Annotated in this window: 54 protein-coding genes, 2 tRNA genes and 3 rRNA genes (2 of these 59 only partly in view); 31 read left to right on the top strand and 28 right to left on the bottom strand. The window is 34.9% G+C overall.

Going from position 1 to position 57671, the window contains the following annotated elements; all coding sequences use genetic code 11:
- The 5 genes from yidC to LPC23_RS09910 all read left to right on the top strand — a co-directional run.
- Positions 1–1011 carry the 3' portion of a membrane protein insertase YidC gene (gene yidC / locus LPC23_RS09930; protein ID WP_229329961.1) on the top strand. It extends 894 nt beyond the left edge of the window, so the window shows 1011 of its 1905 coding nt (coding positions 895–1905); its start codon lies off the left edge, out of view; its stop codon occupies positions 1009–1011.
- A gap of 68 nt (positions 1012–1079) precedes the next feature.
- Positions 1080–1796 carry a toxin-antitoxin system YwqK family antitoxin gene (locus LPC23_RS09925; protein ID WP_229329959.1) on the top strand — a complete coding sequence of 239 codons (717 nt, stop codon included), beginning with the start codon at positions 1080–1082 and terminating at the stop codon, positions 1794–1796.
- A gap of 54 nt (positions 1797–1850) precedes the next feature.
- Positions 1851–3041, top strand: coding sequence for a tRNA 2-thiouridine(34) synthase MnmA (gene mnmA / locus LPC23_RS09920; protein ID WP_229329957.1), 1191 nt, complete (start codon positions 1851–1853; stop codon positions 3039–3041).
- 15 nt (positions 3042–3056) lie between these two features.
- A complete protein-coding gene (locus LPC23_RS09915; RefSeq protein ID WP_229329956.1) occupies positions 3057–4007 on the top strand; it encodes an NAD(P)H-dependent flavin oxidoreductase in 951 nt (316 codons plus the stop codon).
- Complete coding sequence (locus LPC23_RS09910; RefSeq protein WP_338032142.1) at positions 4007–4423, top strand: hypothetical protein; 417 nt, start codon at positions 4007–4009, stop codon at positions 4421–4423. Before LPC23_RS09915 ends, LPC23_RS09910 begins: the two co-directional genes overlap by 1 nt.
- On the opposite strand, the gene LPC23_RS09905 is transcribed toward LPC23_RS09910, so the two are convergent.
- The gene (locus LPC23_RS09905) at positions 4424–4864 is read right to left on the bottom strand and encodes a DUF4268 domain-containing protein (RefSeq protein WP_229325127.1); all 441 of its coding nucleotides are present in this window, start codon (positions 4862–4864) and stop codon (positions 4424–4426) included.
- 90 nt (positions 4865–4954) lie between these two features.
- Between LPC23_RS09905 and LPC23_RS09900 the strand changes: the two genes are divergently transcribed.
- Together LPC23_RS09900 and LPC23_RS09895 are read left to right on the top strand one after the other, a co-directional pair.
- Complete coding sequence (locus tag LPC23_RS09900; RefSeq protein WP_229329954.1) at positions 4955–5599, top strand: NUDIX hydrolase; 645 nt, start codon at positions 4955–4957, stop codon at positions 5597–5599.
- Positions 5600–5676: 77 nt separating this feature from the next.
- Positions 5677–6486, top strand: coding sequence for a lysophospholipid acyltransferase family protein (locus LPC23_RS09895; protein WP_229329952.1), 810 nt, complete (start codon positions 5677–5679; stop codon positions 6484–6486).
- Positions 6487–6513: 27 nt separating this feature from the next.
- Here LPC23_RS09895 and LPC23_RS09890 read toward each other — a convergent pair whose 3' ends face one another.
- From LPC23_RS09890 to LPC23_RS09880, 3 genes are all read right to left on the bottom strand, one after another.
- Entirely contained in the window at positions 6514–7128 is a 615-nt protein-coding gene (locus LPC23_RS09890) for a hypothetical protein (RefSeq protein WP_229329950.1), read from the bottom strand.
- A 5-nt stretch (positions 7129–7133) separates the two neighbouring features.
- Positions 7134–7628, bottom strand: coding sequence for an RNA polymerase sigma factor (locus LPC23_RS09885; protein ID WP_229325120.1), 495 nt, complete (start codon positions 7626–7628; stop codon positions 7134–7136).
- A 120-nt stretch (positions 7629–7748) separates the two neighbouring features.
- Positions 7749–8810 (bottom strand): DUF3810 domain-containing protein, encoded by a 1062-nt coding sequence (locus LPC23_RS09880; RefSeq protein ID WP_229325118.1) that lies wholly within the window; start codon positions 8808–8810, stop codon positions 7749–7751.
- Between the two features lie 101 nt (positions 8811–8911).
- On the opposite strand from LPC23_RS09880, the gene LPC23_RS09875 reads away from it, so the two are divergent.
- Positions 8912–10375 carry an aminoacyl-histidine dipeptidase gene (locus tag LPC23_RS09875; protein ID WP_229329948.1) on the top strand — a complete coding sequence of 488 codons (1464 nt, stop codon included), beginning with the start codon at positions 8912–8914 and terminating at the stop codon, positions 10373–10375.
- A gap of 252 nt (positions 10376–10627) precedes the next feature.
- Here LPC23_RS09875 and LPC23_RS09870 read toward each other — a convergent pair whose 3' ends face one another.
- From LPC23_RS09870 to LPC23_RS09860, 3 genes are all read right to left on the bottom strand, one after another.
- Positions 10628–11395, bottom strand: a complete 768-nt coding sequence (locus tag LPC23_RS09870) for a carboxypeptidase-like regulatory domain-containing protein (RefSeq protein WP_229325114.1) — start codon at positions 11393–11395, stop codon at positions 10628–10630.
- Positions 11396–11481: 86 nt separating this feature from the next.
- Entirely contained in the window at positions 11482–13377 is a 1896-nt protein-coding gene (locus tag LPC23_RS09865) for a DEAD/DEAH box helicase (protein ID WP_229329946.1), read from the bottom strand.
- Between the two features lie 199 nt (positions 13378–13576).
- Positions 13577–14146, bottom strand: a complete 570-nt coding sequence (locus LPC23_RS09860; protein ID WP_229329944.1) for a non-canonical purine NTP diphosphatase — start codon at positions 14144–14146, stop codon at positions 13577–13579.
- Between the two features lie 154 nt (positions 14147–14300).
- Here LPC23_RS09860 and LPC23_RS09855 point away from each other — a divergent pair, with 154 nt between their 5' ends.
- The 3 genes from LPC23_RS09855 to capB all read left to right on the top strand — a co-directional run bounded on the left by LPC23_RS09855 (position 14301) and on the right by capB (position 19090).
- Positions 14301–16100 (top strand): DUF1800 domain-containing protein, encoded by a 1800-nt coding sequence (locus tag LPC23_RS09855; RefSeq protein WP_229329942.1) that lies wholly within the window; start codon positions 14301–14303, stop codon positions 16098–16100.
- Between the two features lie 6 nt (positions 16101–16106).
- Complete coding sequence (locus LPC23_RS09850) at positions 16107–17711, top strand: DUF1501 domain-containing protein (RefSeq protein ID WP_229329940.1); 1605 nt, start codon at positions 16107–16109, stop codon at positions 17709–17711.
- Positions 17712–17827: 116 nt separating this feature from the next.
- Positions 17828–19090, top strand: a complete 1263-nt coding sequence (gene capB / locus LPC23_RS09845; protein ID WP_229329938.1) for a cysteate-C-fatty acyltransferase — start codon at positions 17828–17830, stop codon at positions 19088–19090.
- A gap of 62 nt (positions 19091–19152) precedes the next feature.
- Here the strand turns inward: capB and LPC23_RS09840 are convergent, their stop codons facing one another.
- The gene (locus LPC23_RS09840) at positions 19153–20271 is read right to left on the bottom strand and encodes a GTP cyclohydrolase (RefSeq protein WP_229329936.1); all 1119 of its coding nucleotides are present in this window, start codon (positions 20269–20271) and stop codon (positions 19153–19155) included.
- 10 nt (positions 20272–20281) lie between these two features.
- The gene (locus LPC23_RS09835; protein ID WP_229329934.1) at positions 20282–21235 is read right to left on the bottom strand and encodes a transporter; all 954 of its coding nucleotides are present in this window, start codon (positions 21233–21235) and stop codon (positions 20282–20284) included.
- A gap of 135 nt (positions 21236–21370) precedes the next feature.
- Here LPC23_RS09835 and LPC23_RS09830 point away from each other — a divergent pair, with 135 nt between their 5' ends.
- The 7 genes from LPC23_RS09830 to LPC23_RS09800 all read left to right on the top strand — a co-directional run bounded on the left by LPC23_RS09830 (position 21371) and on the right by LPC23_RS09800 (position 27958).
- Positions 21371–21652, top strand: a complete 282-nt coding sequence (locus LPC23_RS09830) for a DUF4834 family protein (RefSeq protein ID WP_229329932.1) — start codon at positions 21371–21373, stop codon at positions 21650–21652.
- A 46-nt stretch (positions 21653–21698) separates the two neighbouring features.
- Positions 21699–24113 carry a YfhO family protein gene (locus LPC23_RS09825; RefSeq protein WP_420842313.1) on the top strand — a complete coding sequence of 805 codons (2415 nt, stop codon included), beginning with the start codon at positions 21699–21701 and terminating at the stop codon, positions 24111–24113.
- Between the two features lie 39 nt (positions 24114–24152).
- On the top strand, positions 24153–24311 hold the full coding sequence (locus tag LPC23_RS09820) for a hypothetical protein (protein ID WP_229329928.1): 159 nt from the start codon (positions 24153–24155) through the stop codon (positions 24309–24311).
- Positions 24312–24314: 3 nt separating this feature from the next.
- Positions 24315–24779 carry a hypothetical protein gene (locus tag LPC23_RS09815; RefSeq protein ID WP_229329926.1) on the top strand — a complete coding sequence of 155 codons (465 nt, stop codon included), beginning with the start codon at positions 24315–24317 and terminating at the stop codon, positions 24777–24779.
- A gap of 4 nt (positions 24780–24783) precedes the next feature.
- Entirely contained in the window at positions 24784–26079 is a 1296-nt protein-coding gene (locus LPC23_RS09810) for a glycosyltransferase family 4 protein (protein ID WP_229329923.1), read from the top strand.
- Positions 26080–26094: 15 nt separating this feature from the next.
- A complete protein-coding gene (locus LPC23_RS09805) occupies positions 26095–27558 on the top strand; it encodes a lipopolysaccharide biosynthesis protein (protein ID WP_229329921.1) in 1464 nt (487 codons plus the stop codon).
- Positions 27559–27664: 106 nt separating this feature from the next.
- Positions 27665–27958 carry a hypothetical protein gene (locus LPC23_RS09800; protein WP_229325090.1) on the top strand — a complete coding sequence of 98 codons (294 nt, stop codon included), beginning with the start codon at positions 27665–27667 and terminating at the stop codon, positions 27956–27958.
- Positions 27959–27967: 9 nt separating this feature from the next.
- Here the strand turns inward: LPC23_RS09800 and uvrA are convergent, their stop codons facing one another.
- Positions 27968–30751: an excinuclease ABC subunit UvrA gene (uvrA, locus tag LPC23_RS09795; protein ID WP_229329919.1), complete on the bottom strand. Its 2784-nt coding sequence runs from the start codon at positions 30749–30751 to the stop codon at positions 27968–27970.
- 279 nt (positions 30752–31030) lie between these two features.
- On the opposite strand from uvrA, the gene LPC23_RS09790 reads away from it, so the two are divergent.
- Together LPC23_RS09790 and LPC23_RS09785 are read left to right on the top strand one after the other, a co-directional pair.
- Positions 31031–31615: a sigma-70 family RNA polymerase sigma factor gene (locus LPC23_RS09790; RefSeq protein ID WP_229329917.1), complete on the top strand. Its 585-nt coding sequence runs from the start codon at positions 31031–31033 to the stop codon at positions 31613–31615.
- Between the two features lie 50 nt (positions 31616–31665).
- Positions 31666–31809 carry a hypothetical protein gene (locus LPC23_RS09785; RefSeq protein ID WP_229325085.1) on the top strand — a complete coding sequence of 48 codons (144 nt, stop codon included), beginning with the start codon at positions 31666–31668 and terminating at the stop codon, positions 31807–31809.
- Positions 31810–31848: 39 nt separating this feature from the next.
- On the opposite strand, the gene LPC23_RS09780 is transcribed toward LPC23_RS09785, so the two are convergent.
- Positions 31849–32490, bottom strand: coding sequence for an endonuclease III domain-containing protein (locus LPC23_RS09780; protein ID WP_229329915.1), 642 nt, complete (start codon positions 32488–32490; stop codon positions 31849–31851).
- Between the two features lie 58 nt (positions 32491–32548).
- Between LPC23_RS09780 and bcp the strand changes: the two genes are divergently transcribed.
- A complete protein-coding gene (gene bcp / locus LPC23_RS09775; RefSeq protein WP_229329913.1) occupies positions 32549–33001 on the top strand; it encodes a thioredoxin-dependent thiol peroxidase in 453 nt (150 codons plus the stop codon).
- Positions 33002–33047: 46 nt separating this feature from the next.
- Here bcp and LPC23_RS09770 read toward each other — a convergent pair whose 3' ends face one another.
- The 9 genes from LPC23_RS09770 to LPC23_RS09730 form a co-directional block, all read right to left on the bottom strand.
- Positions 33048–33836 (bottom strand): PhzF family phenazine biosynthesis protein, encoded by a 789-nt coding sequence (locus tag LPC23_RS09770; RefSeq protein WP_229329911.1) that lies wholly within the window; start codon positions 33834–33836, stop codon positions 33048–33050.
- A gap of 80 nt (positions 33837–33916) precedes the next feature.
- Positions 33917–34870, bottom strand: a complete 954-nt coding sequence (locus LPC23_RS09765) for a transketolase family protein (protein ID WP_229329909.1) — start codon at positions 34868–34870, stop codon at positions 33917–33919.
- Positions 34871–34884: 14 nt separating this feature from the next.
- Positions 34885–35733, bottom strand: coding sequence for a transketolase (locus tag LPC23_RS09760; RefSeq protein WP_229329907.1), 849 nt, complete (start codon positions 35731–35733; stop codon positions 34885–34887).
- Between the two features lie 188 nt (positions 35734–35921).
- Positions 35922–36236: a rhodanese-like domain-containing protein gene (locus tag LPC23_RS09755; protein ID WP_229329905.1), complete on the bottom strand. Its 315-nt coding sequence runs from the start codon at positions 36234–36236 to the stop codon at positions 35922–35924.
- A 5-nt stretch (positions 36237–36241) separates the two neighbouring features.
- On the bottom strand, positions 36242–36520 hold the full coding sequence (locus LPC23_RS09750; protein ID WP_229329903.1) for a rhodanese-like domain-containing protein: 279 nt from the start codon (positions 36518–36520) through the stop codon (positions 36242–36244).
- A 156-nt stretch (positions 36521–36676) separates the two neighbouring features.
- On the bottom strand, positions 36677–37375 hold the full coding sequence (locus tag LPC23_RS09745; protein ID WP_229329901.1) for an SGNH/GDSL hydrolase family protein: 699 nt from the start codon (positions 37373–37375) through the stop codon (positions 36677–36679).
- A gap of 13 nt (positions 37376–37388) precedes the next feature.
- Positions 37389–38276, bottom strand: a complete 888-nt coding sequence (cysM, locus tag LPC23_RS09740; protein WP_229329899.1) for a cysteine synthase CysM — start codon at positions 38274–38276, stop codon at positions 37389–37391.
- 1 nt (position 38277) lies between these two features.
- Entirely contained in the window at positions 38278–39033 is a 756-nt protein-coding gene (gene epsC / locus LPC23_RS09735; protein ID WP_420842312.1) for a serine O-acetyltransferase EpsC, read from the bottom strand.
- Between the two features lie 198 nt (positions 39034–39231).
- Positions 39232–39513, bottom strand: a complete 282-nt coding sequence (locus tag LPC23_RS09730) for a DUF2752 domain-containing protein (RefSeq protein ID WP_229329895.1) — start codon at positions 39511–39513, stop codon at positions 39232–39234.
- Positions 39514–39613: 100 nt separating this feature from the next.
- Between LPC23_RS09730 and LPC23_RS09725 the strand changes: the two genes are divergently transcribed.
- Entirely contained in the window at positions 39614–39802 is a 189-nt protein-coding gene (locus LPC23_RS09725) for a hypothetical protein (protein WP_229329893.1), read from the top strand.
- Complete coding sequence (locus LPC23_RS09720) at positions 39792–40346, top strand: Smr/MutS family protein (protein WP_229329890.1); 555 nt, start codon at positions 39792–39794, stop codon at positions 40344–40346. The genes LPC23_RS09725 and LPC23_RS09720 overlap by 11 nt, the downstream gene beginning before the upstream one ends.
- A gap of 98 nt (positions 40347–40444) precedes the next feature.
- Here the strand turns inward: LPC23_RS09720 and LPC23_RS09715 are convergent, their stop codons facing one another.
- Complete coding sequence (locus LPC23_RS09715) at positions 40445–41407, bottom strand: hypothetical protein (protein WP_229329888.1); 963 nt, start codon at positions 41405–41407, stop codon at positions 40445–40447.
- Positions 41408–41499: 92 nt separating this feature from the next.
- Here LPC23_RS09715 and LPC23_RS09710 point away from each other — a divergent pair, with 92 nt between their 5' ends.
- From LPC23_RS09710 to rrf, 6 genes are all read left to right on the top strand, one after another.
- Entirely contained in the window at positions 41500–42624 is a 1125-nt protein-coding gene (locus LPC23_RS09710) for a cysteine desulfurase family protein (RefSeq protein ID WP_229329886.1), read from the top strand.
- Positions 42625–43577: 953 nt separating this feature from the next.
- Positions 43578–45093 (top strand): 16S ribosomal RNA (locus LPC23_RS09705).
- Positions 45094–45222: 129 nt separating this feature from the next.
- Positions 45223–45296: transfer RNA gene (locus tag LPC23_RS09700), tRNA-Ile, on the top strand.
- 103 nt (positions 45297–45399) lie between these two features.
- Positions 45400–45473 (top strand) — tRNA-Ala (locus tag LPC23_RS09695).
- Positions 45474–45660: 187 nt separating this feature from the next.
- Positions 45661–48541 (top strand): 23S ribosomal RNA (locus tag LPC23_RS09690).
- Between the two features lie 174 nt (positions 48542–48715).
- Positions 48716–48825: ribosomal RNA gene (gene rrf, locus LPC23_RS09685) — 5S ribosomal RNA — on the top strand.
- The 16S, 23S and 5S rRNA genes sit together here with 2 tRNA genes alongside, the layout of an rRNA operon.
- Positions 48826–49544: 719 nt before the next feature.
- On the opposite strand, the gene LPC23_RS09680 is transcribed toward rrf, so the two are convergent.
- The gene (locus LPC23_RS09680; RefSeq protein ID WP_229329884.1) at positions 49545–49835 is read right to left on the bottom strand and encodes a hypothetical protein; all 291 of its coding nucleotides are present in this window, start codon (positions 49833–49835) and stop codon (positions 49545–49547) included.
- Between the two features lie 255 nt (positions 49836–50090).
- Here LPC23_RS09680 and LPC23_RS09675 point away from each other — a divergent pair, with 255 nt between their 5' ends.
- Positions 50091–51704 carry an amidase gene (locus LPC23_RS09675; RefSeq protein WP_229329882.1) on the top strand — a complete coding sequence of 538 codons (1614 nt, stop codon included), beginning with the start codon at positions 50091–50093 and terminating at the stop codon, positions 51702–51704.
- A 7-nt stretch (positions 51705–51711) separates the two neighbouring features.
- Positions 51712–51972: a hypothetical protein gene (locus LPC23_RS09670; protein WP_229329880.1), complete on the top strand. Its 261-nt coding sequence runs from the start codon at positions 51712–51714 to the stop codon at positions 51970–51972.
- 5 nt (positions 51973–51977) lie between these two features.
- Here the strand turns inward: LPC23_RS09670 and LPC23_RS09665 are convergent, their stop codons facing one another.
- The 6 genes from LPC23_RS09665 to LPC23_RS09640 all read right to left on the bottom strand — a co-directional run.
- On the bottom strand, positions 51978–52181 hold the full coding sequence (locus tag LPC23_RS09665; protein ID WP_229329878.1) for a hypothetical protein: 204 nt from the start codon (positions 52179–52181) through the stop codon (positions 51978–51980).
- Positions 52178–52945: a DpnI domain-containing protein gene (locus LPC23_RS09660; protein ID WP_229329876.1), complete on the bottom strand. Its 768-nt coding sequence runs from the start codon at positions 52943–52945 to the stop codon at positions 52178–52180. The genes LPC23_RS09665 and LPC23_RS09660 overlap by 4 nt, the downstream gene beginning before the upstream one ends.
- A complete protein-coding gene (locus LPC23_RS09655) occupies positions 52942–53112 on the bottom strand; it encodes a hypothetical protein (RefSeq protein ID WP_229329874.1) in 171 nt (56 codons plus the stop codon). Before LPC23_RS09655 ends, LPC23_RS09660 begins: the two co-directional genes overlap by 4 nt.
- Before the next feature lie 518 nt (positions 53113–53630).
- On the bottom strand, positions 53631–56975 hold the full coding sequence (secA, locus tag LPC23_RS09650) for a preprotein translocase subunit SecA (RefSeq protein ID WP_229329872.1): 3345 nt from the start codon (positions 56973–56975) through the stop codon (positions 53631–53633).
- 87 nt (positions 56976–57062) lie between these two features.
- Positions 57063–57284, bottom strand: a complete 222-nt coding sequence (locus LPC23_RS09645; RefSeq protein WP_007138072.1) for a DUF2795 domain-containing protein — start codon at positions 57282–57284, stop codon at positions 57063–57065.
- Between the two features lie 148 nt (positions 57285–57432).
- Positions 57433–57671 carry the 3' end of a cob(I)yrinic acid a,c-diamide adenosyltransferase gene (locus LPC23_RS09640; protein ID WP_229325038.1) on the bottom strand. Its footprint extends 331 nt past the window's final position, so 239 of the gene's 570 nt are visible here — the last part of the coding sequence; the start codon falls outside the window, past its right edge; the stop codon is at positions 57433–57435.

Genomic DNA, 57671 nt, shown 5'->3' with positions numbered 1-57671 from the left:
AATGACTTAGTGAAAGACGAAGCTATCGATACAGTATTTACCAAACAATTCACAGCAGAAATCCCTTTGGCTTTTTCAAATGGAGAAATAGACTATAAGATGAATTGGTATTTAGGACCAACAGATTATCAAATTTTAAATGATTATGATAAGAATTTAGAAAAAATTATTTCTCTTGGTTGGGGAATTATAGGTTGGATTAACAGTTTTATCTTTATCCCATTATTTGCTTTCCTAGGTTCTTACATTTCGTATGGTATTGCGATTATTCTCTTTACCATATTAATTAAATTAGCGATGTCGCCAATTACGTTTAAATCGTTTTTGTCTCAAGCTAAGATGAAGGTATTGCGTCCTGAAATTACTGAGTTGGGTGAGAAATTCAAAAAAGATCCAATGAAGAAACAACAAGAAACAATGAAGTTGTACAACAAAGCGGGTGTAAATCCAATGGCGGGTTGTATTCCAGCTTTGATTCAGTTACCGTTTATGTATGCCTCATTTCAGTTCTTCCCATCAGCTTTTGAATTAAGACAAAAAAGTTTCCTTTGGGCAGATGATTTGTCTTCTTTTGATGAGGTTGTGAAATTACCGTTCCATATCCCGTTGTATGGAGATCATATTAGTTTGTTCCCGGTTTTAGCCGCAATTGCGATTTTCTTTTATATGAAAATGACTACTGGAGATCAACAGATGGCAGCTCCACCGCAAGAGGGAATGCCAGATATGGCGCAAATAATGAAAATTATGATTTATGTGTCGCCATTAATGATGTTATTTTTCTTCAATAGTTATGGAGCAGGTTTGAGTTTGTATAACTTTATTTCGAATTTGATTACTATTGGAATAATGATTGTCATAAAGAAGTACTTTATAGATAGTGATAAAATTCACGCTCAAATTCAAGAGAATAAATTGAAGGAACCAAAGAAACCTAGTAAGTTTCAACAAAAATTACAAGAAGCTATGCAACAAGCCGAAGCGCAGAAAGCACAGCGAAACAAAAAATAAAATAAAAAAAATCTCGATATAATTCGAGATTTTTTTTGCGATACGAATTGTTTAAAACGATAGTAAGTATGAAAAACAGGTTTAAAAAATCTATTCAATGGGTTTTGTTTTTGATGAGTTTTGGATGTATTCAAGCTCAAGAAGTCTTTAATAAAGTTGATGCTAAAGGATTAAAACAGGGAATTTGGAAAGGGGTTTATGAAGAGTCAAAAAGACCACGATACCAAGGAACTTTTGAAAACGGTAAAGAAGTGGGTCTATTCCAATTTTTTGACGACACCCAAAAAGGAACTGTTATTGCAACACGTGAATTTAATCCAAAAGATAATTCAGCGTACACTATTTTTTATGACCAAAATAAAAATAAGGTAAGTGAAGGTAAAGTAGTGAATAAACTTTTTGAAGGGGAATGGATTTACTATCACTACGCATCAACTGCTGTAATGACAAAAGAGAATTATAAAAACGGTAAGTTAGAAGGAGTGCGAACCGTTTATTTTCCTAACGGGAAAATGGCAGAACAAATTAATTATGTCAACAATTTGAAGCAAGGCGCCTATAAAAAGTTTACTGAAAGCGGAATTGTTCTTGAAGAATCATCCTTTTCTAAAAATGAATATGATGGATTAGCTATTTTTAGAGATGTCAATGGAGTAATTATTTCCAAAGGTACGTTTTCAAAAGGAGTAAAAGTTGGAATTTGGGAAGTACTGGAAGATGGTAAATTAGTAAAGAAAAAGAGTACTGATTTATCTCCAAAAACCAAAAGTACGTTACCTAAATAATCTTAATCTAAGTAAATAGTTGTAATTTTACTTTTTTAATAATTTAATATAATCGTGAAGAAACGAGTAGTTGTTGGACTTTCAGGGGGTGTTGATTCAAGTGTAGCTGCGTATTTATTACAGCAACAAGGCTATGAAGTCATAGGTCTGTTTATGAAAAACTGGCACGACGATTCAGTTACCATTTCTAATGATTGCCCTTGGTTAGAAGATAGCAACGATGCTTTATTAGTAGCTGAAAAATTAGGAATTCCTTTCCAAACGGTAGATTTAAGCGAACAATACAAAGAAAAAATCGTGGACTATATGTTCAACGAATACGAAAAAGGACGAACTCCAAATCCCGATGTATTGTGCAATCGCGAAATCAAGTTTGATGTTTTTATGAAAATTGCCTTAAGTCTTGATGCGGATTATGTAGCAACGGGACATTATTGTCAAAAAGGCGAAATTGAAGTGGATGGAAAAACAATATTTCAACTAAAAGCTGGGGCGGACAATAATAAAGATCAATCCTATTTTTTATGTCAATTATCACAAGAGCAATTGGCAAAAGCCTTATTTCCAATAGGGAATTTAACCAAGCCAGAAGTGCGTGAAATTGCCGCACAAATGGATTTAATCACTGCCGAGAAGAAAGATTCGCAAGGGTTGTGTTTTATTGGTAAAGTACGTTTACCTGAATTTTTACAACAAAAATTACAGCCTAAAGAAGGTGTAATTATACAGATTGATAAAAATCATCCAGTCTATAATTCTACTCAACCTGAAGGACTTTCATTAGAAGAGCTTTTGGCTTTTGAATCCAATAAAATTCAATATTCTCCAGATATGGGAAAAATTGTTGGGAAACATCAAGGCGCTCATTATTTTACTACAGGTCAACGCAAAGGACTAAATGTTGGTGGAACAACAGATCCATTATTCATTATCGCAACTGATGTTATAACAAATACAATTTATACTGGATTAACTAGTCATCATCCTGGATTGTTTAAAAAAGCGTTGTTTATTGCTAATTCAGAATTGCATTGGGTTCGTACCGATTTGGCTTTAGCCAAGGGTGAGTCGATGGAAGTTATGGCACGTATTCGCTACCGACAACCTTTACAAAAAGCAACTTTATACCAATTTGAAACCGGAATGTATGTAGCCTTTGAAGAACCACAATCAGCAATAACAGAAGGTCAATTTGTAGCCTGGCATTTAGGTGATGAGTTGGTGGGTTCAGGAGTAATTTCATAATTTAGTAGTAACAATATGAATAGTATCACCTCACTTTTTAATATCAAATATCCAATTATTCAAGGAGGAATGATTTGGAATAGTGGCTATAAATTAGCTTCTGCAGTCAGTAATGCTGGTGGTTTAGGTTTGATTGGTGCTGGATCTATGTATCCAGAAGTTTTGAGAGAACACATTCGAAAATGTCAAAAAGCGACTTCCAAACCTTTTGGAGTGAACGTGCCAATGTTGTACCCAAATGTGGAAGAAATCCTAAAAATAATTGTTGAAGAAGGAGTAAAGATTGTTTTTACTTCAGCAGGAAATCCAAAAACTTGGACTCCGTATTTGAAAGAAAATGGACTGACAGTTGTACATGTTGTTAGCAGTTCCGTTTTTGCCTTAAAGGCGCAAGAAGCTGGCGTTGACGCTATAGTAGCTGAAGGCTTTGAAGCTGGAGGTCATAATGGGCGAGAAGAAACTACTACGCTCACATTAATTCCAATGGTTAAGGAAAAAATTAAAATTCCGTTAATTGCAGCAGGAGGAATTGCTACAGGAAGAGGAATGTTAGCCGCAATGGTTTTAGGTGCTGACGGGGTTCAAATGGGAAGCCGTTTTGCTGCTTCTGTTGAATCTTCAGCGCATACTGATTTTAAAGAATCTATTGTCAGTTCAAAAGAAGGTGATACCCAATTAACATTAAAAGAATTGGCTCCAGTTCGTTTGATTAAAAATAAATTTTACCACGACGTTCAAGACTTATATGCAAAAGGAGCTACTCAAGAAGATTTAATTCAATTATTAGGTCGCGCAAGAGCAAAAAGAGGTATGTTTGAAGGAGATTTAGAGGAAGGAGAATTGGAAATTGGTCAAATTGCAGGTTTAATTCATGAAATTTTACCTGTAAGTCAAATTTTTAACAACCTACTTTCAGAATTTAATTTGGCACAAAAAGAGAGTGCTCAATTGCTTTTCAATTCTTAATGATGATTCAAAAACTGCTTTTCATAGGGTTGCTTTTTTTTTGTTTTGGTTCCCAAGAAGCCAATGCTCAGTCGTACAATTTTAATACGTCTGGATTTAGTGTATTGGAAAAAAGTGCAAATGGGAAGTGGGGTAAATGGTCTGATTTAGAATTGGCTAATATTCGAGTTACATTGGATACCAATAAAAACCGAATAGTAATTTATTCTCAAGTAATCCAATTGTTTCAAATTTTAGACTACCAACCTTCTAGCGAAAGCAAAACCGATATTGTGTATACTTTTAGTTGCGTTGATAATGATGGAGTTGATTGTACTTTATCAATTATTACTCGAAAAAATCAGGACAATAGAAAGCAATTGTATATTAATTATGGCGACCAAATAATAGTATACAATATCTTTAACGCGGATTAATTAGTCCAAATCAATATCTTTAATGAACTCATCGTATTCAGCATAAAATAATTCTAATGCCGCCATTTTATCATTGAAAAAATCAAAAATGATATCCCAATAATTACGATTACTAACACTTACATCCGTTTTTTCAATCCAAATTCGGCTAATGGTTTTGCCGTTTTCTAAAAAGAAATTTTTTTCGAAAACCAAGTCCTTTACAAATTCTTCTTCTAAAATAGTTCTAAGAGCTTCTAATTTCTCAAAATAGGCAATTCTTTTTTGGTCGTTTCGCGATTCGATATCAATAAGTACTTGCGCCTTTTTATTATCGACAAAAAATTTAAAGGAAAAATCTTTTATTTTGGTATCGTATAACAGCCATTTTCGAGGGTATTTTTCTGCGAAAGCAATCCAAAATTCACGCTTCAATCGTTGTGCTTCTTCCTTACTATACATTATTTCCTTTTTTTAATCGATAGTTTGCGCAATTGTAATTTCTAAACTACATTTAGCAATGCTTTGTTTGTGCAAAAATAGACTTTGAATATGAATTTCCAAGATTTTTTACAATTTGTTCCTCAATTCATTTCTGCTGAATTACCGGCAATAGATGCGCATGTAAAAATGGCTCCTTTGGAACGAATTATGTCAAAACCCAATTATAAAGATTCTTTACCAAGAACCGCTGCAGTTTTAATGTTGTGTTATCCCAAACAAGAAGAAACACATATTGTTTTAATTGTTCGAAATGAGTATGAAGGAGTGCATTCAGCTCAAATTGCATTTCCAGGAGGAAAGTTTGAAGAAGATGATACAGACTTTTCGAATACAGCTTTACGAGAAACTTTTGAAGAGGTAGGGGTACACCCTGATCAATTGGAAATTATTAAGTCATTCACAGAAGTATATATTCCGCCAAGTAATTTTGTAGTTCATCCTTTTTTCGGACTCTGTCGAGATGAAATTCGTTTTATTCCAGATCCCTCAGAGGTCGCTCAAATAATTGAACTTCCAATTTCTACTTTATTAAATGATTCCATAGTTGTAGAAACTGAGATACCCACTTCAGAATCAACTTCGATAGTATTGCCTGCTTTTAAAATTGAAAATCACATTGTATGGGGAGCTACTGCTATGATGTTGAGCGAGTTAAAAGAGGTGTTGAAAGTAACTTTAGAAGCTAAGTTGTAGCCACTTCTTGTTTCAGATTTCATCAAAAATATTTTTTGTAAGTTTGCCACCTCAATAAATTTAAACACACTAAAAGTATGGGATTGTTAAAGAGAAATCCTTTTGGCCATATCCTATTTATCAAAAAATGGCTCATCCGAATTTTAGGATGTTTGACGCATAGACGATATAGAGGATTTAATGAATTGCAGATAGAAGGTTCTGAAATAATCAAGAATTTACCAGAATCTAATGTTTTATTTATTTCGAATCATCAAACCTATTTTGCAGATGTTGTAGCTATGTTTCATGTTTTCAATGCTAGTTTGAGCGGACGAACAGATTCCATTAAAAATGTGGGTTATTTGTGGCAGCCTAAGATGAATGTGTATTATGTTGCTGCCAAGGAAACCATGCGCGCTGGATTATTACCTAGAATATTAGCTTATGTTGGAGCTATTTCAGTTGAACGAACTTGGCGAGCTAAAGGAGTGGATGTTACAGAAAAAAGAGATGTCAATCCTAATGATACTGAGAATATTAAATTAGCTCTAGCAGATGGCTGGGTTATCACCTTTCCCCAAGGAACAACAAAATCGTTTAAACCAGTTAGAAAAGGAACGGCTCATATAATAAAAGATCATAGACCTATTGTAGTTCCAATTGTGATTGATGGATTTAGACGTTCTTTTGATAAAAAAGGACTTCGAATGAAAAAGAAAGGAATTTTGCAATCATTTATCATCAAAGAGCCTTTAGAAATAGATTATGAAAATGATAGTATAGAAGATATTGTTGAAAAAGTAGAGTATGCAATTGAACAACATCCCTCTTTTTTAAAGGTAATTCCTGCTGAAGAATTGGATGAACAAGAAAAATTAAATGCTTTGCGAAAATGGGATTTATAAAAAAAAAGAGGCTTTAGCCTCTTTTTTTTATTCTATTTTTTTGAGTTCTTCGTAGTTGGTTTTTAATTTACCTAAGAAATTCCCATACAGTAGTTTATAGAATCCCCAAATCAACAACATTATAAACAGCATAGCTAATATAAATGGGATTATCATTCCAATTCCATTGTCAGGAATACTACCTGGTTTTCCGGATTCTTTCCAACTATCATTCCACCCATCGATAAAAGCAAATGCACCGATATATCCAGTTATTAATATATTCCAATATATATAATAGTTCACTATTTTCCGTGTGGTTAAAATGTGTTGAATTAAAAGCGTTGCATTATTTAATATGGAGATGGTTTTGTAGTTTTTAAAAAATAAAATTATGAAACCTAAAATGACAAAATAGTTCAGGTTTTCTAATAGGCTTAGATAAGGATGTAATTCATCGTATTTAGAATAGTAGGGATCTTGTGGAAGTAACAATCCTATCCCATTCAAAATGACAAATTCTAATATGCTTACAATCAAAATCCACTTCACTATAGAAGATGATTTTTTATGAATCATAGCATAAATGTCTTTTTCGCTCAGTTGTTCAAAAGAACCCTCATTCTTTTGCCAATCTTTTTTAAGTAAATCCAGCTCTTTCATATTCATTAAGGATTTAATAGTTTTTTTAATTTTCCTTTTATTCGGTTCATTTTTACTCTTGCATTCACTTCAGTAATTCCTAGTGTTTCGGCAATTTCTGTGTAATCTTTGTCTTCCAAATACATGAAAATGAGGGCCTTTTCTATGTCATTTAGCTGATAGACAGCTTTGTATAATAATTTGAGTTGTTCTTCTTCTTCGTAATTGTAACTAACCTCAGGGATAAAGTGGGAGTTCCCTTCATAGCCTACAGTATTTATAGATCGCTTCGTCTTTCGGTACAATGTAATGGCAGTATTCAAAGCAACACGATACGCCCAAGTAGAGAATTTACTATCACCTCTAAACTTAGGATAAGCTTTCCAAAGCTGAATCGTAATTTCTTGGAACAAATCTTTATGCGCATCCTCATCCTCAGTATACAATCGACAAATTTTGTGGATTATATTCTGATTCTCTTGAAGTTGTTTGACAAAAGAGTGCTCTAATTCCGATTTCATATTGGGTTAGTAGTAGGTTGTGTTGTTTTGTTACATATTTTTTGCAGCTATGGCACTATGCCGCAATTGATTTTTGATATTGAATTTGCATTTCTGCTAATTTGTGAAATTAGTGTTTATCTAAAGAGGCTTGTTTTTGTAATAATTGACCATTAAGTTGACAAATTTACTATAACCTTCCATACCGTCTTTTTGTTGATTCCATTTTAAGAAAGTATCATAAAATAAATGGAATCCTGTTTCGATAGGAGTTTCATAGGCTTTCCAAAAGTCATCACTCTCTTCATAATTTTTCAAAATTCCTGGGTGAACGGTTTGCAATAATTGTTTGTAAACAGTTTTATTTCGCATTTGCCAATTCGCTAGACAATACCGCAAAGCAAAGCTGTAACCGGAGTATTTAAAATACAAATCCTTGTTTTTTACCGAAGCCATAAAACCAATGAAATTGCATTCACTTTCGCTAGCATATCCCATTTGGTGTGCCATTTCGTGACAACTTGTAGTAGGCGAGTGGTACATCGGTAGTAAGTAGTTCACTTGGGCTTCATTGGTAAACGGATTCAAATAGCCGCCAAAACCCATATAAGTAAGTGGTAAACTAAAGAGTGATTGTTTCCCACTTAATACAGAATACTGAAAAAAAGAATATTGAGTAGCTACATTTTTATATCCTTCTGTATTCATTTGAAACACTTTTTCTTGTGAATAGGGAAATGCGATTTTTGTGTTTTTGTTTTGTGTTAACTGAAACTGAACCGCATTCGTTTTAGCAATTAATTTTTTGGTAAAAACCAATAAATCAGCATCAGTATAGTCCCGTTCAATTTTCATTTTCTCAAAAAGAGGTTGGCGGTAATAATTAAAACCCCACAGCAAATGAAATGCAAAATAAATCAAGGAAAAACAACTTACTATTTTTAGTATATTATTTTTCCAATCGGTCTTCCAAGACTTTCGATTGGTCCAAACCCATTGTATTCCGAATACTATCAATAGAAAATAGAGAACGTCTCCAACTGAAAACGGAATATTTCCGAAGAGGATTCGCAATGATTTGGATATGAAAGGATAACAACCGTTACTATAAAACCGTTCCACTTCATCTGGAAAATATCCTAGAAATGGAATCAGTATGATTTGTATCAAAAGTAAAAATGGAAGTAGTTTTTGGCGTTTCACAAAATGTATTTTTGAGATGTAAATATAATCACAATATCAATTCATAACGATATTAAACTTTGTAACTTTGATCCTTTGATATTTAAAATAGAATACATTATATGAGCCAAGAAATACGCAATTTAGAACCTAAAGTACTTTGGAATCAGTTTGCCAATTTGAATGCCGTACCTCGACCTTCTAAGAAAGAAGAACGAGTTATTGCCTTTATGAAAGATTTTGGAAACCAATTGGGACTAGAAACTTTTGAAGACGAGATTCGCAATGTAATAATACGAAAGCCAGCAACACCTGGAATGGAAAACAGAAAACCAGTTGTGCTACAGGGGCATTTGGATATGGTACACCAAAAAAATGCAGATACGGTCTTTGATTTTGATACTCAAGGAATCGATATGTATGTAGATGGAGATTGGGTTCGTGCTCGTGGGACTACTTTAGGTGCAGATAATGGACTAGGAGTTGCTGCTATTATGGCAATTTTAGAAAGTAAAGACATACCACATCCAGCTATTGAAGCTTTATTTACTATCGACGAAGAAACTGGAATGACGGGCGCTTTGAACTTAAAAGGTGGAATTTTACAAGGACAAATCCTTTTAAATTTAGATACCGAAGAAGACGATGAAATTGATATTGGATGTGCGGGTGGAATTGATGTGACTGCGACTGCTGAATATGATGAAGAAGCAACTCCAGAAGGTTCTGTTGGATACACCATTACTGTTAAAGGCTTGAACGGAGGTCATTCAGGAATGGATATTCATAAAGGATTGGGGAATGCTAATAAAATTATGAATCGCTTGTTATTTGACGGCTTTGATAATTTCGGATTACAAATTGCTTCCATTCAAGGAGGAAGTTTACGCAATGCTATTCCGCGCGAGAGTGTGGCAAAAGTTATTATTGCTGAAGTATACGATGAAGCGTTTGTGTTTGATATGCAACAAATCGTAAACGAAATCAAATCGGAATTGAAAAGTACGGAGCCAAATTTAGAGATTGTTTTCGAAAAAATGGAAACAGTTCCAGTCAAAGTGATGCCATCTATAGCTCAGTTTTATTTTGTTCGTGCTATGTATACCGCTCTTAATGGTGTATACCGCATGAGTGCTGATTTTGATGGGTTAGTTGAAACTTCAAATAATATTGCAAAAGTTGTATTGGGTAACGGACAACTGTCAGTACAATGTTTAACACGTTCCTCAGTAGAATCGGCTAAAATGGATTTGGCAAATGGGTTGCGTTCAGCTTTCGAATTAATGGGTTGCGAAGTGGAATTTTCAGGTTCGTATCCAGGTTGGACTCCAAACGCTAAATCAGAAATTTTAGATGTTCTGACCTCTATTTATGAAAAACAGAATAATGAAAAAGCAAAAGTAGTGGCTTGTCACGCCGGTTTAGAGTGTGGAATTTTAGGCGCTAACTACCCTGAAATGGACATGATTTCTTTTGGACCTACGATTCACGGTGCACATTCGCCAGATGAAAGAGCTAGTGTTTCTTCGTCTCAAAAATTTTGGAAATTTTTAGTGGAGATATTAGCTTCTATCCCTTTGAAATAGTAATTTATTATTTTTAATAAAAAAGCCTCATCTGTTTTATAGATGAGGCTTTTTGTTATTACTTAGTCTCTTTTAGGATTGTTTTTCTTTTCTCTTTTTTCCTCTTTTTTTTCTTTAGCTGTTTTTAGAGGTTCTTTTTTTGCTGTTTTTTTAGCATCTTGACTTTTTGCCATTTTCGATTCTATTTTATTTAAATATTATTATTTACTAAATATACGATATCTAAACTATGTGAGATGTAAAAAGCAGTAATTATTTCTTTTTCAAAACTTTATACTCCTCATAACAACCACTTATAGCATCCAAAATTTGTAAGTCGTTAGCTGATTGAATAAATGATTCGGAATAGTTGCAACGTTTCAATATTTCGCTAATTTCTTTGGTGTCTATTCCCAATAGCGCAGTAACGGTCTCTCTGTCGTATTTGGATTCTAAGAGTTTTCGAACAGTATCATCTTTCTTCATTTCTTTCAGTTTTTTGAGCTCTTTAGGCTTTTTACCGAAGAAATTATACAACATATCCGCGGGATTAAAAATAGATCCCATTACGCGTCCAAAAGCGTTAGGAGAGTATTCACCCGCTTCATAGCCTTGGGTTAAACCAGAAATACTGTAACGGAAGTTTTCTTTGGTTGGAATCAATTTAGAATCTACTTCTAAATAACCAGTTAAGTTGAACGGTCTTATGATAACCTCTTCTAAAGCAATTGCTTTTTCAGTTAACTGAATTCGGGTACTCTTGTTCTTGATCCAGTCATTTGTAACTCTAACTCGAAGGGGTTGGAATCCCAAAATGGTAAAATGTAAAGTATCATTTACATGAACATTTATTTCAAAACGACCATTTCCATCTGTAGTTGTCCCCCTAACTTTATTAAGGTTAATAATATTAACATTAGATAGTGGCTGGTTTGTATTGTCATTTACAACAATTCCTGATACTTTTTCGGAAATTTCTACTTCTTGAGCAACTAGATTTGTTGTAAGTAGTATAAAAAAGAAAACTACAAAATATTTCATAAACTGGTTTAAGACTTTAAAAGTAATAAATCAGTCGGGAATATTTTGTAGTTTTTCTATAATTATAAGAAAATTAACAAAAGATGTTAGTCTCTTCTTGGCCTTCTTGGTCTTGGTGAGTCGCCAAAGCTTTCAGAACGTCTTGGCGCTCTTTCAGAAACTCCACCTTCTCTTCCTTCACCTCTTCTTGGAGTAAATCCACTTCTTTCACTTCTGAAACCACCTTCTCTAGGAGCTGAATTTCTGTCGCTTCTAAATCCGCCTTCACGTCTTGGTGCAAAGCTTCCTTCTCTTCTTGGAGCTGAACTTCTTCCGCCAAAACCACCACCAGAACTTCTACCATTATGATCACGTCTTCCGCCACCATCATTTTTAGAAATTTCTACGTTGATTCGCCTTCCGTTTAAGTCGTATCCATTAAGTACTTCCATAACTTTATCTGTATGTTCAGCATCAGTGTTAAAGAAAGAGAAACCTTCTTTTACATCTACTTTAAATACATCGTCACGTCCTAATTCTAAAGTTTCTTTCAAGAAGTCTTTCAATTGCATCCAATCGAAATCGTCTCTTGAACCAATGTTTACAAAATAACGAGTTGCTCCGCCATTGTTGTTTTCTCTTGGCGCTCCGTCTCTTTCTCTTCGGTCTGAACCTGAAGATTGAGAAGAAAGGTCTCTGTTTTTCTTGTAATAGTTGATGAAACGGTTGAATTCAACCGATACCATTTTCTTGATTAATTCTTCTTTAGATAATCCTTCTAATACTTCGTTGATAGCTGGAAGGTAGTTGTCAATTTCGTGATCTACTTCAGTATCTTTGATTTTATTGGCTAAGTGTAGCAATTGGATTTCGCAGATTTCAATTCCAGAAGGAATTGTTTTTTCTTGAAATTTTTGTTGGATAATTCTTTCGATTGAAGAAATCTTACGAATTTCGCTTTTAGTTACAATAACGATAGAAGTCCCTAATTTACCTGCACGTCCAGTACGACCTGAACGGTGATTGTAGGTTTCGATTTCGTCAGGTAATTGATAGTTGACTACGTGAGTAATATTATCAACGTCAATTCCACGAGCAGCAACATCAGTAGCCACTAACATTTGAATTTGACGACCTCTAAATGATTTCATTACACCATCACGTTGCGCTTGAGATAAATCTCCGTGCAAAGCAGCAGCGCTGTATCCATCTTCGATTAATTTTTCGGCAACAGCTTGAGTATCACGTTTTGTTCTACAAAAAACTACCGAAAAGATATCAGGATTAGCATCAGCTAAACGTTTCAATGCTTCGTAACGATCACGTGCATTCACTAAGTAATACTCGTGAGAAACTGTAGCTGAACCTGAGTTTTTTGAACCTACGGTTACTTCAGCTGGGTTTGACATGAATTTTTTAGCTATACGCGCTACTTCAGCAGGCATTGTTGCAGAGAATAACCATGTGTTTTTCTCGTCTGGAGTATCGGATAAAATCGATACGATGTCTTCATAAAAGCCCATGTTCAACATCTCATCTGCTTCGTCAAGAATACAGAAATTGATGTTTTTAATGTTGACAAGACCTCTGTTGATCATGTCTTGCATTCTACCTGGAGTAGCCACAATAATTTGTGCTCCACGTTTAATTTCTCGGGCTTGTTCTGTAATGCTTGCACCACCATAAACTGCCACTGTATGTAAACCTTTTACGTATTTTGAGTATTGTTTAATCTCGTTGGTGATTTGTAAGCATAGCTCACGCGTTGGTGATAAAATTAACGCTTGTGTACTTCTGTCTTCAGCATCAATTTTTTGAATAAGTGGAAAACCAAAAGCTGCTGTTTTCCCTGTTCCTGTTTGTGCTAAAGCTACTAAGTCTGTGTTTTGTTCCAATAGTACTGGAATCGCTTTTTCTTGCACTTCTGATGGATTCTCAAATCCTAGATCTTTGATCGCAAGCAGTAGCGACTCATTCAGACCTAATTGTTCAAATTTGTTCATATATTATTTTAAATTAGCTCCGCTCTGTTCGGCTAAAAGAGCCTTCGAGTGGGCTGCAAAGGTAGGTTTAAAAAACGATATAAACTAATTTGTTATTTTATGATTATCAATAAGTTAAATGTTTTTGATTTTGATTTTTTACTCGTAAAGTTGTAGGAAGTGATTTGTTCAAGAATAAAATGAATAAAAACCGCTCGATTTATTTCAGAAAATCGATTAATTTTTTTACTGCAATTCCTCGGTGGCTGATTCTTGCCTTTTCTTCTAGGCTTAACTCAGCAAAGGTTTTTTGATAGCCATCAGCTACAAAAATGGGATCGTATCCAAATCCGTTATTTCCGATACGTTCTTCAATAATTTGACCATTTATAATACCCGTAAATAAATGCTGCTCTCCTTTGAGATTCAAGCAAATTACGGTTTTGAAATTGGCTTTTTTATTTTTGACGTCCTTTAAATTAGCTAATAGTTTGTCAATATTGTTCTCGTCGTTTTTAGGTTCGCCTGCATATCGTGCTGAAAAAACGCCAGGCTCGCCATTCAAAGCTGCTACTTCAAGACCCGAATCATCTGCAAAGCAATCGTAACCGTATTTTTGAGTGACATAATTGGCTTTTAAAATCGCATTTCCTTCGATCGTGTCTGCTGTTTCAGGAATATCTTCGGTACAGCCAATGTCTTCCAAGCTTAAAATCTGAATGGAGTCTGGAAGTAATAATTGGATTTCTTTAATTTTGTTTTTATTGTTGGAAGCGAAAACGAGTTGCATAAGGCATTAATTTGGACAAAGATAGTACTATTTGTCTTTATTTTAGAACAAACAGTTGGTCTTATTAGATGTAAATTAAATAATTGTAAATATTTCATTTTCAATCTTTCACGTGTAAATAAAATGTGTATTTTTATTTTTTAATTTATTTAAAATGACTGGCAAACTATCTAGAAGACAATTGTTTAAAATAATAGCTCTGAGAAACACAAATAGTGAGGATACTTTATTGGCAAAATACAGAAGAAAAGTATACAACGGAAGACGATATGTTGATGCTAACGCCACGGCGACTGATTTAAATAGAAAAGTAGCAATCTCTTCAGGAATTGAAACATACAAAGGTGTTTGGACAGACAAAGAGGTTATTCATTTGTTAAAGCGAACACTTTTTGGTTTTAAAGTTGGAGACATAAATTCATTTGTTTTAAATGGATTAGATAAGACAGTGGATCAACTTTTGAATTACATTGATAAAGCACCTTCTCCACCAATCAATAACTATCAAAATACCTATAAAGACGAAGGTGGAGTAACTTACGGTGCAGACTGGACTACCAATGCTTTTAGTAATAATTCTATCGGAAATACTACCAATTTTTACAGAGAGATGAGTTTGGCTAATTGGAGTACTGGTATGGCATTAAATCAAGAAAACAATATTAGAGAAAAAATGTTGTGGTTTTGGTATCATTTAATTCCTATTGATTTTGAAACTGTAAAAGCTTCTGCAGGTTCTAATTCGTCAAGAATTTGTTATGATTATCTTAAGTTTATGAGATCTAATGCTTTGGGAAATTTTAAGTTAATTATTAGAAACATAGCCACTCAACCTGCTATGATGTATTACCTAAATAATCAGGTAAATACAAAAAATGCTCCAGATGAAAATTTTGCTAGAGAGATTATGGAATTATTTACTCTTGGTAAAGGTTCGGCAAACACTTTTTCTGAGTCTGACGTAGTTCAAGCTGCAAAAGTTTTGACTGGATGGAGAGTTCAAAATTTAAATCAATTCCCAACTACAACAACATTTGTTAGTTCGCTACATGATACTTCTAATAAAGTATTCTCCTCTTTTTTTAATAATACAGCTATAAATTCTAATGGACAAGCTGAGTTGGATGCTTTTATTAGTATGTTGTTCAGCAAAGAGCAAGAGGTCTCTGAATATATTTGCAGAAGACTCTACAGGTACTTTGTTTATTATGACATAGATGCATCTATTGAATTAAATGTTATTAAGCCACTTGCTAAAATTTTTGTAGCTTCAAATTGGGAGATAAAACCTGTTTTATGGACTTTATTTAGAAGCCAACATTTTTTTGACACTGCAAATCGAGGAGTGTATATTAAGTCGCCCTTTGATCTTGTTCTTGGTAGTTTGAGGACTTTTAATATTGGCTATAATGTGCCCGATCCATCTAATTTTGATGCTCAATACTCCTTATGGAGGTATTTTAACACATCAATTATGAAACCTATGGAACAATCAATGGGTGAAATCCCAAATGTTTCTGGTTGGAATGCCTTTTATCAAGCCCCTTCATATCATGAATATTGGATCAATTCTAATACTGTTCAAAAAAGATATTCCTTTTTAAATATAATTTTTAACGGAATTTCACCGACATATAATGGTTTAAAGGTTAAAATTGAAGTAGATGTAATTGCTTGGGTATCACAATTTCCCAAAAACATAATTGAAAATCCTAATTTGCTTGTCAATAATTGTATTACTATTTTATTACCATTAGATCTAAGTAAATCTGTTAAAGATAGTTTAAAAGTTCAAAATTTATTGTCTAATCAAATCAATGATTCCTATTGGACAGTTGCGTGGTTAAATTACGTTAACTCTCCTACCAACGTAACTTATGCATCTGTGGTGAAGACTAGATTGAAAGGATTATTAATGTCAATAACCCAATTAGCTGAATATCAACTAATGTAAATTAAGATGAAAAGAAGAAGTTTTATAAAAAAAACCACATTTACATCAATCCCCTTATTATTGCATGGAATTCCTGTAGTTGCATCATCTGATTTGTTGAGTCAACCATTAGAAAAAATGGCTTTGTCTGCCATACAGTGCGATAGAATATTAGTAATTATTCAGCAAAATGGAGGAAATGATGGTTTAAATACAATTATTCCAATAGACAAGTGGGCTAATTTATTTAATGCTAGATCTAATATATTAATGGATCAGAAACAGGTACTCCCTTTGTCAGGAAATCAATCGACGGGTATACATCCAGCTATGGTTGATATGAAAAACTTATATGACAATGGAAAAATGATGATTGTACAAGGAGTATCATATCCTAATCCCAATTATAGTCATTTTAAAGCTACCGATATTTGGTTTACTGGATCTGGAAGTAAAGATGAGTTAGATACAGGATGGTTAGGAAGGGCTTTGGATAGTATGTATCCTAATTTTCCAAATGGTTACCCAACACCAGATATGCCAGATCCATTAGCGATTCAAATTGGTTCAACTTTACCGTTTTCATTACAAGGTCCCCATATTAATATGGGATACAGTGCGCCAGATCCTAATTCATTATTGAATGTGATAGGTGGAGTGTCAGATGTAGCTCCCGATTCAGATTATGGTAATGAACTCACTTTTTTAAGACTAATGAAAGACCAAAGCAATGATTATATTAAAGTAATTCAAAAAGCATATAATACTCCTTCAACTAATCCTGTAATTTATCCGTCTAATAATAAATTAGCCGACCAATTAAAAATTGTTGCTAAGTTAATTAACGGAGGGTTGAAATCTCCAATATATATAGTAAACCACCCTAACTCTCATGATACACATAGTGCTCAAGTCAGTGATGCAGATAAGGCAAAAGGAACTCAGGCTACTAATTTAACTTTATTATCACAGGCTATTGGTGCTTTTCAACAAGATTTAGAATCTATGGGTAAATCAGAATTGGTTTCGGGGATGACTTTTAGTGAATTTGGTAGAAGAATTAAAAGTAATGCTAGTTTAGGAACAGATCACGGAGCTGCTGCCCCAGTACTTTTTTTTGGTTCTATGCTCAATACATCTTCTCAAGTTAAAAAAAGTATTTTCCCTGTTTCTGGAATGATAGGTGAATCACCTAATTTACCAATAAATGCATCAGTTAGTGATCAAGTAGAAATGCAATTTGATTATAGGCAGCTTTATACCACCGTTATGCAGGATTGGCTTTGTATGTCTGAGATAGAGGCAACTCAGGTTTTAGGTTCAAATTTTGTTAAACTACCTATTTTTAATTCAACATTATCAAGTAGTATTGATTTTGATAGCGATAGCTTAATTCTTTTTCCAAATCCTTCAACTGATGGTATTATTTTTATTCGCTTTCCTGATATTGTAAAAGATTATGTAAGCGTTTCCCTCTTATCAATCAATGGTCAACTAATAAAAAGTGAGGTTTTTAAATTGAATCAAAGAGAATTAAAGTTAGATTATTCTTCAATAGTTGAAAATGCAACTTACATATTAAATATTGATTGGAACGGAAATCGTTTTTACAAAAAAGCATTATTTAATTAATTTATTTTTTTATAAAAACATATTAAATTGAAATAAATAGCCAATCAATTCTTTTATAAATTTTAAATAATTATTTTTGCTGCTCGTAAAAAAAATAAACTATTTCAATATATATCATGGTAAAAGATTTATTCGAAAGAATTCAAACTAATAAAGGACCATTAGGAAAATGGGCTTCACAAGCAGAAGGTTATTTTGTTTTTCCAAAATTAGAGGGAGAATTGGGGCCAAGAATGAAATTTCAAGGAAAAGATATTTTGAACTGGAGTTTGAATGATTATTTAGGTCTTGCCAATCATCCAGAAGTACGAAAAGCAGATACCGATGCAGCTATTGAATACGGAGCAGCTTACCCTATGGGAGCTCGTATGATGAGTGGACATACTAAATACCACGAACAATTAGAGCAAGAATTAGCTGCTTTTGTAATGAAAGAATCAGCTTATTTATTGAATTTCGGATACCAAGGAATTATGTCTACTATTGATGCTTTGGTTACCAGAAATGATGTAATTGTATATGATGTAGATGCTCACGCTTGTATAATTGATGGCGTTCGTTTGCATAGTGGAAAACGTTTTACATACCGTCACAACGATGTGGAGAGTATGGAAAAGAATTTACAACGTGCGACTAAAATTGCTGAGGAAACTGGAGGAGGAATTTTATTCATCACTGAAGGGGTTTTCGGAATGCGTGGTCAACAAGGTAAGTTGAAAGAAGTTGCTGCATTGAAAAAGAAATACAATTTCCGATTATTAGTCGACGATGCACACGGTTTTGGTACACTTGGAAAAACAGGAGCTGGAGCAGGTGAGGAGCAAGGTGTTCAAGACGAGATTGATGTGTACTTTTCAACTTTTGCAAAATCAATGGCTAACATTGGGGCTTTTGTAGCTGCAGACAAAGAAGTTATTGATTATTTAAAATACAATTTACGTTCGCAAATGTTTGCCAAAGCCTTGCCAATGATTCAAACTATTGGTTCATTGAAGCGTTTGGAATTATTGCGTCAATCTTCTGAAATTAAAGATAAATTGTGGGTTAATGTGAATGCTTTACAAAATGGTTTAAAAGAAAAAGGATTTAATATTGGTGATACTAATACGTGTATTACGCCAGTGTATTTGGAAGGATCGATCCCGGAAGCGATGGTGATGGTGAACGATTTGAGAGAAAATTACGGAATTTTCTTGTCGATTGTAGTGTATCCTGTTATTCCAAAAGGAATTATTTTATTGCGTATGATTCCAACTGCTTCGCACACTTTGGCTGATATTGATGAAACTTTGTCAGCTTTTGAAGCGATTCGTGAGAAATTAATAAACGGAACATATAGACAAATTGCTGAGCAAACTAAAGTAGATTTAGATGCTTAATTTATAGACTGACTTTAATAAAAAAATCCATTCGAAAGAATGGATTTTTTTTGATTGAAAATTTATAATTCTTTTCGAAATGTTTTTCTGCGACAAATGATTTTGGGATCAAAATTTTTCCATAGTAAATGAATCGCTTGATTGTCTGCCAATTCTGGTGTACGGATGCAATTTTGAATTCCTTTTTCGGTAAATGTCGTATGGTATTCTTTGAAAATAATTGCGTGTACTCCTTTGTTTTGGTATTCAGGATGAACTCCAATTAAATAAAAAGTCACGTCTTTACTATTGTTTTTTGCGTTTAGCAAATGTAAGAATCCAAAGGGGAACAATTTCCCTTTAGCTTTTCGCAATGCTTTGGAAAAACTAGGCATTACAATGGCAAATGCTACTAAATTGCCGTCTTTATCTTCTACAAATTTGATGTATTCTGGATTTATGAAGCTAATGTATTTTTTCTTGAAATATTCTTTTTGAATATCAGATATAGCTACAAATGATGATAGACTAGCATAGGATGCATTGAATAAATCAAACATTTTATCTACATAAGGCAATACATCTTTGGTTTTCTTGAAATTAACTGCTTTGAGTTGGTAACGTCTTTTGATAAGTTCTTGCGCTTTGTCAAAATACTCTAATTTAACGTTTTCAAAAGGGAATTTATTTTCCAAATATTCTTTTTCGGTAACATATCCCAATTGCTCAAAATGACTAGCATAATACGGATGGTTGTACCAGGTAATCATAGTGCCAATTTCTTCAAATCCTTCGGTTAATACGCCAACTTTGTCTAGATTAGAGAAACCCATCGGACCTTCCACATACTCTAAACTGTTTTTTCGCCCTAATTCGTAGACTTTATCTAATAAAGCTTTGGTTACTTCCACATCATCAATTACGTCAAACCAGCCAAAACGAACTTTCTTTTTTTGTTGGTTATTGACTTCTTCCCAATTGATGATAGCGGCAATTCTTCCAACAATTGTATTTTGGCGGTAGGCTAAATAAAAATACGCTTCTGCATTTTCAAAAGCAGGGTTTTTAGTTTTGTCAAAAGTTTCTAACTCGTCAGCAATGATGGGTGGAACCCAATATTGATTGTCTTTGTATAAGGAAAAAGGGAATTTAATGTAATCAGTTAATTCACTTTTGGTAACCGCTTCTTTAATTTGAATCATAATTTTGAATCTAGAAAATCAAGAATTTCTTTTTCTTTTTGCCATTTTTGGCACCTTTCTGAGCTTTTAAAATATTTGGATCTTCTTCAATTGGAGTTTTAATTTCTTTGTAATTACCATCATAACGGTATGAAAAACCCAATCCACCATAAAAAATAGCGGGTGTGTTTTTAATACTTCCACTTGCACTTGCGTCAATTTGAAAATCGTCAGAAATTAAATAAGCTAATCCAGCTCTTGCAATAGTATCACTGTAAAAATCACTTATATATCCTTGATTTTCAACAAATCCGGACCATTTCTCATTGAGTCCTTTGGTCAAAGTTACTACATAGCCATAACTTGGAAATTCAGTGCCAATATAGTCAGCAATAGTATTGGTTACCAATACCCAACTTCCATCTCCAAAGTGGTTTTGAGTGATTAAAATTACCTTTGGCGAAATGCTCGCGTTGGGTGAAAAGTGATACGGATTATTTGCAGAAGTGATATTGGCTCCAGCAAATACAGAAACTGCTGGTATTAATTGTTTCCATTTGAAAGATTTATCCACCTTCCAGCTGTATACGTTAATTTTAGTTTCTACACTTTTAAACGGGTCATATAATAGGTATTTTGCTCCAATGCTACTTTGTCTTAAGGCGCTTTGTTGTTGTTTAATAAATCTTGATTCATACAATTGATCTTGGTATTGAATATCTGCTAAAAATTCTAGCTTTTCTTTAAATACCCCATATCGTATGGTTAAATCAACACCATAACCATTTGCGACATAATTAAGTAAATGATGTTTTTGTGCTATTCCATAAGCTCCAGACTCTACCTGGATTACTGTTTTTCCTACTGAAAATGCAGACATTGATTCTCCAGGTCTATTTGAATTTATTTGATCAGTATATTGCGCATTAACAGTCAATGAAACCATTAAAATAAATAGCACCAATATTAGTTTGGATTTAAACATAATTTACTTTCTTGAATTACTAAATAAATTGATATCTCAAAAGTACTATATTTTATTATTATTTTAAGATTGATATTTTTATTTTGTCCTTAAACTTCGGGATGAATTTATTATTTTTGGAAAAATATTTGAATTATGCAAGAAGCCTCTTTTTCTAGTTTCATACGAACAGTTTTTTACATTTTAATGTTCTATTATTTATTTAAATTTTTGGCACGTTTATTTTTACCAATGCTTGTAAAAAAAGCAGTAGAAAAAGCAGGTGAAAATTTTCAAAAGCAACAACAATATGCTCAAGATGCGGCTTGGAAAAAAGCGCAGCATAATGATGAAATAATTTACAAAGAAACAGTATCTAAAAATCCGCGTGAAACCAAAAAAGTGGGCGACTATGTGGATTACGAAGAAATAGAGTAAATTTGTTTTTTAAAGTTTTTATATATCCTAACTTAACCATTTCACTTTGAAAAAACTCCAATCTATATATCCTCACTTACTGGCACTAGTAGGTTTTGTTCTTGTATCATTAATTTATTTTTATCCGGTCTTACAGCGAAAGCAAATCTTTCAATCCGATATTGCCCAATATACTGGTATGGCAAAAGAGCAAATTGATTTTCGCGCAGCAACGGACACAGAACCGTATTGGACCAACTCCGCTTTTGGGGGAATGCCAACCTACCAATTAGGAGCAAAATACCCTCATGATTATATTGGTGCATTGGATGATGTTTTGCGTTTTTTACCACGACCAGCAGATTACTTATTTTTATATTTCTTAGGTTTTTATGGTTTATTATTGGTGCTAAAAATTGACCCATTGAAGGCCTTTTTTGGCGCCATTGCATTTGGATTTTCGACTTACTTGATTATTATTTTAGGTGTTGGACATAATTCTAAAGCACACGCTATTGGATATATGCCGTTAGTCATTGCAGGTTTTTTGATGGTTTTTCAAAAAAGATTTATTTGGGGTGGTTTACTCACTTTGTTTGCTACTGCTTTAGAAATTAATGCCAACCACTTTCAGATGACCTATTATCTGTTGATTTTCTTATTACTATTAGTTGGTTATTTCACCTATCAATTTATCAAAGAAAAAGACTTTAAGGGATTAGGATTTGCTTTTGGATCACTTGCTGTAGCGGGAATTTTTGCTATTGGAGCCAATGCTACTAATTTGTTAGCTACAACTGAATATACCAAATTCAGTACGCGAGGTAAAGGAGAATTGACCTTTAGTGCGGATGGTTCCAAATTAACTGAAAACACTGCATTATCTAGAGACTATATTACGGAATACAGTTATGGTATAGCTGAAAGTTTCAATTTAGTTGCGCCAAGACTTTTTGGAGGTTCTAATAATGAAACTTTAGGAACTGAAAGTAGCATGTACCAATTCATGATTAGTCAAGGAGTGCCGGCAACTCAAGCAGAGGATTACGTACAAGGAATGCCGACGTATTGGGGCGACCAACCCATAGTTGCTGCTCCAGCATATATTGGAGCTGTTGTTTTCTTTTTGGCTTTTTTGGCATTATTGATAGACAAAAGAAGAATAAAATATGTGTTTTTTGGAGGTGCTTTGATTGCTTTAGTGCTTTCTTGGGGAAAGAATCTTCCAACAGTTACTAACTTCTTTATTGATTATATTCCTTTGTATGATAAATTTAGAGCAGTTTCCTCAATACAAGTCCTATTAGAATTGTGTTTTCCAGTATTGGCAGTAATGGGATTGCAATCTTTTTTTCAACTGGATCAAATTCAACAAAAGAAAGCCTTGTTACAATCTACTTTGTTTGGAGTAGGAGTCATGTTAATTTTATTTTTGTTTAAAGGAACTTTTAACTTTTCGGCTGCTAGTGATGACTATTTTATTAAAAACTATGGTCCTGCTTTTGTGGATGCATTGAAATCAGATAGAAAAACAATGTACAGCGCTGATTTATTACGTTCAGCTTTCTTTATTCTTATTGTAGCAGGGGCTTTATGGTTATATATCAAAAATAAATTCGCCCAAAATACTACGATCATTCTCATTGGTTTAGTAATGATTTTTGACTTATTCTTAGTAGATAAAAAATACGTCTCATCTAAAGATTTTGTAAGTAAAAGAGAGATTGAAGTCCCTTTTCAGGCAACTCCAGTTGATTTGCAAATTTTGCAGGACAGTAGTAACTATAGAGTTTTCGAAATCAATGGTAATTTATCGAGTGCAAGAGCTTCATTCTTTCATAAATCAATTGGGGGTTATCATGCGGCTAAACCAAGGCGTATGCAACAACTGTTTGATTATCAAATTGCCAAAAATAATTTAGAACCTTTGAATTTTTTAAATGTAAAATATTTAATTCAAACCGATAAAGAAGGCAAAGAATTCCCAATTGCCAATCCAGAAGCGAATGGAAATGCTTGGTTTGTAAATCAAATACAATTAGTTAGTACCGCTGATGAAGAGATGAAAGCCCTAGATAAACTTGATTCTAAAAAAGTAGCGGTAATTAATTCGAAAGAATTTAAGTTTAGAAAAACCGCTTTTGTGAAAGATAGTTTGGCTTCAATAACTTTAGATTTGTATCAACCCAATCATTTGAAATACACATCCACAAATACAAGTGATGGTTTGGCAGTTTTTTCTGAAATGTATTATAAAAATGGTTGGAATGCCTATGTTGACGGAAATAAAGTAGAACATCTTCGAGCTAATTATGTATTAAGAGCGCTGCCAATTCCTGCAGGAAAACATACAATTGAATTTAAGTTTGAGCCAGAAGTTGTTAAAACCGGAAGTACTATTGCATTACTAAGCTCCATTGGAATGGTTTTGTTGTTAGTAGCTGGAATTTATTTTGAGAGAAAGAAAGAAACCCAATTGTAGCAATTAATTTGTAAATTTGATTGTAAATTGATGTAAGTAATGAATGAATCAAAATTAAATCATGACGACCCTTCCCAAATGGAAGCCCGTTACATTAATGAAGTCAAAAAAATGACTCCACAGCAACGTTATGAAAAATTGATGGCAATAATTCAGCTTTCCTATATTTTAAAAACGGCCAAACAGAAATCTATTTAATGTATGGATAGTCAAATAATAGAAATATGGAAGTACCTCGCTTTGAATAATGTAAAGTATTTGACTATTGGAGGGTTTGCTGTAAGTATATATGGTTATGGAAGAAATACAGGCGATATAGATATATTTATTGAAGACTCAATTGATAATAGGAGAAATTTAAGGGAAGCATTAAAACAACTTGGGATTGGAGATTTTGAAGCAATTAATACAATGCAATTTATTCCAGGCTGGACAGATATTACTTTAAATTTTAATTTACGATTGGATATTATGACCTCTGTTAAAGGTTTAGAAAATAGTTCTTTTAACCAACTTTTTGAACAAGCTTATGTTGTTGAGATTAGCGAAACACCCGTCTATTTTTTAGATTATAATAGTTTAATTAAAGCTAAGAAGGCATCAAATCGTCCAAAAGATATTTTAGATATTGAGGAATTAGAAAAAATCAATTCTAAAATCAATTAATATTTTGAAATTAAATCACAAAAAACTTTTAATCATTACCTATTATTGGCCGCCAGCAGGTGGGCCAGGGGTGCAACGTTGGTTGAAGTTCGTGAAGTATTTACCAGATTTTGATGTACAACCTATTGTCTATGTGCCTGAAAATCCAACTTATCCAATTATTGACCAACATTTAGAAAGTGAGGTTTCAAATAAAGCCATTATTCTAAAAAATCCAATATTTGAACCGTATCAATTAGCTTCTTTTTTATCTAAAAATAAAACCAAAAAAATCAGTTCTGGAATTATTCCAAATCAGAAAAAGCAGTCCTTTTTAGAAAAGGTTATGCTTTGGGTACGCGGTAATTTATTCATTCCAGATGCGCGTGTTTTTTGGGTAAAACCTTCCGTTTCCTATTTGGAGAAATACATTCGAGAGAATGAAATTGATACTATTGTAACTTCAGGGCCACCTCATAGTTTGCACTTAATCGGATTGGAGTTAAAGCAAAAAATGAATTTAAAGTGGTTGGCTGATTTTCGCGATCCATGGACAACGATTGGTTATCATAAATCATTGCGACTATCGGATTACGCTGCAAAAAAGCATAAAAAACTGGAGAGTCAAGTTTTAAATTCGGCAGATACCATTATTGTTACAAGTAAAACAACAAAGTTAGAGTTTCAAGCTTTAACCAATAAACCAATTGCGGTAATTACGAATGGATTTGATGTAGAAAAGGTAGAAAAACAAATTGTAGACACCAAATTTAGTCTAGCGCACATCGGTTCCTTTTTGTCTGAACGAAATCCTAGAATTTTATGGGAATGTTTGGTTGAACTTTGTTCAGAAATACCGGAATTTAAATCGCATTTAGAAATTAAATTAATTGGTGCAGTAAGTCAAGAAGTATTGGAAACAATCTCAGCATTTGGATTGAATTCCTATTTGAATAATCTAGGTTATGTTTCACACGCAGAAGCAGTTTCACATCAACGAAAATCTCAAGTTTTATTGTTAATTGAAATAAATTCTGAGGATACCAAAAGTATTCTTCCTGGGAAATTGTTTGAATACCTGGTTTCAGAGCGACCTATTATAGCTATTGGTCCAAAAGACTCTGATTTTGAAGAGATTATTACGAATACTAATACGGGTGTATTTTTTGACTATTCTGAAAAAGTGAAATTAAAGAATACCATTCAAAATTATTATGACCTATTTTTGGAAGGGAAGTTGCAATCTCAAGGAGTAGGGCTTCAACAATATTCTCGAAAAAATCTTACTCAACAACTCGTTGAATTGCTTAATCAACACTAATATTCAAATTTACCTATGGGAATTGTTTTAAATCAGTCTTTGAAAAATACTATCATTACCTACATTGGTTTTGGAATTGGTGGTATTAGTACGATTTTTTTATTCCCTTCCATTTTAGGAAAAACCTATTATGGTTTATCTAATTATATTTTGTCTTGCGCTAATGTTATTATGCCCTTGTTTGCTATTGGTATGCAAAATTCGTTGGTTAAATTTTATTCGCAATGTAAAACCGAGAAAGAACAAAATCAATTTCTTTCTTTTTCAGTAATTTTTCCATTAGTATTTACAATTCCGATTTTACTTTTAGGTTTGTTTTTTTATGATGAAATTAGTTTTTTCGTTACTAAGAAAAATCCAATTGTTAAAGAGTTTATTTATTTAATTCCGTTTATTGGATTATGTATGGCCTACTTTGAAATCTTTTATGCTTGGGCAAGAGTACATATGCATTCAGTGTTTGGAAATTTTATTAAAGAAGTAGGACTGCGTTTGTTTTCACTAGTAGCTTTAGTAGGAATGTATTTTGGTTGGATTACTGCGGTTGAATTTGTTTACTTAACGGCGGGTATTTATTTTTTCGCTTTGTTAATTACTATGTTGTATGCTTTCAGGGTAAAAAAGCCTGATTTTCAACTTTCACTTCCACACAATGTCAAGGGAATCTTAGAATATACTTTTTATATCATTTTATCTGGAAGTGTAGCTAATTTACTTTTAGATGGAGATAAAATAATGTTAAACCAGTATATGGATATTGGTAACATAGCGTTTTATTCTGTTGCAACTTACATTGCCTTAGTAATTTCAGTACCAAGTCGTGCTATGCATCAAATCGTATATCCCATTACTGCAAAACTAATGCACGATAACAAATACGATGAATTAAACGATTTATACAAGAAAACATCAATCAATCTTCAAATTGTTGGTGGTTTTGTGATGCTATGTATTTTTGTTAATATTAATCAGTTATATGATATGTTGCCTAAAGAATATGCTGGTGGTATTTGGATTGTTTTCATCATTGGGATATCCAAATATTTTGATTTAATTCTAGGTAACAATAATGCGATAATTTTTAATTCGAAGTACTATCGAATGGTATTGTTCCTTGGTTTAATGCTCGTTTTTTTTACGATTGTATTGAATGCGATATTTATTCCTTTATATGGAATTACGGGATCAGCAATTGCAACATTATTATCAATTACTATTTACAGTGTTGCTAAATTAATGTTTGTGGTTAAACGCATGCATTTGTATCCTTTTACCATTCAAACAGTATATTCAATTGCTATTACAGCTTTTTTGTTTTGCTTATTTTATTTTTGGGAGTTCCCTTTTCATCCAATGATTGGAATAGTGTTGAAATCATTTCTAGTTTCAATTTCTTATTTATATTTAAATTATAGGTTTGCTATTTCAAAAGAAATAAATCAAATTATTACTAAATATGTAGTGAAAATAATTAAATAATTCATCAAAGTGATATTTTTAGTTCAAAATCACTAAATGTTGGTATTGTAGGTATTTGTTATTAGGTTTAATTTTGTTAAACATAAACCTCAGATCCCAATATCGTATGAATAATAATTATGTAATTACAGAAAAAAGTCTTCAAGATTTTTACAACAGAATAAGTAGCCGAATTCGCTCAGGATTTATAGTCAAAGAAAAAAATGACAAGCTTCCATTTGCTATTTTAACAAGAGAACCTAAAATAGTGAATCACTCCTTTAACTTAGTTTTATGTTGCCTCACTTTTGGCTTGTGGTCCATCATTTGGATTTATCAAACCCTTTCTTATGGAAGAGAAAAACGAATCCTAATTTCTATTGACGAAGATGGTAAAACATTTGAAGAAACATGCTACTAATTATTCGTTTTATAATTTCTCTTGTAAGTAGGTTGCTGTACTAGATTTTTTCATTTTCACCAAGTCTTCAGGTGTTCCTGCACCAAGTAATTTTCCACCATTTTCACCACCCTCTGGCCCCAAATCAATTACCCAATCCGCGCATTTGATAAGGTCTAAGTTGTGTTCTATAACAATAATTGAGTGTCCTTTTTCGATTAAAGCGTCGAAAGAAGCTAATAATTTTTTGATATCGTGAAAATGCAATCCCGTAGTTGGCTCATCAAATACAAACAGCGCTTTGTCTTTAGTAGCCCCCTTAACTAAGAAGGAGGCCAATTTAATACGTTGTGCTTCACCACCAGAGAGAGTAGAAGAAGACTGTCCTAACTGAACATATCCCAATCCAACATCTTGTAAGGGTTGTAATTTTTGATTGATTTTATTCTGATTGTATTTTGCAAAAAAGGCAATGGCATCATCAATTGTCATTGTTAAAATATCGTGGATATTTTTGCCTTCAAAAGCCACTTCCAATACTTCTTTTTTGAAACGTTTTCCGTTGCAAGTTTCACAATGCAATTGCACATCGGCCATAAAAACCATTTCTACATTAATTGTACCTTCTCCTTTACAAGTTTCACAACGACCACCATCTACATTGAAAGAAAAATGTTTGGCTTGGTATCCTCTAACTTTAGAAAGTTTTTCTTTGGCATACAAATCCCGAATGTCATCATAAGCCTTGATATAAGTCACAGGATTCGAACGCGAACTTCTTCCTATGGGATTTTGATCTACATATTCAATATGTTTGATATGCGAAAACGAACCTGTCATTTCGGTAAATTGCCCAGCTTTTTCACCAATATTATCTAGCTTCTTTTGCATTGCAGGAAACAAAATCTTTTTAACCAAAGTACTTTTACCACTACCAGAAACCCCTGTAATTACAGTTAATACATCAAGTGGAAAAGTAACATCTATGTTTTGTAAATTATTTTCTCGTGCACCTTTGATTTCGATGAAATTCTTAAAAGGTCTGCGTTTTTTGGGAACCGAAATTTCTAAATTTCCATTCAGATATTGAGCAGTTAAAGAATTTGATTGTAGAATTTCATTATACGTTCCTTCTGCCACTAAATTTCCTCCATGTGTTCCAGCTTCTGGTCCGATATCGATTATCATATCTGCAGCTTTCATAATATCTTCGTCGTGTTCTACAACGATTACTGTATTGCCTAAATCTCGAAGAGACAACAGAACTTTAATTAAGCGTTCTGTATCTTTAGGATGTAAACCAATACTTGGCTCATCTAATATATACATAGATCCTACCAAACTACTTCCTAGTGAAGTTGCTAAATTAATACGCTGCGATTCTCCACCAGAAAGGGTTGCTGAATTTCTATTTAGCGTTAGATAATCCAAACCAACTTCAGTTAAAAAAGACAAACGATTATTGATTTCGATTAAAAGTCGTTTGGCAATTTGTTTTTCGTATTCGTTGAGTTCGATGTTTTTAAAGAATTCAACCAAATGGCGAATAGGTAAATCTACTAAATCAGCAACAGTCTTGCTGTTGATTTTAACATAGGAAGCTTCAATTCGTAATCGTTTTCCTTTGCAAGAATTACATTTGGTTTTTCCTCTATAACGTGACAACATCACGCGATTTTGAATCTTATAATTTTTCTCTTCTAATTCTTTAAAAAAGTCATTAAGTCCCTGGAAATATTGATTCCCTGTCCAAACTACTTCTTTTTGCTCTTCGGTCAATTCGAAAAAAGGTTTGTGGATTGGAAAGTCAAATTTGTAAGCATTTTTGACTAATTCATCTCTGAACCAACTCATACTTTCGCCTCGCCAAGGAAAAATAGCATTTTCAAAAATAGAAAGGCTAGTATTGGGCACAACCAATTCGGAGTCAATACCAATAATGTTTCCATAACCTTCGCATACCGGACAAGCTCCGTAAGGGTTATTGAAGCTAAACAAATGCACATTGGGTTCTAAAAAAGAAATGCCGTCTAGCTCAAAATTATTGGAATAGGTAAAACGTTTATCTGAGTTTAATTCTTGTAAATAACAAATACCTTTGCCTTCAAAGAATGCCGTTTGAACCGCATCGGCTAATCGGTTATAAAACTCTTCTTCGTCTTTAACTACAATTCGATCAACTATAAGAAAAAGGTCTTTTTTGTTTAAACCTTTTGGTAAATCGTCTAAACGAACCATTTCGCCATCGACTAAAATTCGAGCAAAACCTTGCTGTAACAAGATATTCAGTTTATCTTCTAGTTTTCGGCCTTTTTCTAAATGAATAGGAGCAAGGAGTAGCCATTTGGTGTCTAAATCAAATTGTTTAACATCTGAAACAACATCAGTTACCGAATTTTTTTTGACTTCTTGACCTGAAACAGGGGAGAATGTTCGTCCTACTCGTGCATACAGCAATTTGATGTAATCGTAAATTTCTGTAGAGGTCCCAACAGTAGATCGGGCATTAGTTGTGTTAACTTTTTGTTCGATAGCAATAGCGGGTGCAATGCCTTTGATGTATTCAACTTTAGGTTTGTCCAATCGACCAAGAAATTGACGTGCATAAGAAGATAAACTTTCTACATAACGACGTTGTCCTTCTGCATACAAAGTATCAAATGCTAAACTTGATTTTCCAGATCCGGAAAGCCCTGTTATTACTACTAATTTGTTTCGTGGAATAGCAACATCTACATTTTTGAGATTATGTACTTGAGCTCCTTTTATGATGATATTTTTCTTTGGATCTAGTTTGGCAATGTCAATTGGCATACGACTTTAAATTTCAACAAAAGTAAGCATTTTTCAACTTAGTAATACTACTTCCACTAGAGCTAATTAGCAATTTTAATGAGCAATAATGCAATAGTTTTATCAGATTTAAACGCCTTCTTGGAAAGCTACTTTTTAAATTATCACCTTTTTATTTGGATATTCTGACAAAAATAAATTAAATTTGAAAATTAAATCATTGATAAAACAAAACGCCTATTTAACAATTTTACTTTTTAGAACATTTTATAAAATTACAAACCATCTAAAAGTTAAAATATGGCTATTCCCACTATTGATGATGCTGCATTGGTCAATTCCTACATTTCTGGCAATGAAGCTGCTTTAGAAACACTAATTAAAAGACACCAATCTCGAATTTTTGGTTTTATCTATTCCAAAGTTGGAGATCGAGATCTAGCTGACGACATTTTTCAAGATACATTTATTAAAGTGATTCGAACTTTGAAATCGAATGCTTACAACGAAGAAGGTAAATTTCTTCCTTGGGTGATGCGAATTGCTCACAATTTGATTGTAGATCATTTTCGTCATAATAAAAAAATGCCGTTGTATAGAGAGACAGAAGAGTTTTCTATTTTTTCAGTAATGACAGACGATTCATTAACAATAGAGAATAAGTTGATTTCAGATCAGGTTACAAAAGATTTACGTCAAATAGTAGAGGAACTACCCGATGATCAAAAAGAAGTTTTGATGATGCGTTTGTACCAAGATATGAGTTTTAAGGAAATTTCAGAAGCCACTGGAGTGAGTATTAATACCGCTTTAGGAAGAATGCGGTATGCGGTAATTAATTTGCGAAAAGTCATCGATAAACATCAAATTATTTTGACCAACTAAATACTATTTAGTGGTTTTTGTCGTTATATATTAAATTGTAAATGTAAACTATGGCAAAAATCTACTCTAAAAAAACATTTGTTGCTCCAAAAATGAAACCAAAGAAAGAAGTAATTTCTTTCTTGTTGAACTACTCAAAAGCTTTAAAAGTTATCCAAACGGAGCAGCTTGCTTTTGAAATTATAGCTAACTAAATTAAAAACACTTTTACGAATACAATAGTAAAAGTGTTTTTACTTTTTACTCAATAAGGATTTACGTCCAATAGTTTTAGTAATGATATCTTTTTCGATATCCCAACCTCTTGCAGGCGAATATTCTCGACCATACCAAATAATCTGTAAATGCAAATCATTCCATAATTCCTCAGGGAAAATACGTTTGGCATCTTTCTCCGTTTGTACTACATTTTTTCCGTTGGTTAAATTCCAACGGTACATCAAGCGATGAATGTGTGTGTCCACAGGAAATGCTGGTACACCAAAAGCTTGAGACATCACTACACTAGCTGTTTTGTGTCCAACAGCTGGGAGCTCTTCTAAATCTTCAAAACTTTTAGGGACTTGTCCGTTATGTTTTTCAATTAGTATTCGCGATAAGCCATAAATCCCTTTAGATTTCAAAGGTGATAAGCCGCAAGGGCGAATGATTTCTTTTATCTCTTCTACAGTTAATTTCACCATATCGTAAGGATTATCTGCTTTTGCAAATAAAAGAGGCGTGATTTGGTTTACCCGAACATCTGTACATTGTGCTGAAAGTAAAACGGCTATTAATAAAGTGTAAGGATCTTTATGATCTAGCGGAATTGGAATTGTTGGATATAATTCTTTTAACGTATTTATAACAAATGTTACCCTTTCCTGTTTGTTCATTTTTGTACTTTTATTCCTGTAAAAATAACACAATTCGAATTATTCAACACAATTAAATATGACAACATTAAAGATTGGAGATCAAGCACCACAGTTTTCTGGTGTAGATCAAGATGGGAAATCACATCAATTAACAGATTATAAAGGTAAAAAATTAGTAGTTTTCTTTTATCCAAAAGCCAATACACCAGGTTGTACAGCTGAAGCTTGTGATTTGAGAGATAATTTTGAACGTTTTCAAGCCAATAATTATGCTCTTTTGGGAGTTAGTGCTGATGCTCAGAAAGCACAGGCTAAATTCAAAGAAAAATATGATTTTCAATTTCCGCTTTTAGCTGATGAAGATAAATCAGTAATTCAAGCTTTTGGAGTTTGGGGTCCAAAGAAATTTATGGGTAAAGAATATGATGGAATTCACAGAACTACATTTGTTATTGATGAAAATGGTATTATCAAAGATGTAATTTCTGAGGTTAAAACCAAAGCGCATGCTGCGCAAATATTGAAGTAAATACTTAAAAATAAAAAGGCTAAGAGTAATAATCTTAGCCTTTTTATTAGTCTATCCAGAAATGGCCCACAGAATACGTCTTGGCTTGACCGCTTATTTTTACTCGATTTCCATGGTATTCGCAATACAAATGTCCAACCCGATCTGATAGTTGGAATGCCTCTAAATTTGTTTTATTCAATTCTTTAGCCCAATAAGGTATTAAACTACAATGTGCCGATCCTGTTACAGGATCTTCAAAATGCGTAGATTGAGGCGTGAAAAATCGTGATACAAAATCAGAATTTGTTCCTTTGGCTGTTATAATTAGTCCTCCTGGATCCAAGTTAATTTGGTCAATAATGGAACGATTGATATGGATGTTTTTAATATCTTCTTCCGATTCAAACACTAATACATAATCTCTTGATTTTAAAACTTCCTTAGGTTGTATACTTAACGATTGAGAAATAATTTGAGGTAATTCAGCAGGGATAGGCATTCTGGAAGGGAAATCTAAGGTGTAAAACTCTCCTTCAATCGTTACTGTTAAGTCTCCACTTAATGTCTCAAATACAATGCTATTCTCTTTATGATTTAAAATAGTTTTCAATGCATGGGCAGTTGCCAAAGTAGCGTGTCCACACAAATCCATTTCGATATCAGGAGTAAACCAACGTAATTGAAATTGGTTGTCTTTCGGAATAAAAAAAGCAGTTTCAGCCACCGCATTCTCTTTTGCAATTTGTAATAGTATAGTATCTGGTAACCATTCTTGTAAGGGGACTACACAGGCTGGATTTCCACCAAAAATTTGATTGGTAAAAGCATCTATTTGGTAAAGTTCGAGTTTCATTTTAAAATTATTTGTAATTAAAAATACAAAAAAAATCCCTAGTTGATTTAACTAGGGATTTAAATATAAATGGGATTAATTTATTTTCTCTTGATCACTCTCTCAACAGCAGCAACGATAGCTTGATTGTTTAACTTGTATTTTTCCATTAACTGCTCAGGAGTCCCTGATTCTCCAAAACTATCATTTACGGCTACAAATTCTTGTGGAGCAGGGTGGTGTAAGGCTAAGACTCTAGAAACACTTTCTCCTAAACCGCCTAAAATATTGTGCTCTTCGGCAGTTACAATGCATTTTGTTTTAGCCAATGATTTCAAAATCGCTTCTTCATCTAATGGTTTAATTGTATGAATGTTGATTACTTCAGCTGAAATACCTTTAGCTTCTAAAGCTTCAGCTGCAACTAATGCTTCCCAAACTAAGTGACCTGTTGCTACAATAGTTACATCTGTACCTTCATTTAAAAGTATAGCTTTGCCAATAACAAATGGTTCATCAGCAGGAGTAAAATTAGGTACTACTGGACGTCCAAAACGCAAGTAAGCAGGGCCATGATGATCGGCTAAAGCTAATGTAGCTGCTTTCGTTTGGTTGTAATCACAAGTGTTGATTACAGTCATTCCAGGCAACATTTTCATTAATCCAATATCTTCTAATATTTGGTGAGTTGCACCATCTTCCCCAAGAGTTAATCCAGCATGTGAAGCACAAATTTTCACATTTTTATCTGCATACGCTACTGATTGACGAATTTGATCGTAAACACGTCCTGTAGAGAAACTTGCGAAAGTTCCTGTAAAAGGAATTTTACCTCCAATGGTTAATCCCGCTGCAATTCCAATCATATTAGCTTCTGCAATTCCAATTTGGAAAAAACGTTCTGGGTGATTCTTTTTGAAATCGTCAAATTTTAATGATCCAATTAAGTCCGCACAAAGTGCCACAACATTTTCATTTTTTTGACCTAGTTCAGTCATTCCTGCTCCAAAACCTGAACGAGTATCTTTACTTCCTGTATTTGTATATTTCTTCATTTGTTGTGTAGTTATTAGTAATCAGCTAGTGTTGAAGTATTTTGAGCTAATGCTTGCTCTAATTGGGCATCATTTGGAGCTTTTCCATGCCAAGCATGTGTATGCATCATAAAATCAACGCCATTCCCCATTTCGGTATGCAATAAAACACAAACCGGTTTTCCTTTTCCAGTTCTAGATTTTGCATCATTCATACCCGCAATAATTGCTTCTAGATTATTTCCTTCTTTGATTTCTAGTACATCCCAATCAAAAGCTTCAAATTTAGCTTTCAAACTACCCATACACAACACTTCATCGGTAGTACCGTCAATCTGTTTTCCATTAACGTCAATAGTAGCGATAAGGTTGTCTACTTTTTTAGCAGAAGCATACATTATAGCTTCCCAGTTTTGTCCTTCTTGTAATTCACCATCTCCGTGCAGTGTGTAAACCAGATGTTTGTCATTGTTAAGTTTTTTGGCCTGAGCCGCACCAATACCAACTGATAATCCTTGTCCAAGAGAGCCAGATGCCATGCGAATACCAGGTAAGCCATCATGAGTGGTTGGGTGACCTTGCAATCTGCAATTGATTAAACGGAAAGTAGCTAATTCAGCTACAGGGAAATATCCACTTCTAGCTAAAACGCTATAAAAAACAGGAGAAATATGTCCGTTAGAAAGGAAGAAAAGATCTTCTCCAATTCCGTCCATATCAAAACCTTCTTTACGTTCCATTAAATTTTGGTACAAGGCTACTAAAAATTCAGTACAGCCTAAAGATCCTCCAGGATGACCTGAATTGACAGCGTGTACCATTCGAAGAATATCTCTTCTAACTTGGATAGTTAAATCGTTTAATTGTTGTGTGTTAGGCTTCATTTGATGTGTAAAAGTTAAACTATTGCAAATGTAATTTTAATTTAGGGTTGCTACAAACGTTTTTATGAATTGTTCACCTTGTTTTATCAAGAATAATGGATAATTATTAACAAAAATCAAAATGTATAAAAAAAACACAAAAAAAGCCTTCCAATATGGAAAGCTTTATTAATTGTAAAAATAAGGGGTTATAATTTAGAACGTAAACTAGACCAACCGCCACCGTTATGTACCGATGTAAATCCATTTGACTTTAAAATGCTTTTTGCCGAAGCACTGCGCATACCAGAAGCACAACAGGTAATAATCGTTTTGTTTTTGTCTTTCAATTGACCTAGTTGATTGCTCAAAACATTTACTGGAATATTGATTGCGCCTTTAATATGTCCGCCTGTAAACTCAGCTTTTGAACGGACGTCTATAATAATAGCACCTTGTTGTACCAACTCAGCATAATTTACAGTTGGTCCTAATCCGAAAATCTTTTTTAATAATGAGATCATATTTCTTATTTTGATTGATAGTAATTTACTTCGAGCCAAGAACCTCCATTATGGCAATCTAGCCCATGTTGAGAAAGAAAATATTGCGCTTGACCACTTCTATTTCCTGAAGCACAACAAAGAACTACAGGAGTATTTAAACCTTTCAATTCTTCGATTCGTGCCGGTATCGTTTGTAACGGAATGTTGATTGAATTGGCAACGTGTCCGCCCATAAATTCTTCGTGAGAACGCACATCTACAATAGTGCAATTCGTTTCTTTAATGATTTTTTCTAAAGTCATGCTATTAAACTTAAATAAAGTAATTTTAATTTTAATGCAAATATAGAATGTGTTGTAAACAGCTACAGTAACATTTGTTACACAAGGTTCGAATAAAGAAAAAAGCGAAACTTTAAAATTTCGCTTTTTTAATATAAATTTAATATTATACTGAAATTAACTTTTTAAAGTATCATTTATTGCTTTTTCTAACAAAGGCGACATCGTTTGGTAGCCCTTCAAATTAGGATGAACACCATCCTCAGAATATTCTTTTGGAAGGCCATTTTGAGTGTCAGCCATAATGGTATGATAATCAACATAAGGAATAGTATTTGTATTGGCATAACTAGCAAGAAGCTGGTTCAATTCCACTATGGTTTGTGCCGCTTTGTCATTAGGTCTCCAATTAAAATTAGCTGCAGGTAAAACAGAACAAAGGATTACTTTTATTTTATTGGCATGAGCCAATTCAATCATCGAAATAATATTTTCCACAATTTTTTCATTGGTTGTAGGTCCTGTATTTCCAGCAATATCATTTACCCCAGCTAAGATTACCACCACATCGGGTTGTAAATTGATGACATCTTGTCTAAAACGCACCAACATCTGCGGTGTAGTTTGTCCACTAATGCCTCTACCAATATAATAAGGTTTGTTACTAAAAAATTCAGGTTGAATTTTCAACCAAAACTCAGTTATTGAATCCCCCATAAGAACAATCCTTTTTTCTCCCGATTTCTTTGGTTGTAAACTTTTGTTTTCTGTTTCGTATTTGGATAAGTTGGCCCAATCTTGAGCGATTGATTTTTCTGTCATACCAATTAGTAATAAAAAAAGTAAATAATGTGAAACTAATTTTTTAATTTTCATTTGCTTTCAAAAGTTAATCAAATAAATCGGATGACAAATAACGATCGCCACGGTCACAAATTATTGCTACTATAACACCGGATTCTAATTGATTGGCAATTTTAATTGCTGTAGCAACAGATCCTCCGCTACTCATTCCTGCAAAAACACCTTCCTCTTTGGCAAGGCGTTGAGTCATTTGTCGGGCTTCCAATTCGCTTACTTCCATTATGGTATCCACTTTTGAAGCGTCATAAATTTTTGGTAAATACTCTTGCGGCCACTTTCTAATACCGGGAATTTGCGAACCTTCACTTGGCTGAACACCAATAATTTGAATGTTGTTATTTTGTTCTTTTAAATAAGTTGAAGTACCCATAATGGTTCCGGTGGTTCCCATTGTAGCTACAAAATGAGTTACGGTTTTATTAGTATCTCTCCAAATTTCTGGACCAGTCGTTTTATAATGTGCTTTCCAATTGTCTTCATTGGCAAACTGATTAAGCATGACATAGCCACCTTCTTCCATTTTTTTAAGTGCATAATCTCGCGAACCAATGATTCCTGTACTAGCGGGTGTTTGAGTCACTTTAGCCCCGTAAGCTAACATGGTTTGAGTGCGCTCTTTAGTCGAATTCTCAGGTAAAACCAATTCGATTTCTATGTCAAAAAGTTGAGCAATCATAGCTAAGGCAATTCCCGTATTACCACTAGTTGCTTCGATTAATTTGTCTCCTTTTTTTATTTCGCCACGCTCTATCGCCGAAGCTATCATATTGTAGGCAGCACGATCTTTTACACTCCCGCCAGGATTATTTCCTTCAAGTTTTAATAATAATTGTACATTGGGATTTTGGATCAAATTTCTACTAATAACTAAAGGAGTGTTACCAATTAATTCGATAAGTTGCTTTGGTTCCATATTATTTTTTCTCTTTAACTTTAACTTCTGTGGTAGTGGTATTGGTCACAATTGAATTAGCAGGTATAGACTTGGTTACCCATGAATTTCCTCCAATGATACTCCCTTTTCCAATAATTGTAGTACCGCCTAAAATAGTGGCATTAGCATAAATGCAAACGTCTTCTTCGACAGTAGGATGTCGCTTTGAATTTTTCATTTCTTTCGTTATGCTCAATGCACCGAGTGTTACTCCTTGGTAAATTTTAACATTTTTTTCAATTACTGTGGTTTCTCCAATCACAATTCCAGTTGCATGATCTATAAAGAAAGGCGATGCTATTGTCGCGCCTGCATGAATATCAGTTCCTGTAATTCGGTGTGCATATTCACTCATTAAGCGCGAAAACAATAGTAAGTCTAATGCATACAATTCATGACTTAATCTATAAATTGCAATAGCATAAAAGCCTGGATATGCCAAATATACTTCTTCCAAACTATTTGAAGCAGGATCATTTTCCAAAATATAGCGCGCATCTTGATTCAACTTTTCAAGAACAGATGGCAAGGATGCAAGGTATTTTTCCCAAATGCTATCACACAAATCATTTGGTTTATGACAAGCTATTGAAGAGATTTCTTTGAATAGAATTTCAAGTTCAGCAATACTTTCCTCAAGCGAAGCGTTGCCATCAAACAAGGTGTAAAATAGCTTTTCTGTGAAAATCTCTGTTTTCGTTTTAATACTATAGCTAGTTGAAAAATCATTTTTCAACAGCTGTATGTTTTGTATAATCTGATTGTGTATCACAACTAATAATGGATTCTGTTATTGTGATGTAAAAGTAGTTGTTTTACTGAAGAATATTGAATAATTTCTACTGCTTTATTGGAGTAATTGTGATTTTTTTATGGATTAGTTCTAAAATTGATTTAGAGTTTAGTTGGCAAAACTTAATTTTTAGTAACGTTATTAATAAAAGTGTTTGTAATAATAACCTCCAATCATAAATAGAATAGTTATTGTAACAAATGTAAGTAGTACTGATTTATAATTTCTCTTTGTATCAATGTAGTGTAATCCAATAAAGAATATAAGAATAAGTGAAGAGTAAATAGCTGGATACATTTCAAATGCCGCTCTATAATTTCCTTGAACAAGAAGTAATAAGGCACGCTGAAAACCACAACCCAAACACTCTAATCCGAAGAGTGTTTTACTGATACACGGAATCATAAAACTTTCTATATCCAAAACAAATTTCTTTTTACAATTTTACAAAAAAAAACACAATGCTTGAGGAAATAATTTGATGCTATTTTAAATTGTTTACTTTTGAATAGCCAAATTAATTATGATGAAAAAAATTATTATTCCGATGATGCTTGTTGCCATTTTGATTGCCTTTTTTGAGCAACAAAAGACAGATGGAAATGTCTATATTATGGCTGGAGCCATCGTTATTTTTATGTATGGGATGATGCGTTTGAGTGCTAAAACGCCAAGTAAAAGTCAAGATAAAAACGAAGAAAATGTTCAGTAAAGGAGATGAAGTTTCAGTTTTAGATGAAGCTGTAAATGGAGTAGTGTTATCAGTCAATGGGAACCAAGTTACTATTGAATCTACAGACGGATTTGTGATGACATTTTTTGTCAATGAAATAATTAAAGTAAACGATTCCAGTAACTTAATGAATTCTATTAGAAGTTTTAATTCAAATGAAATCAAAAAAGAAAAAGAGGAGTCAAAACCAAGAAGTTTTGTCAAAGAGCGTAAAGAAAAACGCGAAATTGGCGTTCCAGAGTTTGATTTGCACATTGAAAAATTAGTGCTAAACAAACGCGGAATGTCAAACTATGATATTTTAACTTTGCAATCAGAAACTGCCAAACGACATCTTGAATTTGCTATTCGAAATAGAATACCAAAAATCGTTTTTATACACGGTGTAGGTGAAGGAGTTTTGAAAGCAGAATTGGATTTTTTGTTTGGACGTTATGATACAATTTCGTTCCAAGATGCCAATTATCAAAAATATGGTTTGGGTGCAACAGAGGTTTATATAAAACAAAATACGAAACAATAATCGGAAGTTTTTAGTTTTCAATTACTAATGAAAAACGCCTGTATTTTAATTAAAATACAGGCGTTTTTTAAATGTTACTTTTAATTTATAGAAAAAGGTTAATTGGTGGTAATTAATTCTCCTAATAGGTGACTGTCGCCAAGGGTAAAATTATTACGTCCTTTTACAAGAGTAGCTTTCTTTAAAACGATACGATGGGTGAAAGAATTTAATACATTGGTAGTTGTCACCTCTATTATTCCTTTCACATTGGCAACGCCAGCCTCTGCAATCCATTCTTGACTAATAGCCGGAACTGTTGGTAGAGTGGGTGAGCAAAAATAGCTTGGGGTTAGCACTCCGTTAGTATATAAACGATAGGTTAGTTTGTTGTTTGTGGTTCCAAGAAGTGCAGTTCGCGGACTGTTAAGTGGAGTAATTTGATTTTGAATCAAATTAGAGTCTATATTATCAAGTGTAATGGCTTCTCCACTATTATAATTGTAGATTTGTTTTGTTATTGTGCATTGTTCTAAAGTTTCATCGAAACCTAAAGTCAATGGACTGATTACCTGGCCGTAATCTCCAAACGCAAAAGTTTCATAAACTTGGGTTCCATTTTGTTTAGCAAATGTGATGTTTTTAAATACTATATTATGGTTGTAACCAGTAATTGATGTTCGTCCTGTACTAGCATTGGTAGTTTTTACAGCGGTAGTAGTTATATGGATTTTTCCTGCAGTAGCAATCCATTCGTCACTAACTGTTGGGGAAGAAGGTGGAATTGTTTCGCAAAACATAGTACTAGAAATAGCGCCATTATAAAAGCGGTATACCACACGATTTGTAGTATTGATATCTATAATTGTTGGGCTTCCTGTCGCAGTAGGTTCATTTGTGAAAGAGGTAGATGGAATTTGAATCAATAAAGCCTCTTGTCCTTTTATTTTGTATATAATTCCATTATTTGTACAACTCTGAGTCGCAACTGAATCAAAACTAATTACCTCTTGAGATAAATCACCATCGCTGCAATTACTGAACAGAAGAGCGATTAAAATCCCAGACCATATTTTTTTCATTATTCAAAAATTTGGTTCAAAATTAGTCAAAAAATCGATATTTAATGATTGCCTTCGTACTATTTATAAAGATATTTTATAAATTTGCCTTCATGAAGAAAGTATATTTAGACAACGCATCTACCACTGCAATTCGCCCCGAAGTAATCCAAGAGATTACAAGATTAATGACTGAAGATTACGGAAATCCTTCCTCTACACATAGTTTTGGGCGTAATGCCAAAAGTGCTTTGGAACTTGCTCGTAAGTCAATTGCAAAACAACTTAATGTGGTAGGTTCAGAAATCTTTTTTACATCTTCGGGAACTGAAGCTAACAACTGGATTTTACGTTCAGCGGTAAGAGATTTAAAGGTTAAGCGAATTATTACCACTAAAATAGAACATCATGCAGTATTGTATCCTGTTTTGGCTTTGCAAAATGAATTTGGCATCCAAGTTGATTTTGTAAACATAAAATCGGATGGCAGCATTGATATGACGCATTTAGCCGAATTGCTTTCGCAAGAGGTTAAAACTTTAGTGAGTTTGATGCATGTGAACAATGAAGTAGGAGTGGTGTTGGATTTAGAACGAGTTGTAACTATCTGCAAAGAACACAATGCCCTTTTTCATTCGGATACCGTTCAATCTGTTGGTAAGACGGAAATTGATTTAAAAGCTTTGCCTATTGATTTTATTTCTGCCAGTGCCCATAAGTTTCATGGTCCAAAAGGAATTGGATTTGCTTTCATTCGTAAAAATTCTGGATTACAGCCCTTGCTTTTTGGTGGTGAACAAGAAAAGGGAATGCGTGGAGGTACCGAATCGGTATACCAAATTGCAGGAATGGCAAAAGCTTTGGAGATGGCGTATGCAAGTTTAGAGGTCGAGAGAGCGGCTATTTTAGATTTAAAGCGCTATTGTGTTAGTCAATTGGCTCAAGTATTTCCTGAATCTAAAATTATTGGTTCAGAAAATGGTTTTTATAATATTATTAATGTTGTTCTGCCGCTTCCAGATGACAAGGCAGCTATGTTGTTGTTTCATTTAGATATGAAAGGGATAGCTGTTTCGCGCGGAAGTGCTTGTCAGTCAGGGAGTACTAGTACTTCCCATGTCTTAACAGAAATTCTTTGTTCAGATGATTTGGCAAAGCCAAGTTTACGCATTTCTTTCAGTCATTATAATACTAAGGAAGATATCGATTATTTAATTGAGGTTTTGGCTGCCGTCTAGTTTACTAATTCATTCACTTCGAATAAATAATTGTTTACACTGAGCTTGTCGAAGTGGGGCGTTCCCTTTCAGGTCGGGCTATTCGCTCTATCTTTTTAAAATGTGACTTCGAGTTCCTCGGTCTCCTTTTAAAAAGGATGTCGCTGCTATCCCTAACGCGGGTTGAACTTCAATAATAATTTCAAAGTTCAAAATTGAAAATTCGTTATTCAACATTCCAAGTTCAATAACAATATCAAATTTCCCAAACCTTATATTCTCTTATATTACTTATATGGTTAAATGCAATTTCAAAATTCACAAACCTTTTATTTCTTATACGGTTAAATGCAATTTCAATTGCAACAAAACTTCAATGACTTAAATGTTTAAAAAATCTGCGAATCTGCGGTAAATTTCAATAAATACTCTTTACAACTATTGAATTCAAAAAAACTTTCATTTATAGAAAACGGGTTATCAGCGAGTTAAGAAAAAGAACAAAAATAAAGTGTAGAAAAGCTTGCCAAAGCGGATTTAGGTTGTACTTTTGCACCCGCAATAAAGCAGACGTTCTTACTTCAATATTGAAAAGCAAACCTAAATAAGATAAAAGAAATTTTACTTTAAAAAATTTGCTATAGATAAAAAAGTAATTATCTTTGCCCCCCGATTAATTCGGGGCCGAAAAGGGGACAAGTTCTTGAATATATTGAGTAAGTAAAACGAAAGTAATTTTTCTTAAAAAAACTTTTAATAATACTTGCGAGATAAAAAAGAAGTTGTACTTTTGCACCCGCTTTGAGAGATAAGCGACAAATAAAAAAGACACGTTCCTAGACATATTGAATTGACAGCCGTTTTGAGAGAGATCTCAAAACAAATTAAAGAGTAATAGAATCGTAAGATTCGAAAAAGACCATTAGATCATTGTCATAATACATAGAAGTAAATTTATTTGCTTCGCATAATATACGATGAAGAGTTTGATCCTGGCTCAGGATGAACGCTAGCGGCAGGCTTAACACATGCAAGTCGAGGGGTAGAAGCAGCTTGCTGCTTTGAGACCGGCGCACGGGTGCGTAACGCGTATGCAATCTACCTTTTACAGAGGGATAGCCCAGAGAAATTTGGATTAATACCTCATAGTATGTGAGAATCGCATGGTTTTCACATTAAAGTTCCAACGGTAAAAGATGAGCATGCGTCCCATTAGCTAGATGGTAAGGTAACGGCTTACCATGGCGACGATGGGTAGGGGTCCTGAGAGGGAGATCCCCCACACTGGTACTGAGACACGGACCAGACTCCTACGGGAGGCAGCAGTGAGGAATATTGGACAATGGGCGCAAGCCTGATCCAGCCATGCCGCGTGCAGGATGACGGTCCTATGGATTGTAAACTGCTTTTGTACAGGAAGAAACACTCCCTCGTGAGGGAGCTTGACGGTACTGTAAGAATAAGGATCGGCTAACTCCGTGCCAGCAGCCGCGGTAATACGGAGGATCCAAGCGTTATCCGGAATCATTGGGTTTAAAGGGTCCGTAGGCGGTTTAATAAGTCAGTGGTGAAAGCCCATCGCTCAACGGTGGAACGGCCATTGATACTGTTAAACTTGAATTATTAGGAAGTAACTAGAATATGTAGTGTAGCGGTGAAATGCTTAGAGATTACATGGAATACCAATTGCGAAGGCAGGTTACTACTAATGGATTGACGCTGATGGACGAAAGCGTGGGTAGCGAACAGGATTAGATACCCTGGTAGTCCACGCCGTAAACGATGGATACTAGCTGTTGGGAGCAATCTCAGTGGCTAAGCGAAAGTGATAAGTATCCCACCTGGGGAGTACGTTCGCAAGAATGAAACTCAAAGGAATTGACGGGGGCCCGCACAAGCGGTGGAGCATGTGGTTTAATTCGATGATACGCGAGGAACCTTACCAAGGCTTAAATGTAGTTTGACCGTTTTGGAAACAGAACTTTCGCAAGACAAATTACAAGGTGCTGCATGGTTGTCGTCAGCTCGTGCCGTGAGGTGTCAGGTTAAGTCCTATAACGAGCGCAACCCCTGTTGTTAGTTGCCAGCGAGTCATGTCGGGAACTCTAACAAGACTGCCAGTGTAAACTGTGAGGAAGGTGGGGATGACGTCAAATCATCACGGCCCTTACGCCTTGGGCTACACACGTGCTACAATGGCCGGTACAGAGAGCAGCCACTGGGCGACCAGGAGCGAATCTACAAAACCGGTCACAGTTCGGATCGGAGTCTGCAACTCGACTCCGTGAAGCTGGAATCGCTAGTAATCGGATATCAGCCATGATCCGGTGAATACGTTCCCGGGCCTTGTACACACCGCCCGTCAAGCCATGGAAGCTGGGGGTGCCTGAAGTCGGTGACCGCAAGGAGCTGCCTAGGGTAAAACTGGTAACTAGGGCTAAGTCGTAACAAGGTAGCCGTACCGGAAGGTGCGGCTGGAACACCTCCTTTCTAGAGCTTGAATGTTAGTTACTTTGGTAACACTTTCAAGAAAGAAGACGATAGATCGACATGGGATTGAATTTCATGATAATATTACTCTTGCTGTTAGTTCAAATAATACAAATAAGTAAAAAACAGAGTCTCGTAGCTCAGCTGGTTAGAGTACTACACTGATAATGTAGGGGTCCCCAGTTCGAGTCTGGGCGGGACTACTATTTTTTAACTTATGGAAATTTTAGAAGTTGAGTCATCCGATGGATGTTGTCTTTATCATTATACTGTCAACAGACGACTGATAACTGACAACTAAAACACGGGGGATTAGCTCAGCTGGCTAGAGCGCCTGCCTTGCACGCAGGAGGTCAACGGTTCGACTCCGTTATTCTCCACAAAAACAGTGGACAGTCCACAGGACTTAGTGATCAGTAGTAACTGAATACTAAAATCTGAATACTGCACACTAGTTTAACGTTCATTGACATATTGAGATAAGAAAATAATAAAGTAGAAAACATTTTTACTTGTTTATCATTAGACAAGTAAAAGAAACGGCTTATTTTAAGTAATAAGTTGGTACAATAAGCAAAATAAGGGCGTATGGGGGATGCCTAGGCTCTCAGAGGCGATGAAAGGCGTGATAAGCTGCGAAAAGTTACGGGGATTGGCACACACGATACGATCCGTAAATACCTGAATGGGGCAACCCACTATGTTGAAGACATAGTACACCGATAGGTGGGCAAACCCGCTGAACTGAAACATCTAAGTAGGCGGAGGAGAAGAAAACAAAAGTGATTCCGTAAGTAGTGGCGAGCGAACGCGGATTAGCCCAAACCAATGTTGTTACGGCAATGTTGGGGTTGTAGGACCACGAGATTTCTTGCACAAAGAACTAGAATCTACTGGAAAGTAGGACCAAAGAGGGTGATAGTCCCGTATAGGTAATGAGTGTAAAGGATAGTGGTATCCTGAGTAGGGCGGGGCACGTGAAACCCTGTCTGAATTTGGCGGGACCATCCGCTAAGGCTAAATACTCCTGAGAGACCGATAGTGAACCAGTACCGTGAGGGAAAGGTGAAAAGAACCGTGAATAACGGAGTGAAATAGATCCTGAAACCATACGCTTACAAGCGGTCGGAGCCCTTTAGTGGGGTGACGGCGTGCCTTTTGCATAATGAGCCTACGAGTTAACGTTGCTGGCAAGGATAAGTGGTTAAGTCACGGATCCGTAGCGAAAGCGAGTCTGAATAGGGCGCTTTAGTCAGTAGTGTTAGACGCGAAACCGTGTGATCTACCCATGGGCAGGATGAAGCTGTGGTAACACATAGTGGAGGTCCGAACCGGTTGACGTTGAAAAGTCTTCGGATGACCTGTGGGTAGGGGTGAAAGGCCAATCAAACTCGGAAATAGCTCGTACTCCCCGAAATGCATTTAGGTGCAGCGCTGGATTTAAGTTATATAGAGGTAGAGCTACTGATTGGATGCGGGGGCTTCACCGCCTACCAATTCCTGACAAACTCCGAATGCTATATAATGTTTACCAGCAGTGAGGGCTTGGGTGCTAAGGTCCAAGTCCGAGAGGGAAAGAACCCAGACCATCAGCTAAGGTCCCCAAATCTATACTAAGTTGAAAGAACGAGGTTTGTCTGCCCAGACAGCTAGGATGTTGGCTTGGAAGCAGCCATTCATTTAAAGAGTGCGTAACAGCTCACTAGTCGAGCGGACGAGCATGGATAATAATCGGGCATAAGTATAGTACCGAAGCTATGGATTTGTATTATATACAAGTGGTAGGGGAGCATTCTAACAGGGTTGAAGGTGTATCGTAAGGTATGCTGGACTGGTTAGAAAAGAAAATGTAGGCATAAGTAACGATAATGCGGGCGAGAAACCCGCACACCGAAAGACTAAGGTTTCCACAGCTATGCTAATCAGCTGTGGGTTAGTCGGGACCTAAGGCGAACCCGAAAGGGACAGTCGATGGACAACGGGTTAATATTCCCGTACTACTTATTACTGTGATGGGGTGACGGAGTGATGAAAGCGCCGCGAACTGACGGAATAGTTCGTTGAAGTACCTACCTATAAGATCTGCAGGCAAATCCACAGATCTTGGGGAAATACGATAGTACTCGGAGACTTCGGTCAAAGAGATAGTGCGCCTAAGGGCTTCCAAGAAAAACCTCTAAACTTCAGGTAATAAGTACCCGTACCGCAAACCGACACAGGTAGTCGAGGAGAGAATCCTAAGGTGCTCGAGAGATTCATGGCTAAGGAATTAGGCAAAATAGACCTGTAACTTCGGGAGAAAGGTCGCCAGCGCAAGCTGGCCGCAGTGAAGAGGTCCAGGCGACTGTTTATCAAAAACACAGGGCTCTGCAAAATCGTAAGATGAAGTATAGGGCCTGACACCTGCCCGGTGCTGGAAGGTTAAGAGGAGATGTTATCTTCGGAGAAGCATTGAATTGAAGCCCCAGTAAACGGCGGCCGTAACTATAACGGTCCTAAGGTAGCGAAATTCCTTGTCGGGTAAGTTCCGACCTGCACGAATGGTGTAACGATCTGGACACTGTCTCAGCCATGAGCTCGGTGAAATTGTAGTAACGGTGAAGATGCCGTTTACCCGCAGTGGGACGAAAAGACCCTGTGCACCTTTACTATAGCTTAGTATTGACCTTGGATAAATGATGTGTAGGATAGGTTGGAGACTATGAAGTGGCGTCGCCAGGCGTTGTGGAGTCATTGTTGAAATACAACCCTTTGTTTATCTGAGGCCTAACCCCGCTTAAGCGGGGGACATTGCTTGGTGGGTAGTTTGACTGGGGTGGTCGCCTCCAAAAGAGTAACGGAGGCTTCTAAAGGTTCCCTCAGTACGCTTGGTAACCGTGCGTAGAGTGCAATGGCATAAGGGAGCTTGACTGAGAGACATACAGGTCGATCAGGTACGAAAGTAGAGCATAGTGATCCGGTGGTTCCGCATGGAAGGGCCATCGCTCAAAGGATAAAAGGTACGCCGGGGATAACAGGCTGATCTCCCCCAAGAGCTCATATCGACGGGGGGGTTTGGCACCTCGATGTCGGCTCGTCACATCCTGGGGCTGGAGAAGGTCCCAAGGGTTGGGCTGTTCGCCCATTAAAGTGGCACGCGAGCTGGGTTCAGAACGTCGTGAGACAGTTCGGTCTCTATCTACTGTGGGCGCAAGAAATTTGAGTGGATCTGATTCTAGTACGAGAGGACCGAATTGGACAAACCTCTAGTGTATCTGTTGTCCCGCCAGGGGCACCGCAGAGTAGCTACGTTTGGAAGGGATAAGCGCTGAAAGCATATAAGCGCGAAACCCACCACAAGATGAGATTTCTTTTAAGGGTCGTGGGAGATGACCACGTTGATAGGCTATAGATGTAAAGGCAGTAATGTCATAGTCGAGTAGTACTAATAACCCGTAAGCTTATGTACGTTTTCCCTCCTCCCTTCGAGTCACCTCAGGGGAAGGAGGGGAGAAATTTTCTAATTACTTTTCTTTATCTCAGTATGTTAAGATATTTGCAGCGAAGCTGCAGTTGATAGTTGATGGTTGGTAGTTGATGGAAACACCAACAACCAAAAACCAACAACCGCCAACAATAATCTTAAGGTGGTTATTGCGGCGGGGCTCACCTCTTCCCATCCCGAACAGAGTAGTTAAGCCCGCCTGCGCAGATGGTACTGCAGTTATGTGGGAGAGTATGTCGTCGCCTTTCTTTTGAAAACCCTGTTTCTAACGAAACGGGGTTTTTTGTTTTATACCTGAAGCCCACCGGGCTTCCTCCTCTTAATCTCAAATGTCGCCTTTAGCTTCGCTCAGTCGGGCATAGCCCTTAAATCTTTTAAAAACCCTGTTTCTAACGAAACGGGGTTTTTTGTTTTATATATTTTTAGAAAAAATAAGATAAAATTTAGCCCGTACAGAGTAGTTAAGCCCGCCTGCGTCCCGACGCTTCGGGTTCCGAAACTTCGGAAGCAGTTATGAGGGAGTCCCGATAGTTATCGGGAGTCGTCGCCTTTCTTTATGAAACTCCAACTTGAAAAAGTTGGAGTTTTTTTGTTTATAGGATAGACGTGTTCGCCCTTCGGGCTCGGTTCGTCGCCTCTGCCTGTCTACCGACAGGTTTGCTTCGCCTATTCGGCTAAAGCCTCGAGTTTTTTGTTTTATACCTGAAGCCCACCGGGCTTCCTCCTCTTAATCTCAAATCTAAGGGATTTAACTCAGGTTTACCACTATTGAATCACTTCGTAATAGGTTGACGTTTTACTATCTTTTTATTAACTCCGCAAGGAGTTGTATTTTGGTAAAATCCTATAAAAGACAAAGAAAATAAGTCCCGTAGGGACGAGGTTATAGTTTTGGAGAATAATTTAAGTTACTTAAGGCACGAGCAAGATACTCGCGCTAGTTGGTTAACGTATTAAAAAACAATAATTAGTTAGTGATTTTTTTTAATAAGTTATTGCCCTTTTGTGATATTGAATCGATTTGTGATGTTGATTTACGTATCAAAGTATCCAGTTTTTTAACTTTGTCACTTTCTTTTTTAATAATGGTGTCGAGTTTTTTAACTTTATTAATTTCATTATCAACTAGAGAATCTATAGACTCTACTTTGGTTTTTAATTCATTAAGTTTTTCAACTTCATTGCTTAATTTGCCACAAGCAGTTAATACAAATAACATTACAACAATTAGGATAAATGGTTTAGAATGAAGCTTCATAGTTTACTTTTTGGGTGATTATTTTTGTTTAAAGTTAAACTTATTTATTTGTTTTTATTTACTGTTTTAACTTAATTTTTGGATTAATAGTCCTTACTAATGGTGGGTTTTTCAATATACCTTCCCTAATAGATTGAATTTAGGCGTAGTATTTTAGCAATCTTATTTCTCATTAAATTCATTTGTACTTTACTAATTGAAAAAAAGTATATATTTATAAAAAATAATTGTACCAACTTCGATAAAATTGTAATTATGAAAAGAAGAGATTTTTTTACCAGAACAACTTTGGCAACTGTAGGAATATCAACTCTTTTTATTCAAGGTTGTGATACTAGTAAAAGCAATAAAGAAGAATCTTTAGATTCTGAATTAGATTTTGAACTTGATGAAGAAACAATCACTAGTTTACAAGAAAAGTTGTCTTCAGGACAATATACTTCAGAACAATTAGTCGAATTGTATCTACAACGAATTGAATCGATAGATAAGAACGGTCTTGGCTTACATGCAATAATTGAAATTAATCCAGAAGCTCTTTCAATTGCTAGTCAAATGGATAAGGAGCGAAAAGATGGGAAAAGTAGAGGAGCATTACACGGTATACCTGTGCTCATAAAAGATAATATTGATACAGCAGATAAAATGCAAACTACAGCTGGATCATTAGCAATGGAAGGAAATATATCATCTAGCGATGCTTTTGTTGTAAAAAGATTAAGAGATGCTGGTGCAATAATTATTGGAAAAACTAATTTAAGTGAATGGGCTAATTTCCGTTCAACGCATTCAAGTTCTGGTTGGAGCGGTCGTGGCGGTCAGACGAAGAACCCTTATATTTTAGATCATAATCCTTGTGGTTCTAGTGCTGGATCAGGAGTGGCGGTTTCTGCTAATTTATGTGTAGTCGCTGTTGGTACGGAAACAGATGGGTCAATTGTTTGTCCCGCTTCTGTAAATGGTATTGTTGGAATTAAACCTACGGTTGGACTAGTAAGTCGTTCCGGAATTATTCCTATATCAAAAACTCAAGATACAGCTGGACCCATGGCTAGAACTGTAAAAGATGCGGCTATTTTATTAGGCGTACTTGCAGGTATCGATACCAAAGATGTGATAACCAATGAAAGTAAAGGAAAAAGCCATACTGATTATACCCAGTTTTTGGATTTAAATGCTTTGAAAGGCAAACGAATTGGTATTGAAAAGAAACCTCAAGGTCAAAACAAATATATTAATGAACTTTTAGATCAAGCTATTACTGTTTTAAAACAAAAAGGAGCTACCATTATTGAAATTGACTACGTAGAGAAAATTTATGCATTAGGCGATGCTGAATTTGAGGTGTTGCAATATGAGTTTAAAGATGGGTTGAACAACTATTTAGCTACCGCAAACGCAAAGGTTAAATCGTTGAAGGAGGTCATTGATTTTAATATAGCCAATGAAGATAGATCAATGCCGTATTTTAAACAAGAAACGCTAGAAAGTTCCAATTTAAAACTTGGACTTGACGATAAAAAATACCAAGAGGCTTTACAAACAAGTTATAACGGCAGTAAAAAGATTTTGGACTCTGTATTTCAGGAACACCAACTTGATGCCATTTGCGGAATAACAATGGGACCATCATGTAGTATCGATATGATTTATGGGGATCGTTGGGGCGGCTATTCGTTAACCATGCCAGCTGCGGTTAGTGGCTATCCGCATGTTACCGTTCCAGCTGGAAAAGTATATGATTTACCTGTTGGTTTATCCTTTTTTGGAACGGCTTACAGCGAGGCGCAACTAATTGCAATTGCTTTTGCTTATGAGCAAGCATCAAAACATAGGGTTAAACCTGAGTTTAAAAAATCATTTGTATAATTAGTTTTTGGTTGTATTACAATTATGCCATTCCTACGGTATTATAGTTTTGTTGAGTTATTTAAGTTACTTAACGCACGAGCAAGGTAATCGTGCTAGCTGGGCAAATGCAGTTTTATTTGTAAAAGGTAGAATAAAATTTTATCATGTATCAGGTATACAAGGAGGTACTCCAAGCGCTCCAAGTGTATTCATCGCTTATGGAAAAGAAAATGCAGAGGCATTAAAAAACTCAGGAATTGAAGGAAAATATTTAGAATTTAAATAATAGGCTTAATAGATTTCGTAGCAAATAAATTTAGCAATATTGAATTCAGCATCTATTATCCATTCATTTTCAATTAATAGTTTTTTTAATGCTTCATTTTCATTTGTAACATCTTCAACAACTCCAATAACTTGCATATTATTAACTTCGTATGAACTATTTGGAGCTACAGTAGAACCTTCAGGTGAAATAAATATATATTTTTTCATATTTCAATTTTTTTATAATTTCCTCTTCCGTTAAATTCAATTAACCCTTTATCTCTTAAAAACTGTAATTGTTGACGAATTTTATCCTTGATATGATTGTTGTTAGGATATTTAATTTTCAATTTATTTTCGAAAGCATATAATTCATCTAACGTAAAAGATTGCTTTTTAATTTCTTCAACACAATTTAATATATCCAATATCCACCCTCTAGCTTCTAAACTTTTAGATCTTAAAAAATCAGTACTTTTTAATTTTATTTGTACTTTTTCCTGTTCTATTATTTTTGAATTTTCAACTATAAAAATCCTTCCACTTTCCGGAACTTTTGAAATATCTATATTGCAACCAACCCAACCTGCTCGTTTAGCGGTAATAGATAAAGGTTTTCGTTTGATAATAATTTCTGGAGTGAAAAATTGTTTTGGAATTACTAAAAAATTATTCACTGTGTTTTTATCGTAGGTCAAAAAGAAAAAATTTGGGTTTGTATCTGAAGTAATCCTTTTTATCATACTTTCATAAGCACCATCATTAATTATGGTACTCAATTTTCCTTTTTTACTTTTTAATTCAAACTCTTCGTTACATTTTTTACAATAAAAATCAGCAACAGGACGATTGTTTTCAAATTCATTTAATGGTAATTCTCCACAGCTTGGACAATATGAATTGTTCAATACCCAATTTTCAGTTAACACTCTTGCAATTTGAGAATTACTATTATATTTATTAGCTAATTTGATATCAAATTGAAGATTCATATTTGATAATTATTTTTAAACAAAACCTCACCACTTCTTATAAATGGCACCACATAAGTAAACTTTTGAGAAATAAACTCATTAAGTATTGCTTTTTGTATTTCTGCAATCAACTGGGATTTACCTCCAGCCCATTTTAAGAAAGGTTTAGCAATTAGGGGATTCATTTGTGTATTTATTTTAAGTTTGACTTTAAATTATTTTAATAGATACGTCTATAGATACTGGTTCTCCAAATATAAATAATATATAGGTTAAAATTGAGTTACTATTAGAAAATAATTCAGGTTATTATCTAAGTTGTATTTTATTTTAAGTTATCTCTAATGGTACTTTAGGTTATTTTGCATTCCAACTTATTGATAGCTTCGTGCGTTCTATTTTGTGAGAATGATTTATTTCTGACAGAATAAATGGAGTAGATATAAATCTAAAAAATATTAATTTAAAATATACAAGTAAGTGTTATTTATAAAAAAATAAACGTCTATTCTAGCCCCGATAGAAGCAAGCTACCATGTAGCGCGGATAGCGGGACAAGTCGTGTCAAGGAAGTAGAACTGCTGCTACTAAAAAGTAAAGCACAAAAAAAGTGTCTAAAAAGTTATTTATAGATGCTGAAACAAGTTCAGCATGACAAATATGATCTTTTTAGACACTCAGTATTTATAGAACGGTTAAACGATTAGTCGTTCACAATTACCCATTGACCTGAAGTTACTAAATTTTCGGCTTTTTTGTACTTCATGGTTTCTGTTTTTCCAGTAGCGACTTCCTGAATCGTTACGGTATCGTTACGATTGATTTTTGGCATGTCTCTCACGATAGTTTCGGTTACTTGACGTTGTTGAGTATCCGCCGCCTCGTGGTTTAGGTTTTCGCTGTTTGGCAATTCGTCTTTGCTTAATTTATAGTTTTCTTTTTGACGAACTTCTTTTGCTTCTTCAATCTTTGGTGCTTGTTGCGCAGGTAAATCGCCTTTGAATAAAAACGAAATCACGTCTTTATTCACATTGTCGAGCATGGCTCTGAACAAGTTGAAGGCTTCTAATTTGTAAATTAGCAACGGATCTTTTTGTTCGTGAACGGCTAATTGAACCGATTGTTTCAATTCGTCCATTTTGCGCAAGTGTTTTTTCCAAGCTTCATCCACAATAGATAAAGTGATGTTCTTTTCAAAATCAGCTACTAATTGCGCTCCTTGTGTCTCGTAGGCTTTCTTCAAGTCAGTTACTACGTTCAAGGTTTTGATTCCGTCTGTAAAAGGCACTACGATGCGCTCAAACTGATTGTTTTTGTCTTCGTAAACTCCTTTGATAATAGGGAAGGCTTCTCTGGCACTTCGTTCTGTTTTCTCGGTATAAAATTCTAAAGTGGCTTTGTAAATTTTACCTGTTAATTCAACGTCTGATAATTTAGCAAAATCAGCTTCTGTAACTGGTGACGTGATTGAGAAATAACGAATTAATTCGAATTCAAAGTTTTTGAAATCATTAACGGCTTTGTTTTCGGATACAATTAGTTCGCAAGTATCATAAAGCATGTTGGCAATGTCTAATTTTAGACGCTCTCCAAACAAGGCATGGCGACGACGTTTGTACACGACTTCACGTTGTGCGTTCATAACATCATCATATTCCAACAAACGTTTACGCACTCCAAAGTTGTTTTCTTCTACTTTTTTCTGCGCACGTTCAATAGATTTGGTCATCATCGAATGTTGAATCACTTCTCCTTCTTGTAATCCCATTCTGTCCATTACTTTGGCTACTCTTTCAGAACCAAACAAACGCATCAAGTTGTCTTCTAACGAAACGTAGAATTGAGAACTTCCTGGATCTCCTTGACGTCCTGCACGACCTCGTAACTGACGGTCTACACGACGTGAATCGTGACGCTCTGTTCCAACGATAGCTAAACCTCCAGCCGCTTTTACTTCGGGAGATAATTTAATATCCGTTCCACGACCCGCCATATTGGTAGCAATAGTTACTACACCTGGTTTACCTGCTTCTTCAACGATTTGCGCTTCTTGTTTGTGCATTTTAGCATTCAACACATTGTGTGTGATGCCTCTCATTTTCAACATTCGGCTCAATAATTCCGAAATTTCAACTGAGGTTGTTCCAATTAAAACGGGTCTTCCAGCTTTTGATAATTCCGTTACATCTTCGATAACCGCGTTGAATTTTTCACGAGTAGTTTTATAGATGAAATCATCTTTATCAATTCTTGCTATTCCTCTATTAGTCGGAATTTCAACTACGTCTAATTTATAGATTTGCCAAAGTTCGCCTGCTTCAGTCACCGCAGTTCCTGTCATACCACTCAGTTTGTTGTACATTCTGAAGTAGTTTTGTAAGGTAACGGTAGCAAAAGTTTGCGTTGCCGCTTCAATTTTTACATTTTCTTTGGCTTCAATAGCTTGGTGCAATCCGTCAGAATAACGACGTCCATCCATAATACGACCTGTTTGTTCATCGACAATCAGGATTTTGTTATCCATAATAACGTACTCAACATCTTTTTCGAATAAAGTGTAGGCTTTTAAAAGCTGAGTTAAGGTATGGATACGTTCGCTTTTTACTCCGAAATCTTGGAATAAACGTTCTTTAGCTTCCGCTTCTGCATCGGCGTCTAATTTTTGTTTTTCGATAGCAGCAATTTCAGTTCCAATATCTGGAAGTACAAAGAAATCAGCATCAGTATCTCCAGATAAGAATTGGATTCCGTTATCGGTCAATTCTACTTGGTTGTTTTTTTCTTCAATTACAAAGTACAAAGCTTCGTCAACCAAATGCATTTCGCGTTTGTTGTCTTGCATGTATTGGTTTTCGGTTTTTTGAAGCAATTGTTTTACGCCTTCTTCAGATAAAAACTTGATTAAGGCTTTGTTTTTAGGTAAACTTCTGTAGGCTCTCAATAATTGGAATCCTCCTTCTTTGGTATTGCCTTCTTTGATTAATTTTTTGGCTTCTGCCAAAAACCCATTCGCCAATTGACGTTGTAAACTAACTAAGTTTTCAATTTTTGGTTTTAACTCATTGAATTCGTGACGGTCTCCTTGCGGAACTGGTCCAGAAATAATCAATGGCGTTCTAGCATCATCAATCAAAACAGAATCCACCTCATCGACAATCGCATAGTTGTGTTTGCGTTGTACTAAATCTTCTGGCGAATGTGCCATATTATCTCTTAGGTAGTCAAAACCAAATTCGTTATTGGTTCCGTACGTGATATCAGCGTCATAGGCTCTTTTTCTTTCTTCTGAACTTGGTTGGTAATTGTCAATACATTCCACTGTCATTCCGTGGAATTCAAACAATGGCGCTTTCCACGTACTATCACGTTTTGCCAAGTAATCATTTACAGTTACTAAGTGTACTCCGTTTCCAGTTAAGGCATTCAAGTAAATAGGAAGGGTGGCAACTAATGTTTTTCCTTCTCCAGTTTGCATTTCGGCTACTTTTCCTTCGTGCAACACCATTCCACCAATCAACTGCACGTCATAGTGAATCATGTCCCAAGTAATTTGTTTACCAGCGGCATTCCATGAATTAGCCCAAACGGCTTTTTCTCCTTCTATAGTAACGTAGGTTTTAGTAGCAGAGAATTCTCTGTCTTTTGGAGTAGCAGTAACTTCAATTTGAGTATTTTCTTTGAAACGTCTTGCTGTTTCTTTTACTACTGCAAAAGCTTCAGGTAAAATTTCCATTAATGTTTTCTCCGAAATATCGTAAGCTTCTTTTTCCAAAGCATCAATAGCCACATAGATATCTTCTCTTTGATCGATGTCTTGAATAGTTTCTACTTCTTGTTGTAGGGATGCAATTTTAGCATCTTTATCAGCGCGTGCTTGCTTGATTCTATCTTTAAAATAAGTGGTGCGAGCTCTTAATTCGTCATTCGATAATGACATTAAGCTACTCTCTAATCCTTTGATTTTCGTTAGGTAAGGTTGTAATGCTTTAACGTCATTTTGGGATTTATCACCAACAAAGATTTTTATAATGCTATTTATGAAACTCATAATATTGTTTGTATTTCGGTATTTTTGTAAAAGTCTAATTTAACCAAAAAAAAAGCCTCTTTTGAGACTTTTTCTTTGGTTTATTTTTTAATATTCATCCTCATTCCAAAGGTAATCTTCGTCTGTAGGATAATCTGGCCAAATTTCTTCCATTGATTCATATATCTCACCTTCGTCTTCGATAGATTGAAGGTTTTCTACTACTTCTAATGGAGCTCCTGCTCTAATAGCGTAGTCAATAAGTTCGTCTTTGTTAGCAGGCCACGGCGCATCGCTTAAATAAGATGCTAATTCTAATGTCCAATACATCTTTTGTCGATTTAGTTTAGTGCAAAAATAAATTTTTTACTGAAAAAGGCAAGTAAAAAATCATTTATTTTTATTAAAAGTTAAGAACGTTTTTTTGTCTGTTTTGTTAATTTAATTTGACCAAGAAAAAATAACAGAATCTAAGAGATTATTTCCTAGGAATCCATTGTATTTCCTCAGCGTTTAAATCTTTAGACAACTTTCGTGCCAAGACAAAAAGATAGTCAGAAAGTCGGTTTAAATATTGGATTGCAATTTCAGAAACGGGCTCGTTGTGGCTTAAATGCACCGCAAGACGTTCGGCTCTTCGGCAAATACATCGCGCAATATGACAATGTGACACGGTAGGATGCCCACCAGGTAAAATAAAATGTGTCATTGGCGGAA

It is taken from the genome of Flavobacterium ammonificans, assembly GCF_020885975.1.
Taxonomy (GTDB): domain Bacteria; phylum Bacteroidota; class Bacteroidia; order Flavobacteriales; family Flavobacteriaceae; genus Flavobacterium; species Flavobacterium ammonificans.
The sequence above is the reverse complement of the archived record's forward strand: the minus strand, read 5'-3'. Positions and strand labels throughout refer to the sequence as shown.

Coding starts and splice junctions, on each gene's coding strand:
- secA (WP_229329872.1), bottom strand. CDS start 56,975: ATGAGTTTCATAAATAGCATTATAAAAATCTTTGTTGGTGATAAATCC.
- uvrA (WP_229329919.1), bottom strand. CDS start 30,751: ATGCCAATTGACATTGCCAAACTAGATCCAAAGAAAAATATCATCATA.
- LPC23_RS09870 (WP_229325114.1), bottom strand. CDS start 11,395: ATGAAATATTTTGTAGTTTTCTTTTTTATACTACTTACAACAAATCTA.
- capB (WP_229329938.1), top strand. CDS start 17,828: ATGGTAAAAGATTTATTCGAAAGAATTCAAACTAATAAAGGACCATTA.
- LPC23_RS09905 (WP_229325127.1), bottom strand. CDS start 4,864: ATGTATAGTAAGGAAGAAGCACAACGATTGAAGCGTGAATTTTGGATT.
- LPC23_RS09860 (WP_229329944.1), bottom strand. CDS start 14,146: ATGCAACTCGTTTTCGCTTCCAACAATAAAAACAAAATTAAAGAAATC.
- LPC23_RS09790 (WP_229329917.1), top strand. CDS start 31,031: ATGGCTATTCCCACTATTGATGATGCTGCATTGGTCAATTCCTACATT.
- LPC23_RS09750 (WP_229329903.1), bottom strand. CDS start 36,520: ATGACTTTAGAAAAAATCATTAAAGAAACGAATTGCACTATTGTAGAT.
- LPC23_RS09830 (WP_229329932.1), top strand. CDS start 21,371: ATGCAAGAAGCCTCTTTTTCTAGTTTCATACGAACAGTTTTTTACATT.
- LPC23_RS09910 (WP_338032142.1), top strand. CDS start 4,007: ATGATGATTCAAAAACTGCTTTTCATAGGGTTGCTTTTTTTTTGTTTT.
- LPC23_RS09660 (WP_229329876.1), bottom strand. CDS start 52,945: ATGAATCTTCAATTTGATATCAAATTAGCTAATAAATATAATAGTAAT.
- LPC23_RS09770 (WP_229329911.1), bottom strand. CDS start 33,836: ATGAAACTCGAACTTTACCAAATAGATGCTTTTACCAATCAAATTTTT.
- LPC23_RS09900 (WP_229329954.1), top strand. CDS start 4,955: ATGAATTTCCAAGATTTTTTACAATTTGTTCCTCAATTCATTTCTGCT.
- LPC23_RS09815 (WP_229329926.1), top strand. CDS start 24,315: ATGGATAGTCAAATAATAGAAATATGGAAGTACCTCGCTTTGAATAAT.
- cysM (WP_229329899.1), bottom strand. CDS start 38,276: ATGGAACCAAAGCAACTTATCGAATTAATTGGTAACACTCCTTTAGTT.
- LPC23_RS09820 (WP_229329928.1), top strand. CDS start 24,153: ATGAATGAATCAAAATTAAATCATGACGACCCTTCCCAAATGGAAGCC.
- LPC23_RS09840 (WP_229329936.1), bottom strand. CDS start 20,271: ATGATTCAAATTAAAGAAGCGGTTACCAAAAGTGAATTAACTGATTAC.
- LPC23_RS09665 (WP_229329878.1), bottom strand. CDS start 52,181: ATGAAAAAATATATATTTATTTCACCTGAAGGTTCTACTGTAGCTCCA.
- bcp (WP_229329913.1), top strand. CDS start 32,549: ATGACAACATTAAAGATTGGAGATCAAGCACCACAGTTTTCTGGTGTA.
- LPC23_RS09760 (WP_229329907.1), bottom strand. CDS start 35,733: ATGAAGCCTAACACACAACAATTAAACGATTTAACTATCCAAGTTAGA.
- LPC23_RS09725 (WP_229329893.1), top strand. CDS start 39,614: ATGATGAAAAAAATTATTATTCCGATGATGCTTGTTGCCATTTTGATT.
- LPC23_RS09720 (WP_229329890.1), top strand. CDS start 39,792: ATGTTCAGTAAAGGAGATGAAGTTTCAGTTTTAGATGAAGCTGTAAAT.
- LPC23_RS09675 (WP_229329882.1), top strand. CDS start 50,091: ATGAAAAGAAGAGATTTTTTTACCAGAACAACTTTGGCAACTGTAGGA.
- LPC23_RS09655 (WP_229329874.1), bottom strand. CDS start 53,112: ATGAATCCCCTAATTGCTAAACCTTTCTTAAAATGGGCTGGAGGTAAA.
- LPC23_RS09745 (WP_229329901.1), bottom strand. CDS start 37,375: ATGAAAATTAAAAAATTAGTTTCACATTATTTACTTTTTTTATTACTA.
- LPC23_RS09865 (WP_229329946.1), bottom strand. CDS start 13,377: ATGAACAAATTTGAACAATTAGGTCTGAATGAGTCGCTACTGCTTGCG.
- LPC23_RS09755 (WP_229329905.1), bottom strand. CDS start 36,236: ATGATCTCATTATTAAAAAAGATTTTCGGATTAGGACCAACTGTAAAT.
- LPC23_RS09710 (WP_229329886.1), top strand. CDS start 41,500: ATGAAGAAAGTATATTTAGACAACGCATCTACCACTGCAATTCGCCCC.
- LPC23_RS09915 (WP_229329956.1), top strand. CDS start 3,057: ATGAATAGTATCACCTCACTTTTTAATATCAAATATCCAATTATTCAA.
- LPC23_RS09895 (WP_229329952.1), top strand. CDS start 5,677: ATGGGATTGTTAAAGAGAAATCCTTTTGGCCATATCCTATTTATCAAA.
- LPC23_RS09885 (WP_229325120.1), bottom strand. CDS start 7,628: ATGAAATCGGAATTAGAGCACTCTTTTGTCAAACAACTTCAAGAGAAT.
- LPC23_RS09850 (WP_229329940.1), top strand. CDS start 16,107: ATGAAAAGAAGAAGTTTTATAAAAAAAACCACATTTACATCAATCCCC.
- LPC23_RS09855 (WP_229329942.1), top strand. CDS start 14,301: ATGACTGGCAAACTATCTAGAAGACAATTGTTTAAAATAATAGCTCTG.
- LPC23_RS09765 (WP_229329909.1), bottom strand. CDS start 34,870: ATGAAGAAATATACAAATACAGGAAGTAAAGATACTCGTTCAGGTTTT.
- LPC23_RS09715 (WP_229329888.1), bottom strand. CDS start 41,407: ATGAAAAAAATATGGTCTGGGATTTTAATCGCTCTTCTGTTCAGTAAT.
- LPC23_RS09780 (WP_229329915.1), bottom strand. CDS start 32,490: ATGAACAAACAGGAAAGGGTAACATTTGTTATAAATACGTTAAAAGAA.
- LPC23_RS09680 (WP_229329884.1), bottom strand. CDS start 49,835: ATGAAGCTTCATTCTAAACCATTTATCCTAATTGTTGTAATGTTATTT.
- LPC23_RS09645 (WP_007138072.1), bottom strand. CDS start 57,284: ATGTATTGGACATTAGAATTAGCATCTTATTTAAGCGATGCGCCGTGG.
- LPC23_RS09800 (WP_229325090.1), top strand. CDS start 27,665: ATGAATAATAATTATGTAATTACAGAAAAAAGTCTTCAAGATTTTTAC.
- LPC23_RS09925 (WP_229329959.1), top strand. CDS start 1,080: ATGAAAAACAGGTTTAAAAAATCTATTCAATGGGTTTTGTTTTTGATG.
- LPC23_RS09785 (WP_229325085.1), top strand. CDS start 31,666: ATGGCAAAAATCTACTCTAAAAAAACATTTGTTGCTCCAAAAATGAAA.
- LPC23_RS09890 (WP_229329950.1), bottom strand. CDS start 7,128: ATGAAAGAGCTGGATTTACTTAAAAAAGATTGGCAAAAGAATGAGGGT.
- LPC23_RS09835 (WP_229329934.1), bottom strand. CDS start 21,235: ATGTTTAAATCCAAACTAATATTGGTGCTATTTATTTTAATGGTTTCA.
- LPC23_RS09875 (WP_229329948.1), top strand. CDS start 8,912: ATGAGCCAAGAAATACGCAATTTAGAACCTAAAGTACTTTGGAATCAG.
- LPC23_RS09805 (WP_229329921.1), top strand. CDS start 26,095: ATGGGAATTGTTTTAAATCAGTCTTTGAAAAATACTATCATTACCTAC.